53 protein-coding genes and 6 pseudogenes (2 of these 59 cut by a window edge) are annotated in these 56588 nt (G+C 62.2%); 38 read left to right on the forward strand and 21 right to left on the reverse strand.

All coding sequences use genetic code 11. From position 1 onward, the window contains the following. The 5 genes and pseudogenes from cas3 to QRN52_RS00270 all read left to right on the forward strand — a co-directional run. Window positions 1–338, forward strand: the final stretch of a protein-coding gene (gene cas3 / locus QRN52_RS00250) for a CRISPR-associated helicase Cas3' (RefSeq protein ID WP_284750808.1). The gene continues 2218 nt to the left of window position 1, outside the view; the window shows 338 of its 2556 coding nt (coding positions 2219–2556); its start codon lies off the left edge, out of view; its stop codon occupies window positions 336–338. Window positions 339–1839: 1501 nt separating this feature from the next. Next, window positions 1840–2058 (forward strand): annotated as a pseudogene (locus tag QRN52_RS00255) (IS110 family transposase); the annotation flags it as partial. A gap of 1900 nt (window positions 2059–3958) precedes the next feature. After that, window positions 3959–4849: a hypothetical protein gene (locus QRN52_RS00260; RefSeq protein ID WP_284750809.1), complete on the forward strand. Its 891-nt coding sequence runs from the start codon at window positions 3959–3961 to the stop codon at window positions 4847–4849. Continuing rightward, a complete protein-coding gene (locus QRN52_RS00265; protein ID WP_284750810.1) occupies window positions 4846–5388 on the forward strand; it encodes a hypothetical protein in 543 nt (180 codons plus the stop codon). The genes QRN52_RS00260 and QRN52_RS00265 overlap by 4 nt, the downstream gene beginning before the upstream one ends. Before the next feature lie 225 nt (window positions 5389–5613). Continuing rightward, window positions 5614–6144, forward strand: a complete 531-nt coding sequence (locus QRN52_RS00270; RefSeq protein WP_284750811.1) for a hypothetical protein — start codon at window positions 5614–5616, stop codon at window positions 6142–6144. A gap of 5 nt (window positions 6145–6149) precedes the next feature. Here QRN52_RS00270 and QRN52_RS00275 read toward each other — a convergent pair whose 3' ends face one another. Beyond that, window positions 6150–6299: a hypothetical protein gene (locus QRN52_RS00275; protein WP_284750812.1), complete on the reverse strand. Its 150-nt coding sequence runs from the start codon at window positions 6297–6299 to the stop codon at window positions 6150–6152. Window positions 6300–6571: 272 nt separating this feature from the next. Here QRN52_RS00275 and QRN52_RS00280 point away from each other — a divergent pair, with 272 nt between their 5' ends. Beyond that, window positions 6572–6859: a DUF6504 family protein gene (locus QRN52_RS00280; protein ID WP_284750813.1), complete on the forward strand. Its 288-nt coding sequence runs from the start codon at window positions 6572–6574 to the stop codon at window positions 6857–6859. A gap of 5 nt (window positions 6860–6864) precedes the next feature. Next, window positions 6865–10068: pseudogene (locus QRN52_RS00285) on the forward strand (DNA polymerase III subunit alpha); the annotation flags it as partial. A gap of 626 nt (window positions 10069–10694) precedes the next feature. Here QRN52_RS00285 and QRN52_RS00290 read toward each other — a convergent pair. Further along, entirely contained in the window at window positions 10695–11105 is a 411-nt protein-coding gene (locus tag QRN52_RS00290; RefSeq protein ID WP_284750814.1) for an SOS response-associated peptidase family protein, read from the reverse strand. Window positions 11106–11214: 109 nt separating this feature from the next. Between QRN52_RS00290 and QRN52_RS23880 the strand changes: the two are divergent. From QRN52_RS23880 to QRN52_RS00325, 8 genes and pseudogenes are all read left to right on the forward strand, one after another. Further along, window positions 11215–11466 (forward strand): annotated as a pseudogene (locus QRN52_RS23880) (site-specific integrase); the annotation flags it as partial. A 174-nt stretch (window positions 11467–11640) separates the two neighbouring features. After that, complete coding sequence (locus QRN52_RS00295; protein WP_284750815.1) at window positions 11641–12537, forward strand: site-specific integrase; 897 nt, start codon at window positions 11641–11643, stop codon at window positions 12535–12537. Window positions 12538–13028: 491 nt separating this feature from the next. Then, entirely contained in the window at window positions 13029–14270 is a 1242-nt protein-coding gene (locus tag QRN52_RS00300; RefSeq protein ID WP_284750816.1) for a hypothetical protein, read from the forward strand. Then, on the forward strand, window positions 14267–16216 hold the full coding sequence (locus QRN52_RS00305; RefSeq protein WP_284750817.1) for a site-specific integrase: 1950 nt from the start codon (window positions 14267–14269) through the stop codon (window positions 16214–16216). The genes QRN52_RS00300 and QRN52_RS00305 overlap by 4 nt, the downstream gene beginning before the upstream one ends. Then, the gene (locus QRN52_RS00310) at window positions 16213–16563 is read left to right on the forward strand and encodes a hypothetical protein (protein WP_284750818.1); all 351 of its coding nucleotides are present in this window, start codon (window positions 16213–16215) and stop codon (window positions 16561–16563) included. Before QRN52_RS00305 ends, QRN52_RS00310 begins: the two co-directional genes overlap by 4 nt. 127 nt (window positions 16564–16690) lie before the next feature. After that, on the forward strand, window positions 16691–17281 hold the full coding sequence (locus tag QRN52_RS00315; RefSeq protein ID WP_284750819.1) for an RNA polymerase sigma factor: 591 nt from the start codon (window positions 16691–16693) through the stop codon (window positions 17279–17281). Then, a complete protein-coding gene (locus QRN52_RS00320; protein WP_284750820.1) occupies window positions 17265–18539 on the forward strand; it encodes a hypothetical protein in 1275 nt (424 codons plus the stop codon). Before QRN52_RS00315 ends, QRN52_RS00320 begins: the two co-directional genes overlap by 17 nt. A 243-nt stretch (window positions 18540–18782) precedes the next feature. Continuing rightward, the gene (locus tag QRN52_RS00325; RefSeq protein ID WP_284750821.1) at window positions 18783–19367 is read left to right on the forward strand and encodes a hypothetical protein; all 585 of its coding nucleotides are present in this window, start codon (window positions 18783–18785) and stop codon (window positions 19365–19367) included. 266 nt (window positions 19368–19633) lie between these two features. Here QRN52_RS00325 and QRN52_RS00330 read toward each other — a convergent pair whose 3' ends face one another. The 5 genes from QRN52_RS00330 to QRN52_RS00350 form a co-directional block, all read right to left on the reverse strand. Beyond that, window positions 19634–19825, reverse strand: a complete 192-nt coding sequence (locus QRN52_RS00330; RefSeq protein ID WP_284750822.1) for an SOS response-associated peptidase family protein — start codon at window positions 19823–19825, stop codon at window positions 19634–19636. 183 nt (window positions 19826–20008) lie between these two features. Then, window positions 20009–20485, reverse strand: coding sequence for a DUF4304 domain-containing protein (locus tag QRN52_RS00335; protein ID WP_284750823.1), 477 nt, complete (start codon window positions 20483–20485; stop codon window positions 20009–20011). A gap of 108 nt (window positions 20486–20593) precedes the next feature. Next, window positions 20594–21034: a hypothetical protein gene (locus tag QRN52_RS00340; RefSeq protein WP_284750824.1), complete on the reverse strand. Its 441-nt coding sequence runs from the start codon at window positions 21032–21034 to the stop codon at window positions 20594–20596. Between the two features lie 423 nt (window positions 21035–21457). Further along, window positions 21458–21715: a hypothetical protein gene (locus QRN52_RS00345; RefSeq protein WP_284750825.1), complete on the reverse strand. Its 258-nt coding sequence runs from the start codon at window positions 21713–21715 to the stop codon at window positions 21458–21460. A gap of 166 nt (window positions 21716–21881) precedes the next feature. Next, window positions 21882–22154: a hypothetical protein gene (locus QRN52_RS00350; RefSeq protein ID WP_284750826.1), complete on the reverse strand. Its 273-nt coding sequence runs from the start codon at window positions 22152–22154 to the stop codon at window positions 21882–21884. 170 nt (window positions 22155–22324) lie between these two features. Here QRN52_RS00350 and QRN52_RS00355 point away from each other — a divergent pair, with 170 nt between their 5' ends. The 3 genes and pseudogenes from QRN52_RS00355 to QRN52_RS00365 all read left to right on the forward strand — a co-directional run bounded on the left by QRN52_RS00355 (window position 22325) and on the right by QRN52_RS00365 (window position 25294). Further along, a complete protein-coding gene (locus QRN52_RS00355; protein ID WP_502869670.1) occupies window positions 22325–22489 on the forward strand; it encodes a helix-turn-helix domain-containing protein in 165 nt (54 codons plus the stop codon). A gap of 767 nt (window positions 22490–23256) precedes the next feature. Then, window positions 23257–24681 (forward strand): annotated as a pseudogene (locus QRN52_RS00360) (DNA polymerase III subunit alpha); the annotation flags it as partial. A gap of 166 nt (window positions 24682–24847) precedes the next feature. Further along, entirely contained in the window at window positions 24848–25294 is a 447-nt protein-coding gene (locus QRN52_RS00365; RefSeq protein ID WP_284750828.1) for a hypothetical protein, read from the forward strand. Window positions 25295–25387: 93 nt separating this feature from the next. On the opposite strand, the gene QRN52_RS00370 is transcribed toward QRN52_RS00365, so the two are convergent. Beyond that, on the reverse strand, window positions 25388–26125 hold the full coding sequence (locus QRN52_RS00370; RefSeq protein ID WP_284750829.1) for a cache domain-containing protein: 738 nt from the start codon (window positions 26123–26125) through the stop codon (window positions 25388–25390). 1 nt (window position 26126) lies between these two features. Then, window positions 26127–26894, reverse strand: a complete 768-nt coding sequence (locus tag QRN52_RS00375; RefSeq protein ID WP_284750830.1) for a FadR/GntR family transcriptional regulator — start codon at window positions 26892–26894, stop codon at window positions 26127–26129. A 489-nt stretch (window positions 26895–27383) separates the two neighbouring features. Here QRN52_RS00375 and QRN52_RS00380 point away from each other — a divergent pair, with 489 nt between their 5' ends. From QRN52_RS00380 to QRN52_RS00425, 10 genes and pseudogenes are all read left to right on the forward strand, one after another. Next, window positions 27384–28325 carry a transporter substrate-binding domain-containing protein gene (locus QRN52_RS00380; protein ID WP_284750831.1) on the forward strand — a complete coding sequence of 314 codons (942 nt, stop codon included), beginning with the start codon at window positions 27384–27386 and terminating at the stop codon, window positions 28323–28325. Window positions 28326–28367: 42 nt separating this feature from the next. Next, on the forward strand, window positions 28368–29384 hold the full coding sequence (locus tag QRN52_RS00385; protein ID WP_284750832.1) for an amino acid ABC transporter permease: 1017 nt from the start codon (window positions 28368–28370) through the stop codon (window positions 29382–29384). Window positions 29385–29386: 2 nt separating this feature from the next. Continuing rightward, the gene (locus QRN52_RS00390; RefSeq protein ID WP_284750833.1) at window positions 29387–30211 is read left to right on the forward strand and encodes an amino acid ABC transporter ATP-binding protein; all 825 of its coding nucleotides are present in this window, start codon (window positions 29387–29389) and stop codon (window positions 30209–30211) included. A gap of 47 nt (window positions 30212–30258) precedes the next feature. Continuing rightward, the gene (locus QRN52_RS00395; RefSeq protein WP_284750834.1) at window positions 30259–31308 is read left to right on the forward strand and encodes a proline racemase family protein; all 1050 of its coding nucleotides are present in this window, start codon (window positions 30259–30261) and stop codon (window positions 31306–31308) included. Window positions 31309–31427: 119 nt separating this feature from the next. Next, window positions 31428–32819, forward strand: coding sequence for a protoporphyrinogen/coproporphyrinogen oxidase (locus QRN52_RS00400; protein WP_284750835.1), 1392 nt, complete (start codon window positions 31428–31430; stop codon window positions 32817–32819). A 54-nt stretch (window positions 32820–32873) separates the two neighbouring features. Continuing rightward, on the forward strand, window positions 32874–33761 hold the full coding sequence (gene dapA / locus QRN52_RS00405; protein ID WP_284750836.1) for a 4-hydroxy-tetrahydrodipicolinate synthase: 888 nt from the start codon (window positions 32874–32876) through the stop codon (window positions 33759–33761). Window positions 33762–33781: 20 nt separating this feature from the next. Then, window positions 33782–35275, forward strand: coding sequence for an aldehyde dehydrogenase family protein (locus QRN52_RS00410; protein ID WP_284750837.1), 1494 nt, complete (start codon window positions 33782–33784; stop codon window positions 35273–35275). A 124-nt stretch (window positions 35276–35399) separates the two neighbouring features. Then, a complete protein-coding gene (locus QRN52_RS00415) occupies window positions 35400–35672 on the forward strand; it encodes a hypothetical protein (protein WP_284750838.1) in 273 nt (90 codons plus the stop codon). Between the two features lie 93 nt (window positions 35673–35765). Next, complete coding sequence (locus tag QRN52_RS00420) at window positions 35766–36140, forward strand: CBU_0592 family membrane protein (RefSeq protein WP_284750839.1); 375 nt, start codon at window positions 35766–35768, stop codon at window positions 36138–36140. 159 nt (window positions 36141–36299) lie between these two features. Continuing rightward, window positions 36300–36719, forward strand: a pseudogene (locus QRN52_RS00425) (ParB/RepB/Spo0J family partition protein); the annotation flags it as partial. Window positions 36720–37128: 409 nt separating this feature from the next. Here the strand turns inward: QRN52_RS00425 and QRN52_RS00430 are convergent. From QRN52_RS00430 to QRN52_RS00445, 4 genes are all read right to left on the reverse strand, one after another. Then, window positions 37129–37254: a hypothetical protein gene (locus QRN52_RS00430; protein ID WP_284750840.1), complete on the reverse strand. Its 126-nt coding sequence runs from the start codon at window positions 37252–37254 to the stop codon at window positions 37129–37131. Window positions 37255–37497: 243 nt separating this feature from the next. After that, window positions 37498–38508 (reverse strand): ATP-dependent DNA ligase, encoded by a 1011-nt coding sequence (locus QRN52_RS00435; protein ID WP_284750841.1) that lies wholly within the window; start codon window positions 38506–38508, stop codon window positions 37498–37500. Between the two features lie 90 nt (window positions 38509–38598). After that, window positions 38599–40869 carry a hypothetical protein gene (locus QRN52_RS00440; RefSeq protein WP_284750842.1) on the reverse strand — a complete coding sequence of 757 codons (2271 nt, stop codon included), beginning with the start codon at window positions 40867–40869 and terminating at the stop codon, window positions 38599–38601. 285 nt (window positions 40870–41154) lie between these two features. Continuing rightward, entirely contained in the window at window positions 41155–41343 is a 189-nt protein-coding gene (locus QRN52_RS00445) for a hypothetical protein (protein WP_284750843.1), read from the reverse strand. Between the two features lie 797 nt (window positions 41344–42140). Here QRN52_RS00445 and QRN52_RS00450 point away from each other — a divergent pair. Then, window positions 42141–42323 (forward strand): annotated as a pseudogene (locus QRN52_RS00450) (glutaredoxin family protein); the annotation flags it as partial. A 256-nt stretch (window positions 42324–42579) separates the two neighbouring features. Here the strand turns inward: QRN52_RS00450 and QRN52_RS00455 are convergent. The 7 genes from QRN52_RS00455 to QRN52_RS00485 form a co-directional block, all read right to left on the reverse strand. Continuing rightward, complete coding sequence (locus QRN52_RS00455; RefSeq protein WP_284750844.1) at window positions 42580–43083, reverse strand: hypothetical protein; 504 nt, start codon at window positions 43081–43083, stop codon at window positions 42580–42582. Between the two features lie 198 nt (window positions 43084–43281). After that, window positions 43282–43845: a DUF6262 family protein gene (locus QRN52_RS00460; protein ID WP_284750845.1), complete on the reverse strand. Its 564-nt coding sequence runs from the start codon at window positions 43843–43845 to the stop codon at window positions 43282–43284. Then, window positions 43842–46304: a tyrosine-type recombinase/integrase gene (locus QRN52_RS00465; RefSeq protein WP_284750846.1), complete on the reverse strand. Its 2463-nt coding sequence runs from the start codon at window positions 46302–46304 to the stop codon at window positions 43842–43844. The genes QRN52_RS00460 and QRN52_RS00465 overlap by 4 nt, the downstream gene beginning before the upstream one ends. Continuing rightward, window positions 46301–47428, reverse strand: a complete 1128-nt coding sequence (locus QRN52_RS00470) for a tyrosine-type recombinase/integrase (RefSeq protein ID WP_284750847.1) — start codon at window positions 47426–47428, stop codon at window positions 46301–46303. The genes QRN52_RS00465 and QRN52_RS00470 overlap by 4 nt, the downstream gene beginning before the upstream one ends. Before the next feature lie 206 nt (window positions 47429–47634). Then, window positions 47635–48222 (reverse strand): hypothetical protein, encoded by a 588-nt coding sequence (locus QRN52_RS00475; protein ID WP_284750848.1) that lies wholly within the window; start codon window positions 48220–48222, stop codon window positions 47635–47637. 281 nt (window positions 48223–48503) lie between these two features. Beyond that, entirely contained in the window at window positions 48504–48749 is a 246-nt protein-coding gene (locus QRN52_RS00480; RefSeq protein ID WP_284750849.1) for a hypothetical protein, read from the reverse strand. A 318-nt stretch (window positions 48750–49067) separates the two neighbouring features. Beyond that, window positions 49068–49637: a recombinase family protein gene (locus QRN52_RS00485; RefSeq protein WP_284750850.1), complete on the reverse strand. Its 570-nt coding sequence runs from the start codon at window positions 49635–49637 to the stop codon at window positions 49068–49070. Between the two features lie 252 nt (window positions 49638–49889). Here QRN52_RS00485 and QRN52_RS00490 point away from each other — a divergent pair, with 252 nt between their 5' ends. Both QRN52_RS00490 and QRN52_RS00495 read left to right on the forward strand, forming a co-directional pair. Then, window positions 49890–50432 (forward strand): hypothetical protein, encoded by a 543-nt coding sequence (locus QRN52_RS00490; protein ID WP_284750851.1) that lies wholly within the window; start codon window positions 49890–49892, stop codon window positions 50430–50432. A gap of 117 nt (window positions 50433–50549) precedes the next feature. After that, window positions 50550–50957, forward strand: a complete 408-nt coding sequence (locus tag QRN52_RS00495; protein WP_284750852.1) for a hypothetical protein — start codon at window positions 50550–50552, stop codon at window positions 50955–50957. A 105-nt stretch (window positions 50958–51062) separates the two neighbouring features. On the opposite strand, the gene QRN52_RS00500 is transcribed toward QRN52_RS00495, so the two are convergent. Continuing rightward, window positions 51063–51716, reverse strand: a complete 654-nt coding sequence (locus QRN52_RS00500; RefSeq protein WP_284750853.1) for a hypothetical protein — start codon at window positions 51714–51716, stop codon at window positions 51063–51065. A 387-nt stretch (window positions 51717–52103) separates the two neighbouring features. Here QRN52_RS00500 and QRN52_RS00505 point away from each other — a divergent pair, with 387 nt between their 5' ends. The 7 genes from QRN52_RS00505 to QRN52_RS00535 form a co-directional block, all read left to right on the forward strand. Then, on the forward strand, window positions 52104–52628 hold the full coding sequence (locus QRN52_RS00505) for a hypothetical protein (protein ID WP_284750854.1): 525 nt from the start codon (window positions 52104–52106) through the stop codon (window positions 52626–52628). Window positions 52629–52989: 361 nt separating this feature from the next. Beyond that, entirely contained in the window at window positions 52990–53517 is a 528-nt protein-coding gene (locus tag QRN52_RS00510; RefSeq protein WP_284750855.1) for a hypothetical protein, read from the forward strand. Between the two features lie 209 nt (window positions 53518–53726). Further along, window positions 53727–54380, forward strand: coding sequence for a DUF4304 domain-containing protein (locus QRN52_RS00515; RefSeq protein ID WP_284750856.1), 654 nt, complete (start codon window positions 53727–53729; stop codon window positions 54378–54380). A gap of 321 nt (window positions 54381–54701) precedes the next feature. Further along, window positions 54702–54890, forward strand: a complete 189-nt coding sequence (locus QRN52_RS00520) for a hypothetical protein (RefSeq protein WP_284750857.1) — start codon at window positions 54702–54704, stop codon at window positions 54888–54890. Window positions 54891–55111: 221 nt separating this feature from the next. Further along, window positions 55112–55645 carry a single-stranded DNA-binding protein gene (locus tag QRN52_RS00525; protein ID WP_350225115.1) on the forward strand — a complete coding sequence of 178 codons (534 nt, stop codon included), beginning with the start codon at window positions 55112–55114 and terminating at the stop codon, window positions 55643–55645. A gap of 74 nt (window positions 55646–55719) precedes the next feature. Then, window positions 55720–56325 carry a DNA-binding protein gene (locus QRN52_RS00530; RefSeq protein ID WP_284750859.1) on the forward strand — a complete coding sequence of 202 codons (606 nt, stop codon included), beginning with the start codon at window positions 55720–55722 and terminating at the stop codon, window positions 56323–56325. Further along, on the forward strand, window positions 56322–56588 hold the 5' portion of the coding sequence (locus tag QRN52_RS00535) for a ParB family protein (RefSeq protein WP_284750860.1). It continues 6 nt past the right edge of the window; 267 of the gene's 273 nt are visible here — the first part of the coding sequence; the start codon lies at window positions 56322–56324; its stop codon lies off the right edge, out of view. Before QRN52_RS00530 ends, QRN52_RS00535 begins: the two co-directional genes overlap by 4 nt.

The following is a 56588-nucleotide window of genomic DNA, read 5'->3' on the forward strand; positions in this document are numbered from 1 at the left end:
GCCACGACGTCGATGAGCAGACGGCAACCCGGCTGATCGAGCCACCCAGTCTCACCGCCATGTTCATCGACCCGTCAGGAAACAACAGCGTACCGGGAGCATGGCACGGCTCCGTCTCCGACCTCGAAGCGATCGACCCCCAGGACAGAACATCGCTCCGCCATGCAATGGAAGCCACCGTGCCGCTCAACGGAAAACTCGCCAGGCAATCCCTCAAAGCCGGCAACGCATGGAACCCGTCCTCGAAGGTCCTCAAATCCATGGTCCCGATCATCCTCGGACAAGCCGGCCTCGGCTACCACCCGATCCTCGGTGTCATCGATCTGGGAGCCAACTAGTGGGATATTCAGACCGAACAGTCGCCCTCTCACGGAGTCTTCCCCGCCCACGCGGGGGTGTTTCAATTACACACGGTGGGACGGAAAGGCAAGTACTGTCTTCCCCGCCCACGCGGGGGTATTTCCATGTGGCAGTTTTCCTCCACCGCGCAGCTTGCGTCTTCCCCGCCCAGGCGGGGGTATTTCCATGAGCCGACACGGAGAACCCCGCACACCCCCGTCTTCCTCGCCCACGCGGGGGTGTTTCCTACGGGTACAAGATGGACAGCGCCGTGCATGCGGATTCCCCGCCGGGCGGGGGTGTTTCCATCTGGCTGACCCAGATGGCCGAAGAGTGCAAGTCTTCCCCGCCAGCGCGCGGGGGTGTTTCCATGTCGTAGATCGCGCCCTCAGCGTTCGTCCAGTCTTCCCCGCCCTCGCGGGGGTGTTTCCCTTTCCGACCTCGGATATGACACTCAATGGCGGTCTTCCCCGCCCACTCGGGGGTATTTCCTACATACACACGCAAAACGAGAGAATGACCCAGTCTTCCCTGCCCACGCGGGGGCATTTCCAAAATGGTGACCTTCCAGCTCATCGTCGCCCGGTCTTCCCCGCCTACGCGGGGGTATTTCCTTCTACGTCAACAACGACCAGCTCATGTACAAGTCTTCCCCGCCGGCGCGGGGGTATTTCCGTCTGCCCCATCACCCTCGTCACCCGCCAATGGTCTTCCCCGCCTACGCGGGGGTATTTCCTCCGCTTATCCCGATAAGATACGAAATCTCCCGTCTTCCCCCCCCCACGCGGGGGTGTTTCCAAGGCCAACGGCACCGCCGTGTTGGACGTGATGGCTTCCCCGCCCACGCGGGGGTGTTTCCATGCCGCTGGTGTTCGGGGTTGCAGTTGCATTGCCTTCCCCGCCCCCACGCGGGGGTATTTCCATCACTTTCGACACGGACCATGAGATGACGGTGTCTTCCCCGCCCACGCGGGGGTGTTTCCATGGCCGCCAACCAGGCATTCATGCTGCAATAGTCTTCCCTGCCCACGCGGGGGTGTTTCCTGCTCCATGTAGCCGGTGAACGGGTACCATATATCTTCCCCGCCGACGCGGGGGTGTTTCCATGGTTATGAATCAAGGTTCGTGGACTGTCTGGTCTTCCCCGCCCACGCGGGGGTGTTTTCCAAAGGGAATGACTGCGGCGGGCTGTCCCGAAGGTCTTCCCCGCCCACGCGGCGGTGTTTCCCGGTAGTCACAGTTGATGCGCTTACACAGGTCGTCTTCCCCGCCCACGCGGGGGTGTTTCCGTCTCACAGAGTCCACACCCGTGTTTTTCGGGTTTTCCCCGCCCACCCGGGGGTGTTTCCGAGGACGACTTCGTGAACAACCTCATCACCGTGGTCTTCCCCGCCCACGTGGGGATGTTTCCCACAAGGCCCGCTGCAAAACCCGCGGTGCGACGTCTTCCCCCTGTAGGAAGACTGTTTGTTTTGCGCCCGCCTGAAGTCATACCGCGAGCGGGGAGGCGACAGACGCCTCAACCGGGCCATCCATCAAGCCATCGTCGTTAGAACAGCCCACGACGAACCCACCCGCGCCTATATCGAACGACGAACCGCCGAAGGCAAAACCAAGCGTGAGATCCGTCGGTGCCTCAAGCGATACCTCTCCCGCCACCTCTACCGCTCCCTGAACGCACTCCACACCGCCGACGACACCATCCCGACCACGGCTTGAGAGATAGGGAAGATTCGCCCCCCCGGAACAGGCGGCGGGCAACTAGCCGGGCTGGTCATCACAGCCTGCATTGGGACGAATATCACTGAGTCCCAGCAGCCGGGCATCCTGATTCAGGGCTTTGCTAGCGGGGCATTATGACCGGTGCAGCGGTTGCAGCTAGGGACAGCATGCAGCCCGTGAAACCCAGGCTCATAAGCGCGATCCGCCGGGAACCCCACGGATTGCCTTTCTGACGCGGGCGGCGCGACTCATAGATGGCGATGGGGAAAGTCATCACCACGCCAATCAACATGAGCAGTAGAACCAGTTGCGGGGGAAGCATCTTGAGGACTCGTTCCGGCTGACCCAGTCCGTAACCCTTGAAATAGGATCAATATCGACTCTATGGTCGCTCCTGGCGCATGTCTACGCGTCTCGTCGTCTACTTTCCTCAGATGCGCGGAGGTTTCAGGCGTACTTCGGTCCCACCCGCTGAACGCACCCCACACCGCCGACGACACCATCCCGACCACGGCTTGACAGATATAGAAGATTCGCCCCTGAAAGACCGCCCGCGGTCCTTAGACCGCTGGACGAGCGACCGGATCCGGTGGATGTCAGGGCCTTGCACCGCTCCGCGGGAGTGGAATCCCCGCCGGGTTAGGGTGTCATTGCCCGAGGTTGTGGAGGGACGGGAATCTCCTCTGCCTTAGCGCGTGGACCTTCCCGTTTGTGAGACGCCGACTGTTGTGACCTTCGAATACCGCACGGACCTCGCCGTAGGCGCTGCTGGTGTCTCCTCGCGATGTCGATCCACAAGTCATACGGCCAGTCACGGGCAGGGGCGCCCATAGGCAACTCCCAAGGGTCCGGTTCTCCGATAGGGCAGGAGCCCCAGGTGAATCTCACCCAGTATGCCGACCAGGGAATACCTGACTCGGTCTGGCTGAAACGGCGGGTGGCGTGATTGAAGGGAACCGTGTGAATGATCCAGGCGAGCCATCCAAGCCACCGCGTCCTCGCGATCCATTGGGTCACTTTGGATCGCAGAGTGACTGGTCGTGGCCTCGCCCGCCAGAGCTGCCCGTCGAAGGTGGTTTTGACCCACGTCACTCCTGCCCCATCCGTAAAACTCAGGACGAGATCGGACGAGGGCAGGTATTTGTCGTCGTAGACCAAGGCCTCCCCGGGAAGGACGCTCAACCCGAACGGCTGTGAGGCTAACTGAGGAAACTGGACTCTCTCGGTCAGGTACCGACTGCGACGCGCAAAGGGATCGGAGTGTTGTCGCCACTGCGAGCGTTGAAATGTGTAAACGTCCACCTGGGTGACGGGAAGATCGGAGTCATTGCGAACGGTGACGTTCGTTCCGCGGATGGACCAGGATTCTGCGAATCCTCCGCCTTCGCTACGAGTCCGCTCGGACACTTCGTGACGGAGCAGGCTAATTTTGGAGGCTTGTTCTTTGCTCCGGTTCTCATCCACCCGACTGCGGTCCCGTTGACCCTGAATGAACAACGCTACGGTCACGGTGCCAAGGACAATGTTCACCATCAGCTGCGTGAACGATATCCAGCTGGTCTCGGTCACCGACGCCCCCCTGTGCAGAACCAAGCAATCGCCTTCATGGCGCCACCCCATTCTAAAGTCGCCTTTGCCACGGTCGGTGGTATGTCCCGCTCAGGGCATCGTTGGTAAAGGGAAAAATCTGGATTCATTGTCCGCGTGACCGAACCGCTGACGCAGAACTGCCCTGGGCGCGAAGTCCCGCAATAGAGTTTGGATATCGCAAGGTATCGCATCATTGGGTATCGCATCGAGGTATTAGGTAATGGCTTCACATAGACAAGCACGAAACCGAAACTCAGAGGCGGTGTTGGCCTGAACACAGGCTGGATGGAGCGCGTATTCTGATCACATGGATTCGACAACAGCAGCAGCTCCCGATGAGACGGTCACTCCTGCGGAGACGCGCGAGCATGTACTGAAGATCTCAGGGCGCGGCTACACCGTGGTCCGACACATTCTCGCAGAGCTTCCGGCCGACGCCGAGGGCCGGCCCAGCGTGCTCGGGCCGATGGTGACTGACCGCAAGCGGCGTTCATTGCAGCTTTACCTGCTGCTGCTGACTGTCTGGCCGTGGCTTGAGACTCAGGACAACCCCTTCCTGCCTGCGGAGACCTGGGCGAGAGCGCTACGCACGGACCGGGGCCGCCAATGGACCCCGACGAACGTCTCGAGCGCATGGTCCGACCTTGAGCGGAGAGGGCTCATCGAACGACACCGGCACCCGCGCGCCGTCGCCGTTGTTCCACGTCGTGAAGATGGCAAGGCCAAATACACCAAACCAGGCCGGATCAAAAACGACCGCCGAGAGACCTATTTCGTCCTGCCCCGTGAGTTTTGGACCGAGGAATGGTTCGAACAGCTCACCATGCCAGGCCTGGCCATGCTCTTGATCATCGCAGCTGAGACAAGCAACAAGACCGAGGTCTGGCTGACCAATGAACACGCCGCAAAGTGGTACGGTCTTTCGTCACGGTCCGTAGAGGCCGGGATAGCGGACCTGAACAAACACGGACTGCTCAAGGACCGCGAAGAATGGGTCAAGGCCCCCCTCTCGGCGATCGGCACCACCAAACGACACTGGTACAGCCTCACAGCCCCCTTCAGCTACACGGCCCGAACGGCAATCCAACAGGCGGCGCAGTCCGAATTCAAGGCCCGAACCGGCGCGAAGCCCCGCAAAGAATCCGCTGCGCCAACGAAGATGAAGGCGAAGAAGAAGCCAGCCGAGGACACCCCGTGAACAGCTCCCACATCTACGTCGACGAGACCAAAGCCAAAGGCTACCTCGTCGCGGCCGCGACCGGCATCCCATCCCAGCTCGCCGTCTCACGCAAGGAGATAGGTGCACTCATCCTTCCAGGACAGCGAAGCCTCCACATGAAGGCAGAAAGCGATGCCCGCAAACGTAAAATCGCCAACACGATCGTCACAATGGGCGAGACACTCGGGATCAAAGCGGTGATCTACGACGCCGGCCGGGACGGCACCGAAAAAGAGCGCCGCTCCCGATGCCTGAAAGCCCTCGTGAACGATGCCGCGAAGTACGAGCGGGCCAAGATTGTATTCGACCTCGACGAGACACTACGCAGCTGGGACCGGCAGCAGATGATAGAACTGACGCGTGCCGCAGGAGCGGGTGAAAGGATCAGCTACGAACACTACGTCCGCAACAGCGAACCGCTCCTAGCAATTCCCGACACGATCGCTTGGTGCTGGGCCCGCGGAGGCGAATGGCGGGCGCGCATACGCCCCGTCGTCCAGGACGTCATCGACGTTTAGGGGCCCCAAATACGCGAAGCCCGAGCGCCACGGTCGTCCGGCCGGGTCTCGGGCTCACTTTCTGGAGCTCAACGTTCCAGACGCCATAAGTATGCACAACTTTGCGCACGCATATCAACCCCAGCGCTAAGCCAGAGAAGCTGGGAAGATCATCTTCAACCCCACGGACACCGGGAATACCATGAGGGAAGGCGCACATACTGGCCCACCGTCGGGACGTACATCATGCCACGCAACAACATCCGGGACAGCAGCAACAGCAACGGTAGCCCCGCTGCAATCGCGCTTCGCCCCGGCCACCGGATCAGGGAAATCCGCCAACAACTACACCATCGGCACCACGCACTGCCCCGATACCAAGTCACCGACGCTCACGCTGCCCCGCGTTCGCCTTTCGTGAAGGCGCAGTTGATGTCTGTGACCTCCGATCTCTACCAGGCGCGCCTCTACAGCAGGTCCCGCAGTCACAGCGCCAGGGAACGGCTCTCCGCAGTCCGCGAGGCCATCGCCACCTCTCCCTACACGTGGGAAGAGCTGACCGAGGACGGCGTCCGGGATTGGGTGGAACCCTCGGTCATGGATGATGTACTCCTGGCTTCCGCACTGGAGTCCTTGGGAGACCTGACCATCGATGAACGCCCCTATCTGGGGAAGTTCACCGTGGAGAGGATCTACGAGATACTCACGAACGCCGAAGCGGCATACTGGCGCCGGATCTACTCCGGCCCCGGAGTCAGGACCAACCCTGGCCGGTAGAGGGTTCAGTCGAGGTGTTTGCGGATGACGATACGCCGGTACCCTTCCGGGACGAGTTTCGTTGCCTTGGCCAAGGCGTCTTCGTAGGTGGCGCCGGGCGCGCTGACATGGCTCTGCTCGCCCTCCGGGCTTTCGATTGTTAGTTCAACTTCCACGCCTACAAGTTTGCCTGACGGGCGGTCAGATGTTCTCACGGCGGCGAGCCGGCGCGTAGCTGGCTATCAGGGGAAGGCCTCTCTTGCAGTGCCATCTGAGACGCCTCAACCCGGAGCGGCAGAGTGAGAGTGCTGCCCTGTGACCGACGGGCAGATACTGGAACTGAGGCGCCAGTCCGAGGATTCGCGGGCTCGCCTCAAACTGTCGGTGGCGACACGTAGTGTCGAACGCATATTCTATTAACAGTTTTTCTATTAGAAGGTGTGTTCTAGTGCTGGATGTTGATGAGCGTGTGGTAGTGCGGACAACTCCGGACGGATCCCCCTTGGGTTTTGAGTGGCGCGACCGGCAGTACAGGACCACCGAGGCGCCGTTGAGGTTCTACACGCGGCGCCCGTGGTGGGTTGAACAGGACCGTATTCAGAAAGGTGTTGGCCCGCAGGTCCTGGAGACGGAGACCTGGCGGATTACAGCGGCAGGGCGAGGGCGCTCGACCGAGCGCGTGTTTGAGCTGGTCCGTGACAATGCTGATTGGGTGTTGGCCCGGATCCTCGGCTAGAAGTCTTGATGTTTATTCACTTGCATGTTGGGTCTGCGTTTTCCGCCCATTACGGGGTGGACTGGCCGGACACCCTGGCGGCCGCGGCGAAGGCCGGGGGAGCGGACGCCCTTGCCGTGACTGACCGTGACGGGCTCTATGGGATCCCCAAGCACATCGGTGCGTGCGTTGCGGCAGGGATCGATCCGATCCTCGGGGTCGAGCTCGCCGTCCTGGACGACACCGGGACCGTGGGTGGCCGGGTTGTTGTCCTTGCGCACGGGCACAATCAGGGCGCCGGCTACGCGGCGCTTTGCCGGCTGGTGTCCGCCGCCCATGCCCGCAAAACCGTGGCGGTGACCAGGGCGGAGATCGCGGCGCGCCTTCTCACCGAGACCGGACCCGTGGGGACCGTCCTGCTTGGGCCGCTGTCCGACGTCGGGCTCAAGGTCGGGACCCGTGGTGACGGCATGGTTCTGATGGAACAGTGGCTGGCGGTCCTGCCCAGGGAAGCACTGAGGGTTGAGGTCGTCTCGCATCTCTCCGCGCCCGGACTGCCGTTCAGCCACACCCACGCGACCAGGATGCTTCGTCTGGCTGGTCGAGCCAAGGTGAAGGCGGTGCTGAGCAACGCGGTCCGTTACGTTCTCCCGGACGGGGCGATCACCGCGGACATCCTTGATGCCGTCAGGGCGTTGCGCCGTCTGGACGAGACGGGGGTCCAACCGACGGCCCAGGCCTGGCTCAAACCCGGATCGATGATGCAGGCCCTCGCTGCGGAGATAGCCGCCGTCGGTCAGGCTGGTGCCGGCGCAGCGAAGGCCCTGCTGTCCAATACTGAGGAGCTGGCGGACCGGTGCCGGATCGACCCGGTCAGAGATGCCGGTTGGGGTGTGCCGGTCATGCCCGAAGCCTCCATCATCGGCATCACGGGTGACCCGCTCACCGTGCTGTGGGAACGGGCCTGTGCCGGCGTGAACACCCTCTACACAGGCGCTGGCACTGCTGCTTTGGAGGTGGTGTAGTCGCGGCTGCGGTTGGAGATGGACACTATCGCCGATCTGGGGTTCGCGTCGTACTTCCTGACCGTGGCCGAGGTCGCCCGGCTCATCCGGGACATGGGCATCCGTTCCGCGGCCCGTGGATCCGGGGCCGGCTCCCTGGTCAACTACGCGCTCGGCATTTCGTTCGTGGATCCGATCCGCCATGACCTGCTCTTCGAACGGTTCCTGAGCACCGAGCGCCGGACCCTGCCCGACGTCGACATCGACGTCGAATCCGCCCGGCGCCACGACATCTACCACGAGATCTTCCGGCGCTTCGGCCCGGAACGGGTCACGCTGATGTCCATGCAGTCCGGATACCGTGCCCGCGGCGCTGCCCGGGACGCCGGCATGGTCCTTGGCATAGACCCGGACGATATTGACGGGATCGCGAAGAACCTCTGGCGCTTCTCTGCCTCCCATTTCCGCGAGGCCATGGCTGAGAAGCCCGAGCTGCGGGACCTGGCGGAACGGGTCGAGGGGAGCCGGCAGCTGGATCTGCTGGTGGACATCACCGAGCGCCTGGACCGTCTGCCTCGGCATATCTCCATGCACCCTTGCGGGGTGATCCTTTCCGACACCTCGCTCCTGGACCGCACGCCAGTGCAGTCGTCCGGGATGGGCCTGCCTATGTCCCAGTACGACAAGCACGACATGGACCCGATGGGCATGATCAAACTCGACGTCCTCGGTGTGAGGATGCAGTCGGCCATGGCCTACGCCGTCGCCGAGATCAGGCGCACCACCGGGGAGACCGTCGACCTGGAAGCGGTGCCCTTGGATGATGAGCCGACCTTCGAACTGATCCGCTCCACCTACACGCTCGGGTGTTTCCAGATCGAATCCCCGGGCCAGCGCGAACTCGTCGGCAAACTCCAGCCGGCCGTGTTCGATGACCTGATCACCGACATCAGCCTCTTCCGCCCCGGCCCGATGCAGGCCGAGATGGTCAAACCCTTCCTGAACCGGCGAGGAGGCTGGGAACCCGTCGAGCAGCTGCACCCGGACCTGGAACCGTTCCTGCGGAACACGTACGGGATCGTGGTTTTCCACGAGCAGCTCATGCGGATCATCGATACCTTCACGGGCTGCGGGCTCGCCTACGCCGACGTGCTGCGGCGCTTCCTCAGCGACGAGGACCGCCTTCCCGGGGTTGAGAAGTTCTTCCTCGAGAAGGCCGCCGAACGTGGCTACGCCCCGGAGGTGATCGGGAAGGTCTGGGGTGTCGTCAAAGGTTTCGGGTCCTTTGGTTTCTGCCGCGCCCACGGGGCAGCGTTCGCCAAGCCCACGTTCCAGTCGGCCTGGCTGAAAACCCACTATCCGGTCCAGTTCATGGCCGGGCTTTGGACCCACGATCCCGGCATGTACCCCAAGCGCCTGCTCGTCGCCGAGGCCCGGCGCCTCGGCATCCCCATCCTGCCCCTGGACGTCAACCGGTCCACCGACGAATACGTGACCGAACAGACCCAGGACGGGCGGCTGGGGATCCGCATGTCCCTGGCGGACGTGAAAGGCATCCAGGCCAGGGAAATCCACCGGATCCTGACCGAGCGGCCCTTCGATTCGATGGCGGACCTGAAGGAACGGGCACGGCTGCGCGCCTCCACCGTCCAGAGTCTCGCCCTCGTCGGTGCCCTGGACACCCTCTACACCGGGCAGAGCAAACGGACACGCCCGGCGATCGCCGCCCGGAACCAGGCCACCCGCAGCGCGAAACGGCTGCAGGTCATTCCCGGACAGCTCGCGCTCCCGCTCCCGGCCATCGACGCCCCCACGATCCCGGACGGCCTGCCCGAGCTGACGGAGCTGGAGATCACCAGGGAAGAGCTGGACATCCTGGCCCTGGACGTCAGCCACCACCTCATCGACTCCTACCAGCCAGCCCTTGACCGGCTCGGCGTCACCAAAGCCAAAGACCTCCTGAACCTGCACAACAACTCCAAGGTCCTTGTAGCGGGGATCCGCGTTGCCACCCAGACCCCGCCCATGCGCGGCGGCAAACGCGTTGTCTTCATCAGCATCGACGACGGCACCGGCTGCGTCGACGCCACCTTCTTCAGCGACGCCCAGGAAAAAGTCGATCCGCCCATCCTGTTCTCCACGAACCTGCTGCTCATCGAAGGGACCACTCGGCGGACCGGGCCGCGGGGCATGTCCCTCCAGGCCAGCAACGCCTGGGACCTCGCCGCCGTCGCCCTGCTTCTGGGGTTCGCCACCGTTCCCAGGCGCCGCCAACAGTGCTGAGGGCCGGTCTGTGGATAGACCTGTGGATTATTAAGGGCTCTGCCCTTGAATTTGGCCGGATTGGCGCGCGCAGGCCCTAGGGCTGCCGCTGTCGACCGTTGAGCGGTTGCTGTCTACCGATATTTGCCCGAAGTTCCCAGTACACTGGTCTCAGGGCTTCGGCCCCACACCTTACTTAAAGGGAAGAACCCGGCGGGAACCGGGTTCTTCTGCAAGTTTGGTGTCCTTTTGGTGCAAACAAAAGGGGCCTGTCCTTGTGTAGTGACTACACGAACTACAGTAACGCCTTCTTACTCTTTTTTCATAACCTAGGTTAGGAAAAAAGAGTAGTTTGCACCTCCGTTCCAAGTGAAGGAGGACTCAAGATGGCTGAGCAAAAGCACAACCAAACCTTGGGTATCTTGAGCTGCGTCATTGGGTTAGGGCGATTTATCGTCGTACTCATCGACGTGCTCAACGATTCGCACTAAGGCAGTTGACAAACGGCTGTGAACCTTAGGTTCACAGCCGTTTGGCGCTTCCTAAGGCAATCGGCACTTAGCGGAGGGTCAATAAGCGAGGATCGGACCTCAGACTATGGGGTTGGCCACTGTTTCCAGGCGCTGCCGCCCGTCCTCGTCCTTGACGAGTTCGACGGGCCGGATGGCCCAGTCTGCGGCGACGTCGTACGCCTCGCCGCGCACGAGATCCAGCAGGCCGAGGCCGTCCTTGTCCCGCGGGTCCAGCCAAGCGTCGATCGTGCCGGCTGCCAGAGGGATCGGCATCCGGTCATGCAGCGCACTCAGCTGCGCCAGGGAGGCCGGCCCGGAGTCCAGCGGGGGAGCGGGCATGGTCAGGATCGTGCAAGACAGCAGCCTTATGTCGTAACCGAGATGTGTTGCATCCTTTGGATAGTGTTGCGGCGTGACCTCTGAATCAGCCCCGGTGGTTAGAAATCTGGCGAGGGTGTTGGTGGTGCGCTTGAGCACCCTGAATGGCATCGTGGAGCGGCCTTCGTGGTTGGAGCGGGTGCTGGAAGGTTCACCGGGTTTGAGGTCGCGGGTTGAGCCGTTGTATGTGCCGGTGACGGCGGACGGGGAGGTGCACCCCGTGGTTGTTGAATGGGCGCGTGGCCATCATTCGGCAAACACTGCGGCGAGTTACGCGTCCGACGTTGCGTTGTTTTTCCGGTGGCTAGGACCGGGCCGTGACTGGCTGACTGCGGACCGCGGCGATCTGAACGCTTTTATGGAGCGGCGCCGTTTCGGTGATGATCCGAGTGGCGGAAACTTTGGTTCCGCCGCCTCGGGAGTTTCTCCCTCGACTCTGAATCGGAATCTGGTGTCAATCCGGGCACTCTTCGATGTTGCCGTTGGAATGGGATTTATTTCTGGCAACCCGGTCCCGTCGGGTCGGCTCAACGCGACGTCCGGACGGTTGTGCTCTGATGCGAATTGGTTGACCCGACGAGCTTATGAGCGTTGGCGTTCCGAGGGCTTGCTCGGGATGGGGGCGGCCCGTGCCGAAACATTGGCCATGCGTGATAGGAACGCGGCATTCGCAGATTTGCTGTATCACACCGGCATGCGTCGGACCGAGGGCGCAGGACTGCTGACGTTCGAGGTTCCCAACAGCGAGTTCAGTTCGAGGCTCGTTCGGGGCAGGGTCCCGGCAGGGCTGTCGAAAGGCCGTCCGCAGCGCGGACGGGTGATGTATCTGGACCGTCCGACCCGGGAATCGATCGAGGCGTATGTGACCGGCGCGCGTGAAGTGGAGGTCCGGTTCGGGCAGGCATCGGGTCTGTACGAATCCGACAAGGCGGGGCTGATCGTGAAGGGCATGTCGCGGGCCGGTGGCGTCCCGGACAAGGTGCTTATCGAATCGGCAGGCTTGAACGGCTGGGTGCGCTTGGATTCCCTGACCATGGCCCAACGACGGCACCTGTATGCGCTCGATGCCGACGGCCAGCGCCGTCCATTGGTCACCTGGTTGGCGCATGGTGGTGCTCCGCTTGCTGCCGCCAGCTGGAACCAGGTGTTCAAGGACGCATCCGCCCGGACGGTCGGATTCAGGCCGGCCTCCGGATTAGTGCCTGCGGCTTTGGATGACACATCGATTCAGGTGCACCCGCACATGCTTCGCCACTCTTTCGCTCTCTATGTGTTCGCGTTGGCAGCCCAAATTGAGATGCATCGGCGCGGAACGATGACGCCAGGAGCTTTCGACTCAATGGTCCGGCAACAGAACATCTGGCTGCGCGTTCAGAATCTACTGGGGCACCGCAGCATGGAAACAACCCGGAGCTTTTATCTGGCCCCAGTGTTGGCGTTGGAGTGGGACTGGTTCCTGCGTGCCGCGTCAGATGCGCCGTTGGCGTTGGATGACACCTTGTCCGAAGTTGCTGAAATGGATGATCGGGTGGTGGACGCATGAGGTGCGAAGTGGTTGGTGAAGTGCTTCGAGTGACACCGCCGAACGGGCCGCCATTCAATTTGGACTTCGGGAAGGTGGAGACGGGCGCTTCCTTTCGTGGGGCACTCTTATCGCGAACGGCGGAGTTAGTCGGTCCTTCAGGTTCCTGGGGATCGGAGGAAACGGTCAGGTTCGCCCTGACTGCACTGCGGTCATTCTTCCGCGGCCTGGATGTGAAAGCGTCCGGCGACCTCACGGGACTGATTTATCGCAAGAGGCTGCTATCTTGGTCGCCAAGCGTTCGACGGAAACGGCATATGGCCCTGCGGGCAATCCTCGCGAATGTTGCCGGAGTGAGTCCTGACACGATCAGGGCGATCGAAAGTCTGTCCACCAGCAGGAATCGGACCGGGCCCGGCATCGCGCTTACGGACGGCCAAGTGGAGTCACTCCGGGAGACCTGTTTCGACACTGTGCGTGACGCACTCGCTCGGGTCAGGAGGGGCTGGGCAGTGGTTGAGGCCTTACGGCGGGGAGAGATCGACGAGGCGCATCCGGACTTCACCTATGCGCAATTCCTGGATGAAGTTTCGAGCACCGGCGACATAGCGCGGCGGTTCCCATCGGATCCAACCAAACGGATTGTGCCGATCTCGGTGGCGCGACGCCTTTACCCCACAGGGAACCCCCGGGCACGGACTATGTTCCCGCTGTGGGCTGACCTCTACCCAACCACCAGCGAAATCGCCGCCGCTTTGCTCGGACTCATCATCACATGCGGCTGGAACCTCAGCGTGGCAACATCCCTCACAACCGACGAGATCAGCCGTGTCGACGCACGCGACGGCAGTGAACCTGTCCATCTGCGAGTCCGGCTACACAAACCACGCCGGGGCCCTGAAAGTGACTGGACCGAAACCTACTCGGACAACGGACCGAGGTCCAAGGCCCGGCTGCTCCAGACCGTATTGGGCCTGACCGAAGGTGTCAGACAAACGATGAGCGATACCGGCCGCGAAACGAATGCGCTGCTGGTCAGTCTGGCGAAAGGGTTCATGGGTCTTGGCGAGCCACCTTTCATGGTTCTCGGTGACGCGGGCCCGCGGACAGTGATGAACTATCTCTCGAAATGGCGTGACGAGCACCCGGAGTTGGACTTCGCGACCCCGCGTGCGCTCAGGTCGTTCTTCACCACCAGGGTGCACCCACAAGGGCATTCCCTGTCGACGAACCTCGACTACAACCTGAAAGACCCGACGGTCCGGAAAGCAATCCAGCCTGTTGTCGCCTCCGCCTTAGAGGGCCACTACAAAGATATTCAGGCCCGGGTCCTAGCAGCAGCCAGCGCAACCCTGGGCGACCTGCCGGAAAGGCATCGGAACGCTTTGGATGAGGTCAATTCAGGGGCACGTGACACCGTGGTCGCGGCCTGTCTTGACCACAACCACCACCCTGACACTAACGAACCGTGCCGCGCATCATTCCTGACGTGCTTCACCTGCAAGAACGCCGTCGTCCTCAAACGCCACCTCCCGCGCATCACGGCCCTCCACGACCACCTTGAACACCTCCGCACCGTCGTTCAACCAGGGGTCTGGAGTGACAGATTCGCCATGCATCACAGCCGTGTGGGATCGCTCCTGCAGCCCGACAGGCACTTTTCGGCGGCAGACATCGGGACTGCACGACACTCGATCACGGACCTCGACCGTGAGCGCGCTGCACGCCTGATGAACAGGATCTGGGACGCATGACCGCCCCCGCCGTTCCCGAAACGGTCGTCGACAACCAGACGCCGGTTGTTCCGCTACCCGACAGTCCGCTGTTCGCGAACCGCCGCCACCGAACCCCGGAGGGAACGGCCACGCCGGTATTCGCAGACAACGTTTGGCCCCTTCGAAACCTCTGCTTCGCCGAACACCAGGGCTCGCTTAACTTGACCTTCGCCCGCACGAACGCGGAAGGTCCGGACCCGGTCAAGGTCTACTTTTACAACGTCCTGAACACCGAGCCGCAGCGACGAACGGCCCAAATGAAAACCCGGTTTCCGGCGCCAGGGTCAGTCGCGGCCATGTACTACGCGGTGCAGCGGCTGCAAACCTGGATCGGCAAAAACAACATCGCGAGCATCGCAGCGCTAACCGAGAATGACTGGAACAACTACGCGGAACACATTGCCTCAACGGAGGCCACCTATGGGTACAAGGTCAGCCAGCTGCTTTACTTCTCCCGCGTGTGGGCACACAACGTGGACCTGCCCTCTCCATACGCGTTCCGGATGCCGCCCCGGTTCTCGGCGACAAAGCTCACCCGCTGGCTAGGTCCCGCGCCGTTTCAATACGAGAACCGAACAGAACCATTCCACCCCGACACCATCAGCGCGCTCATCGTTGCCGCACTCGGCGTCATCGACGGTTACCTCGACGGCACCCTGGCCATCGGCAGCCGCGGCATTAAGGCCGAAGCGCGACAATGGCTCCGCGATCAAGGAGAACCGTTCCAAAGGGCAGCCATCACCGCCGAGCAACTCCACCGATGGAAGCAAGCAACCGCCTGGGTAAGACGCTTCGACAAAGGAGACGTGCGGTCCGCCGCTTTCATCGTCATCGCCTATTTCACAGGAATGCGACCACAAGAAGTCCTCCACCTCGAGCGCGACTGCCTGACCCGCACCCCGGCCGGACCAAACGACAGCCGGGCCTACGAATACACAATCCGTGGACGGGCCTTCAAAGGACAACGCGACGAACACGGTGATCAAATAAGCGAGGGGGTAGTTCGGATGCAGCCGTGGGTCACCATCGAGCCCGCCGCCCGGGCCGTCGAAGCTCTCAAACGCCTCGCCCGTCCGGATAGTCCGTACCTGTTCGCAACCCTCTACAAGGACATGTCACCCAACGGAATGCGCGGCCGGCACGGGGAGGTAGTAACGGGCAAAGACGTGGGAGAGCGCCTCGGAGACTTCGTGAACCTCTGGAATTCCCACGCTGAACGTGACGGGCGGAAAGTCGTGCCAACCGATGGCGAAAGATCTGTCTTCGGAACCAGCAAGTCCCGCGTGGCAGCAGCCCGGTTCCGGCGCACCCTCGCCTACCACATCGCGAACAGCCCAGGCGGAGAAATCGCCCTTGGCATTCAATACGGCCACGTCAAAAGCGTCATAACACTTGGCTACGCCGGACGCGCCGAAAGCGGCTTCCCTGACCGAGTGGAACTGGACGCCCTGCTCGCACGGTGGGACGACCTCGCAGCCCTCACGGACGAACTCCAATCCGGTTCAAGAGTCAGCGGTCCAGCCGCCGGCCGATTCCGAGATGCCCTCAACGACTTTGCCAGCCAGTACGCCGGTCAAGTCCAGACCGAAGCCACCCTTCGCCGGCTCCAACGATCCGGACTTGCCCTCGTTCACGACAACCCGGACGCCCACAATGTCTGCGCCTACGTCGCCGCAACAGCTCTTTGTCACCCCGACCGGGATACATCCACCGCCCGAACGACGCCCGACCTGACAAACTGCCAGCGAGGGTGCCCAAACATAGCCCTCCTCGACAGCCACGCCGAGGACAAGGCACGCCAACGCGACCGACTCATCGCAGAAATCGAGTCGCTGCCACTCCCATTAGCGGACCGCAACAAACAAATAGCAGACCAGTTAGATCGTGAAGTACTGCGGCACGAACAGAACGGATTCAGCAAATGACTCGACGCGGCGACGATTCCGAAGAACGCGACAAACTCATCGCGGCGCTAATTCGCATCCTGAAAGGGCAACCGGAAAATAGTTCAGGACGGCTCTCTGTCAAGGCGGTGGCCGAAGAAGCCCGGCTTGCCCGAACTGCGCTAACCCACAAGCACCTCGACATCAAAGAACTCATCAGTCTCTGCCAGGATGCCAGGGCGGGGGAGCAGGCCATCGATCAGAGCAACCGCGTAGCAGCCCTCACGAAAGAGAACGGGGACCTCAAAGTCCTCAACGAGAGACTCGCAGCACAAGCAACTCTCGCAGCCATCGCTGCCGTCCGACCCAACCACCTCAGAGTGGTGTGACCCATAAGGGGTGGGACCCAAATACGCCTGAAACCTGCCCCGGGCAGGGGCCTGTGTGGACTTCTGGCATAGACAAGGCACTGCGGGAACTTTTGTGCTCGCGGAGACATGAATGGGTATGGAGACCATGAGTTCGTCCGTCTCAGACCAGGTGTTGTGGGACCGCAGCGTGGCAGGAGATACAGACGCCTTCCGCGACCTGTTCGTTCGGCATCGCGACGCGGTCTACAACTACTGTTTCCGACGCACGGCCTCGTGGGACGCCGCGGAGGACCTCACGTCAGGCGTGTTCTTGGAGGTCTGGCGGGGCCGACGACATCTGGCTCTGGATCGGGAGTCAGCGCTGCCATGGCTGATCGGAACCGCATCGAATCTGGTGCGCAGCCGGATGCGGTCCGCTGCGCGACGTTTAGCTATCGAGCGGCGCGCGGCGCCGCTCGACGAGATCCGCGACCCCGCCGACGCCGTCGCGGAGCACATCGATTCCGAACGGCAGATGGCCGCCGTGCTGGCTGCCATAGGACGCCTGTCCCGAGGTGAGCAAGAAGTCCTGGCCGCGTGCGTGTTCGCCGAGCTTGACTACAAGGCGGCCGCGGCCGCCCTGCATGTGCCGATAGGCACAGTGCGCTCACGGCTGTCCCGCGCCCGGGCCCGCCTTCAGGAGATCAACCGACCGGCAGAAGCCCGAGGGGGAATAGACGATGAATATCTTCGATGAAGTACCCGCCACGCGGCGCATGCCCGAAGACGCCGAGCGCCGTGCATGGGCGCGAATCAAAGAAGGCATGCACACAGGCGAGGAGAAAACAGCACACGGGCGGCCCCACGCGAAGTGGCGCTTCACGGCCGTGGCTGCTGCTGCGGCGGCCGCTGCCATCGCCGCGGCGTTCCTGATCACGCAGCCGTGGGCAGGCGTCGGCGGACCGCCCCTGTCGGCTCCCGCGCCCAGCAGCTCGACCTCCTCCTCACAGTCTTCTTCGGGCACTGGCTCGTTGCCGCCGGCGAGCCCTCCCGGTCTCCCGGGCGAACCGATCATGCTGATCGGATCGACAACCCCGGTTGGTGTGGCGTCGCTGTGGCAGGATGTCGTGTTTCCGGTGGTGCCGAGCACGGGGCGCTCGATAGCCCAGGCAGGATCCGTCATCGTTGAGGTGGGGGTGCAGGGCAGCACCCTGGTGGTGGCCAACAGCTCTGATTCGGGCGCCACATGGACGAGAAACCAGGTGGCCCTGCCGACCCCGGTGCCGTACGTCGACGTGTCTCTGTCCGGTGACGGCAAGCACTGGATCGTCGGCCCGCCACACGAGGGAGGGGCGACGGTGTCGACCTACACGGCCGCCTATGTCTCGGCGTCCGACGGCGCCCTCCAGCGGGTCTCCCTGCCCGGCCCGACATCGCACGCCGCCTGGGCTGGATCGACCCTGCTCGTGAGCGGCGGAGCGATGGACACCCACCTCTGGTCAAGCACAGACAACGGCCAATCCTTCACAGACATCAGCCCGAGTGTCCAAGGATCGATGCCGCCACCGGGGTATCAGGGCGCTCCGTCGATTTCGCTGCTGCAGCTGGGCAGCGGGGTGGCAGCCGTCGCACTTGCACCGAACGGAGCAGCCAGCACGGCGACCGTCTACGTGACGGGGAACGGTGCCACGTTCGCCAAGGGCGCCTCGGCGGACCTGTCGAACATCGCTCCCGGGTCCCTCAACGGCCTCGCCAGCACCTACGGCAGCGACGCCGCCATCGTGACCGGCGCCGGACAGTTGCTCAAGGTCACAGCCGACGGCCAGTTCCAGCCGCTCGCGATGGCGGGCATCCCCTCCGTGGTGAACTCGCTCGGAATCCAGTTCCGAGACGCCGCCAGAGGCATCGCCAGCGCCACCAAGACCACGTGCGCTGCCGGGAAGGCCGGCTGCACCACGCTCACCACCCGGTACACCACCGCCGACGGCGGAGCCCACTGGACCCCAGCACCATAAACAGCCCAAGTCCCAAAAGCTGCTGGAGGCCGGGCAGGGTTAGCTCAACACGCACACGCTCCACCCTCGCTATCGGAATCAACTAAACCCGCCAAACCGCTGTGAAAAAACCGCCATTCCGAACTAAAAGTCACACACGTGAACCGCTAAATAATCTCCGCTTTCACAAGCCCCCAGCGATGCCAACGCATACCTGAATTACTGCTACACGTCGGGCCATCGATCAGAGAGGATCATGAAATCATGAAGACCCATTCCATTAGGAAGCAGCTGGTTTACGGTGCGGCTTCGGCGATGATTGCTGTTGCCGCCGTGACCAGCCTTTCCGGGTGCTCCAGCTCCCCAGGCACCGCAGGTGCCTCAGGCACTCCGGCCCCGACGGTGAGCATGGATGCGAGCTGGGCGGATGGCTATAACAACCTGGCCGACTTGAAAGCCCACAGCGCGATCGCCGTGCAGGGCAGCTTCACACGCGTAATAGCGCAATCCAGCATCAAAACCATACCTGTCACCGATTTCGAGTTCACAGTCGAGACGGTGCTCAACGACCCGGGACACCTTGTGAGTTCCGGGGCCAAGCTGACCGTGCGCCAGACAGGCGGCACCGTGGAAGGCGTTCTCCATCAAACCGCCGACGACCCGCTGTTCAAGATCTCCGAGAACGCTGTCTTGTTCCTGAAACAACCCGAACCTGGCCTGTTCTACGTGGCCGGCGGCCCCACCGGCCGTTTTGAGGTTGTTAACGGCAAGGTCACTCCCTTAGCTCCCGACGGCGTCAAGTTCACCGGTTCGCCGGCTGACTTCGTCGCGGCGGTGAAAGACTCCTAGCTTCCCCATGCGAGACCGAAATCAAATACGCTCCACGGTCCTGCCGGTGGCAGGGGCCCTGGTTCTGTCTTTGCTCATATTGCCGGGCCGGACACGGCTGGTTGCCTGACGGCGGGCCCGGGATACGGTACACGCCGCGTTTTTCCGTGGGTGGCCGAGAACTTGGCGCGAAAAACTCTGGGATCCGTTAGGGAGCGTGGCAGGTTTCAGGCGTACTTGGGTCCTACCCCCATAAGCTGAGGCCACACCTAACAGTCTTGAGATAGCTACATAAGCAGCCAGGCGTCCGGGTGCGACTCGTCCTCCACGGCAGTGTTGCGCCAGGGCGCATACAGGCCGGCGAACGCGATGGTGGCGCCGTCCTCCGGCGCGATCTCGTAGCGCTGCTTAGGGTCCGTCCTCTTTGGCCCGGACTTCTTCCACTCCGCGTAGCCGGCGGCCGGATTATCCGTAGTCATTCGGCGGGAAATGGCATTTGGCCCGGTCGCATCGTTCAGGACGCGTCTTTAAGCAATGCGGGCTCCCAAAATATCTTGCGTAGGGATGGCTAGGCGTGGCTGCCAGCTGGAGGAATCTGCGGTCGGGTAGGAATCGTCGGCATACCCGGCAGCGCCATGAGCACCGGGCTGGAAACCCGGCGCTCAGGAACCGGGGGCGCGCGTCGCGAGGAATCGTTGCCCATCGCCGTCGATCAATGACTTCATAAGCACATGCTGTCCCTTCTCCGTTGCGAGGCCTTTGACGGACATACCTGCCTCAAGCAACGGCTGAAGCTGGTTTGTGAGAACTCCTAGCAATGCGCTGCGGCGATCTCCGTCATTCACTACGTGGTCGAGATCTAGCAGGTCCTCAAGATGCCGACGCTGAGTTTCCGGTAACAACACTTCAAGCCGGCTTTGAACGTGACACTGGGTCGGCTTTGGGCTTATTACCGGGCCGACACCTAGGAACCAGAGCCCGACGTTGACGTAGTAGCTAGGACCATATTGGGACTTCTGCAGGTTCAGGACCGCGATTGCATCTGGTCCCGTGACATACCAAGAGCCGGACTTCTTCGATCCGCCCAGAGATTTGCCGAACTCGTCAAAGGTCGTCTGGATGATGTTGCGCATGCTCATGGGCTGTAGGCTACCGCGCTTCAGTCCACGACCCGCCCGAGGAAGCTCGCTGAGCCTAGCCAGATACGCCGTGACGTGTCGATTACCCACGCGTTGCGCGGTCCAAGATCAGATTTGAGACGTGTGCCGGTAGGAGACCGCGGCGAATGTGCCGCCCACCAGGACTCCGGTGACCGCCGCGATTGCCTCAGGACTCATCAACGGAGGAAAGAGGCTGCAGAACGCATAGGCCAATATGCCCGAACTCATCAGGGCAGAGATGCCAGTGACGACCGCCCGAGTCTTGCGGGTCGCTGCCTCGGTCACGAGAAACCTGGCGCTGATCACAACGCCGGCAACAATCAGCCCAAGGATCGCCATGAGTGGGATTTCAAAAACTAGGAGGTTGATCAAACCCCAGAGGAGAACGACAGCATTCAAGTGACCCACGGTGGAACTGGCATGGAATACCACAGCTCCGACGGCACCCAAGACGGCACCGAGGCAGACCAGCCTGGCCGACACGTTTCCGGTGCGCCACCACCCCGGTCGAGTGCCACTTTTCGCCATTATTCAGCACCGCCTGTCGGAGCCTTGCCGCTTGTCGCATCGGCTGGTTGGGACAGTCTTTCGGCTTCCTCTTTGGCGGCCTGAATCACCACGAGGAAATCCGCCCGCTGGAGGTACTCCCCGCCGGGATTCCGGATAGTTTGGGAAGCGTCCCCACCGACCAGCCTCCCGTCCTACCGCAGATTAATTCCGGAGTCGACGCGGCCCGAAAGGCTCATCGGGCCACGTCGTCTCCAACTTACCGCAGATAAAGGGCTGCTATCTGCGGTAACTCCTTAGCGCCGGATCTCGGGCGTCTGCCCCTCAACCCCCTTTAAGCCCACTTGTGGGTACCGGCCTCGTCTGGTGCCCCTCGTCGCGACTCGCTGAAGGAGGATGCGCACTTCGGTCGGCCTTCGGTAGCGGCTTGTTCGGGCGTATTTGTCAGGCCTCGGAAGTGTGCCGGTAGGTGACCATGGCGAATGTGCTGCCTACAAAGGCTCCTGTGATGCCCGCGACTGCCCAGGGATTCCCTGTCTGAACAAGGTTGGAGAGGGCAAAGGCCATTCCGCCCGAAGTGACCAGGGCCACGACACCCGTGACAGTTGCGCGCGTCTTGCGGGTCGCTTCCTCGGCCACTGCCAACCTGGCAACGATCACTGCGCCGGCAACTACAACCCCAAGGATCACCAGAGCAGGCATTTCAAAAACGAAGAGGTTGAACAGGCCCCAGAGAAGAAATACGGGATTGAAACGAGGCAAGGTGTAACTGAGATGGAGTGCTAAGGCTCCGACCGTGCCCGAAACGGCGCCCAGGCAGACAAACCTGCACCATAGCTTGCCAGTGCGCCACCATCCTGGTCGCGTACTACTTTTCGCCATATTTCACCGTCCGCGTGAACGTCCCGTCGGGGTGTGCCACGGTCTGCTCGGTCGGGGTGCTCAGGGAATCAACCACCACGTCGGTCCAGCTCTGGGCCGCTTGCGTCCTGGCCGCGCCTTCCGTGAGCAGGCCCGTGATTCCAGTGCCGAGGCCAGCGGGCGGTGGCCCGGCCCACGCCGCGCCAGGCGCCGTCAGAAGCCCGGCAATGACCGACAAACCACAAACAGTGCGCAACAGCAATGAAGGACGAGACCCCACGGGACCACTTTCACGAGAAGGAAGTGCGTGGGATCCCCAAAAGATAGACCGTTCCCCCAAAGCACGGAATGCTGAGAGAAAGCTACATGCTGCCTACACAAAACCGCAATAGGCGTAGAACACTATCGCTTTATGACGAAACCAGACACACAATCCGGTCTCCCTTCACGATGACGCCAGCGAAGATCCGTCCCGCCATGGGCCAGCCCGAGACCCATATCGCGAAACTCGCCAAAGAACTCGGCGTCTCCCGGCAGACCCTCTACCGGTATGTCTCACTCGCCGGCGAGCTCCGCCCTCAAGCCCCACGAATACTCAAACACGCCAACGTTTAGCCCTTGCCGCGGAAAATGGACCCCAACGTGCAGCAGAATCACCGAAGTCCTCTTCCTTACGACACAATAAAATCCGTTTTCTGCAGCGCCCCCTTAAGCCGTCCAACTCGTCGGCTGGTCCCGAGCCACCCCTTTACCAACACCAAAAGCCCGAATCAACAACGCCAACCCAGCGAAAAGTAGAGCGACTGGCACCTTATGACACGCTCAGGAGGACTGTGCCCTTAGCGCCGGATCTCGGGCGTCTGTCCCTCACCCCCCGTTCAGGCGGGAATGCTTGTGCACGTGTTGCCCACAGCCTCTCGCGCCCTGCCGCCCGCCGCTGTGGATAGCCGGCGCCAGGCCATCCACAGAAAAGACCCGGCGTGCCGCCACCTCCCGGGCGAGTCGCCATCCACGCCTGCCGTCTTGGTCGCCGGTGGAACCGCGCAGGGAGTGGAGACGGGACCCTGACCGGCTGCGAACCATCGCCTGGGGCTCCGGCAGGCACGGGTTATACCCAATGGGGACAGCTTTGAGCTGCGCGGAGGGCTCCACCTGACCTCCAGTGGGCATAACCCGTTCCCAAGGCCTTCCAACATCGTGAACTTTTACGCTGTCATTGGTGCCTCGGCGGCGTTGATCCTGGACCGCCGAGGGCAAGGCCTGCACCGCCTAGTGGTCTGCCGACCGTGGCCTCTCCCGTGCTGCTCCGGACGCGCGGTAGTCCTTGAGCGCGGCAGCCAGAGCCCGGACGGCGGCCGGATTTTCTTGCGGACGCCCTTGCCGTGACTGACCGTGACGGGCTCTATGGGATCCCCAAGCACATCGGTGCGTGCGTTGCGGCAGGGATCGATCCGATCCTCGGCGTCGAGCTCGCCGTCCTGGACGAGGACGGGAGCGTGGGCGGGCGGGTTGTTGTCCTTGCGCACGGGCACAATCAGGGCGCCGGCTACGCGGCCTTGTGCCGGCTGGTCTCGGCCGCCCATGCCCGCAAAACCGTGGCGGTGACCAGATCGGAGATCACCGCGCATCTCGTCACCGATGCCGGCCCTGTGGGGACCGTGCTGCTTGGGCCGCTGTCCAACGTCGGGCTCAAGGTCGGGACCCGTGGTGACGGCATGGCTCTGATGGAACAGTGGCTGGCGGTCCTGCCCAGGGAAGCACTGCGGGTTGAGGTCGTCTCCCACCTGTCCGCGCCCGGGCTGCCTTTCAGCCACACCCACGCGACCAGGATGCTTCGTCTGGCCGGCAGGGCCCAGGTGAAGGCGGTGCTGAGCAACGCGGTCCGCTACGTTCTGCCGGACGGGGCGATCACCGCGGACATCCTTGATGCCGTCAGGGCGCTGCGCCGCCTGGACGAGACCGGGGTCCAGCCCACGGCCCAGGCCTGGCTCAAACCCGGACCCATGATGCAGGCCCTCGCCCTGGAGATCGCCGCCGTCGGCCAGGCCGGCGCCGCAGCCGCGAAAGCCCTGCTCGCCGAGACACAAATGCTGGCGGACCGGTGCCGGATCGACCCCGTCAGCGATGCGGGCTGGGGTGTGCCGGTCATGCCCGAAGCCTCCATCATCGGCATCACCAGCGACCCCCTCAGTGTGCTGTGGGAACGGGCCCGGGCCGGGACCAACCGGCTCTACACAGGCGCTGGCACTGCTGCTTTGGAGGTGGTGGAGTCCCGGCTGCGCTTGGAGATGGACACCATCGCCGATCTGGGGTTCGCGTCCTATTTCCTGACTGTGGCGGAGGTCGCCCGGCTCATCCGTGACATGGGCATCCGCTCCGCGGCCCGTGGCTCCGGGGCAGGGTCCCTGGTCAACTACGCCCTGGGAATCTCGTTCGTGGATCCGATCCGCCACGACCTGCTCTTCGAACGGTTCCTCAGCACCCGGCGCCGGACCCTGCCGGACGTGGACATCGACGTCGAGTCCGCCCGACGGCACGACATTTACCACGAGATTTTCCGGCGCTTCGGCCCGGAACGGGTCACCCTCATGTCGATGCAGTCCGGGTACCGGGCCCGCGGCGCGGCAAGGGACGCCGGCATGGTCCTGGGCATGGACCCGGACGACATTGACGGGATCGCCAAGAACCTCTGGCGCTTCTCTGCCTCCCATTTCCGCGAGGCCATGGCGGAGAAACCCGAGCTGCGGGACCTGGCCGAACGGGTGGAGGGCAGCCGGCAGCTGGACCTGCTGCGCCGAACTCGCCAAACTCAGCGATGCCCTGGCAGTAGAGCACCCCGAGCTGGCCAGATGCCGGTTCACCCCGCACGACTTCCGCCGCCTGTTCGCCACCGACCTCGTCAACCACGGCCTGCCGATCCACATCGGCGCTGCTCTCCTTGGGCACCTGGACGCACAGACGACGCACGGCTACGTGACCGTCTTCCAGGAAGACGTCATCCGCCACTACCAGGCACACCTCGCCGGCCGTAGGGCGGCCCGGGCCGCCCTAGAATACCGGACCCCGACCACCACCGAATGGGCCGAATTCGAAGAGCACTTCGACAAACGCAAAGTCGAGCTCGGCAACTGCGGGCGCCCCTACGCCACCCCCTGTGAACACGAACACGCCTGCATCCGCTGCCCGATGCTCCAAGTCGATCCTGGCATGATCGATCGCCTCGACGAGATCAACGAAGACCTCATCAGCCGGCGTGTGCTGGCCGAAACAAAAGGATGGCTCGGTGAGCTCGAAGGCATCGACCTCACCCTGCGTTTCCTCCAGGACAAGCGCGCAGATGCACAACGGATGGCCGGTCTGGGGCCAACCAACCTCGGGATCCCAGTTGTCCTCCCCGGACCAAGTCGAACCGGCAATTGACTGGAAGAAGCTACTTACAGATAGAGCGTCGGAGCTTCGGACGGTCGGCGGGTTAGCCAGTCATCGGTTATATGGTTCCCTGACAGTCCCGGGCTACGTGCTAATTCGAGCTTTATCGTGAAGGCTGATCAGCTTCCATGGAAGACGGCTGGGATCGCCGGCGGAGACATCAAGTGATGCTGTGACTCGTCGTGCGTCCTCTTCCAGGAGCAGGGTGCCGGTGGCGATGCGGGCATTGTTGGAGGCGATGACCCTGCCGTTGGGTCCCAGCAGGATGACCGCCGGTTCGCGAAGTTGAAGCGCCCGCAGAAAGACCCTCTCGAGCTTAGCGAGGGTAAGGTCGCACCCGAGGACGTGGGTACCTTGGGGGGTGGGTGCAGGCACGCATAGCGTGATGATGTTGATGTTGATGCCGCCGAGGTCGACGTACGGGCCGACAGCCACCGACTGTCCGGTGGTGGCCGGGAGTGTGAACCATTCACGGGTTGTGTAGTCGTAATAGTTCAGCGAGTCGGGGTTGAGGTCGTGGGTGACGAAGCGGGGGCCGCCTTTGGGCTGGCCCCTCCACCATTCCAGCCAATGCGGAGTCTCGGGGATGCTGCCGGTGGCGTAGGCGATCCCGGCGCCGTTGATGAGGTCCGAGTTCAGTTTAATGAAGTCAGCCAGCTCCTCTTTGAGGAACAGGAATTCACTGCGTCCGGGTGCCCCGGGCGCAGCATTGGCGACCGCTGTGACAGCGTCTGCAATCTTTTCCAGATCCGTGAACAGGCCGTTGATGCTGGAGGAGAGGATGGTGGCGGTCCGCTCCAGGGCTTCCATCGGGGGCTCCATGTCAGGCACCTTCTTCGGTTCGCATCATCAGCCCGAGGTGCTGCTCTATCAGATATTCCATCTCGCTTCGGCTGTGGTGCTCAGCCGCGCGGGCTGCAGCGTCGGCGTCCCTGTCTCTGATCGCATCGACGATTGCCATGTGCTGGTTTACTAGTGAGTTCTGACTCCCGGAGTGAACCGGGAGACCCCACCAGAGTGTCATCAGTTCAGCTTCGAGTTGAAGGGCGGCCGAGGTCAGCCTGCTTGACTGCGCGGCTATGCTGACGGCCACGTGGAACCGGCTGTCCATTCGTCGCCGGGCGCGTTCATCGACGGTGTCCCGGTGGCGCTTTGCCAGGTTTTCCAGATCCTCAACGTTTTGCGGGCCGGCGCGGCCGGCGGCAAGCCGGGCAGACATTGACGCGATGGCGGCACCCAGATCGCCCAAGTCCCTGAGGGCCTCAGTGCTCGTTTCCTTGAGCTTATGCTGCAGCTGCGTGTCGGTGAGTTCGATCTGGCGGCGGATGACGCTGCCGCCGCTGCGGCCACGGCTGGTTTCGATCAGGCCCTTGGTGCGGAGGGCGGCAAGCGACTGACGAAGGGTAATTGGGGAGATACCAAGCTCTGCTGCAAGGACGGACTCTGTCGGGAGCCTGTCGCCTTCGGTCAGAATCCCCATCAGGATCGCGGTTTCAATCTGGTAGGACACCTGGTCTGCGCGGCCGAGTCCTTCGGGTTCGCTCCCGCGCAGCAGCAAGAGCAGGTCAAGGGCGCGACTGGAGATCGCCATGCTCTGCATTTCCTCGGCACCCCTCCTGCTACTGGTGAGGGAATCGGACTACGGACCGGTTCCCTATTACCTTGAATCTTTACACATTCATGAACCGTTGGTAACTAGGGGCTGTTGCAAGCGAGTTGAACGGGGTGAAGCCGGGGGCGCGGCGGATGTCCGTACTCTGCTTGACGTGCCTGCGCCCTGGGATCCCGCTGCCCTGACCGCAGACCATAGTGGCCCCCGCCCTCGCCCGGCTGGAACCGACTATCCGGACCGGGCCCCCTCGCTGCGCCGGATGGGGAAGTATCGACGTGCAGCTCCCTCTAAAACATATAAACCTAAACTATTGCTTGATGTGTATTGCTGTGATCTACTTCATATAACGCAGGAGCGGGACGCGTTGGATGCGTTGGCCGCCAGCCGCAGTAAACGGATTTGGCTATGCAGTACCGCTTCGCCACCTCTGGCGGATAGATATCAACGACACTCACATCAGGAGAGACCATGAACCTTCGCCCGTTCTCCCGCATGACGCGGGGCACCCTCACGGCTACCATCGTCATCACCACCTTGCTCGGGGCGTCCGCATGTGGTTCTTCCACGCAGGCCCAGCCTGCCGGAGGTACGTCCAGCACGGATGCCACGCCCAGCGCGGACTCCACGCTGGTCCAGATGCTGCCGGCAGCGATCCGTGACAAGGGGACCTTGACAGTCGCCGCAGCGGTCTACGCACCAGCAGTCATGCAACCCACAGGAGGCGGCGACGTGACGGGCTGGGACATCGAGCTCACGCGTAAGGCAGCGGCCCTGCTCGGCCTGAAAGTTGACTTCAAGATCATCCCGTTCGACGGCGTTATCCCCGGACTGCAGGCGGCCCGCTATGACGCAGCGACCGGGGAGATCAACGTGACCCCGGACCGGACCAAGGTAGTCACCTTCGTCACCAACCACGTCTCAAAGGATGCATTCATCGTCAAGGCGGACTCGGCCAAGGCCAGCTTCGACAAGCCCGGCGACGTCTGCGGGCTTAAGATCGGGGCGGCCCTGGGATCCTCCGAAGCAGCCACCGCCCAGTCCATGGCCGACGAGTGCAAGTCTTCGGGCGGGGCTTCGACAACCGTCGAAACTTTCCAGACGCAGGCTCAGGTCAACCTCGCACTTAGTCAGTCCCGGGTCGATGCCGCCCTGGCCAGCGGCAGCCAGGCCGCCTACACGGTCGATCAGACCAAGGGTCAGTTCAAACTGGCCAAGCTCGGCTTCGGTCCGGAGATCAAGACGGGTCTTGCTCTGGCCAACAACGCCAATACCGCCCAGCTCGCCAAGGCCTTCCAGGCCGCTACGGACAAGCTCATCAAGGACGGCGACCTGGCCAAGGTCCTGGGTCAGCTCAACGGCGGTCTTGGTGCCGTGGACAAGTCCGAGATCATCCCGGCCCCGAGCAGCTGACCCTCAGATGGTGTCATTCAGAATTGAAAGGCAGTAATTGCTATGGAAAGCGCCAAAGCAAAGACGCACCCGCAACACACGCCGTCCAACGCGCTCAGCGCCACGTCTGCATTGACCGCCGATCAGCAGACCCTGGCGAGGGAAACCGTCCCGCTGCGTCACCACGGCCGGACGGTCGCCGCTGTCTTCCTGCTGTTGGTGGTTGCGAACCTGGTCCACTCGATGGTGACCAACCAGAACTTCCAGTGGCCGACCGTGTGGCACTACCTGTTCTTCCCGGACATCATGGCTGGGCTGGGGCGGACGCTGATCCTGACCGTCGTGAGCATGACGATGGCGATCGTGCTGGGGATCCTGCTGGCAGCGTGCCGGCTGTCGGGGAACAAAGTCCTTCAGGCTGTAGCCGGCGCGTACTTGTGGTTTTTCCGCGGAACGCCGCTGCTGATCCAGCTCATCTTCCTGTACAACCTTTCGGCGCTCTACCCGCGGCTGGGCATTGGCGTGCCCTTCGGGGGGCCGGAGTTGATCGGGGGCTCCACCAATTCGGTGCTTTCATTGTGGACAGTTGCCCTGGTAGGCCTGGCCTTGCACGAATCTGCCTACATGGCCGAGATTGTCCGGGGAGGGTTGCTCTCGGTGCCCAAGCACCAGACCGAGGCGGCCGCGGCCCTGGGCATGAACAACCTGATGGCCTTCCGACGCATCATCCTGCCCCAGGCGCTGCGGGTGATCGTGCCCCCGACGGGCAACCAGGTCATCGGCATGCTCAAGTACAGCTCGCTCGTCAGCGTGATCGCCTTGCCTGACTTGCTGTACTCCGCCCAGATGATCTACACCCAGACCTTTGAGACCATCCCGCTTCTCATCGTCGTCTCGTTCTGGTACCTGCTGTGCACCAGCATCCTGACCGTCTTCCAGCAGCGCATCGAGCGCTACTACGGCCGCGGGGTTGCAGGACATCAAAGCACCACTCCCGCGCGTGGACGGATCCTCGGCCTGGGGGTACCGCGCAAGCGCGTCCGCACGACATTGTCATCAACCACTGCCGAGGAGGGCTAACCATGGCCACCATCGCCCACACGGAACACCTGAGGGATCAGTCCGATCCCATTGTGAAGATTGTCGAACTGCGCAAGAGCTTCGGTGACTTGGAGGTTCTCAAGTCTGTCAACCTGGATGTCTACCCTGGTCAGGTTGTCGTCATCCTCGGTCGATCCGGCTCAGGCAAGTCGACCATGCTGCGGTGCATCAACCACCTCGAAAAGCCTTCCGGCGGGGCGGTCCTGGTCAACGGTGAGGTCGTGGGATACCGCCTCAAGGGCGAGAAGCTTCACGAGCTGCGGCCGAACGAAATCGCCCGCCAACGCGCGGCCACAGGCATGGTGTTCCAATCCTTCAACCTGTTTCCGCACCTCACCGTCCTGGAGAACCTGCTCGAGGCCCCGTGCCGGGTACTGCGTCGGTCCCCCAATGAAGTGCGCGATGAGGCGATGAAACTGCTCACCAGCGTAGGCCTGGCCGAGAAGGCCAACGTCTATCCCAGCACTCTCTCGGGAGGCCAGCAGCAGCGGGTCGCCATTGCACGGGCCCTGGTCATGAAGCCGTCGGTGATGCTCTTCGACGAACCCACTTCAGCGCTCGACCCCGAGCTCGTCGGCGAGGTTCTTGAAGTCATGAAGGAGCTGGCGCGAAGCGGCATGACCATGATCGTGGTGACCCATGAGATCGGGTTCGCCCGCGGAGTCGCGGACGAGGTTGTCTTCATGGCCGAGGGACGCGTCGCAGAGCAAGGTCCCCCCTCGCAGGTGATCGACAACCCCCAGGCCGAGGCCACCAAGACCTTCCTTCGCAGCCTCAACGAACGCCGCGACACCCCTGTCCAATGACAGCCCGCCCCTGACAAGGGATTTACTTTCACACCTGGAGCATTTGAATGCGCTTTAGCAAAGTTTTCAACATCGTCGGCTGCCATGTAGGAGGCGAAGTCTGCAACGTGGTTGTGGGTGGGGTCGGCGACGTTCCCGGGAACAGCATGTTTGAAAAACGCCTTTACCTCGAGAGGGAACGCGACGACATCAGGCAGCTTCTGCTGAAGGAGCCCCGCGGGTCCGTGATCCGCTCAGTCAACGTGGTCCTGCCCTCGACCGACCCCGCTGCAGTCATGGGCTACGTCATCATGGAGGCCGAGGAATACCCGGTCATGTCCGGCGGCAACACGATCGCCGTCGCCACGGTTTTATTGGAGACGGGCATGGTGCCGATGCAGGAACCTGTCACCGAGCTCACTCTGGAATCCCCTGCAGGCCTCATCCGGTTGCGTTGCGAGTGCCGGGACGGGAAAGTACTCAGCGTCCGTTTCACGAATCAGCCTGCCTTCGTTTACGAGTTGGATGCCAAGGTCGAAGTCACCGGTCTAGGCACCGTCACCTTGGACGTGGCGTGGGGCGGCATGGCCTACGCCATCATCGATGCCGCAAGCCTTGGATTCGATCTGGTGCCTGATGAGGCAAGGGACCTGTGCCTGATGGGCCAGCGCATCAAGGCGGCAGCCGCGGAGCAACTGGTGACGGTCCACCCCGAGAATCCGAAGTTCGCCGGGATCACCAACACCGAATTCACCAAACCGCTGGAGCACCAAGGCGATGTCATCTATTCCCAGAACGCCGTCGTCGTCTCCCCCGGGAGGATTGACCGGTGCGCATGCGGAACAGGCACATCCGCCCGGCTCGCCGTCATGCACGCCCGTGGACTGATCGTCCCCGGACAAAAGTTCGTTCATGAGTCGCTGATCGGCAGCCGATTCGAGAGCACCATCGAGTCGCTGACTACGGTCGGCGGCTACGACGCAGTCGTGCCCAGCGTCGCCGGGCAAGCGTGGATCACCGACATGTCCCAGGTCGGCCTCGACCCGACCGATCCCTTCCCGCTGGGATACGTGCTCTCCGACAGCTGGATGCGAAGCAGCAGCACCGTCACCGCGTAATCCCACTTCCCCCAAGTTAGCTCCCGCTCCCGACAACCGATGCCTGCACTCCCTCTAGCGCCTACCCCGTGCACTAGGCAGCCCGGCACCACAGATCCTCGAAAAGGAAAGTTCAAACCATGAAAGATGTAGTCATCATCGGCGCTGGTCTCGCCGGTCTTTCGGCCGGATGGCGCCTCCGCCACTGGGACACACTCCTGCTCGAGGCGGGCGATCGCGTCGGCGGCCGGATCCGCTCGGAACGCCGGGGCGCCTACTGGCTGAACTGGGGAGGGCACGTCTTCGCCGGGGCCGGTTCCTCCACGGACGCCTTGCTCAACGAAGTCGGCGTGACCGCCGTCCAGATCCCCGGATCTCTCCAAGCGCTGTCAATGAACGGCAAGTTCATCCGCGAGGGACACATCGCCACCTATCCGTTCCGCATCCCCATGTCCCTCACGTCCCGGATCGACACCCTGCGGGCCGGCCTGAAGGTCGTTGCCGGCGTCGCCAAGTATACAGGTGTGGTGCGGAAGCGTTCCGGAGAATCCGGCGCCACGCGCCAGCAGCGCATCTACGACTTCGAAAACGACAGTTCGTTCCAGGACTTCATCGGCAACCTGTCCGAGGACGCGGCCGCACTGTTCAAGACCACCGTCACCCGCTCCGCCGGGGACATGGACCAGATCTCTGCCGGCGCAGGAATCGGGTACTTCAGCCTGGTCCTGGGGATCGGGCAGGGCCTGAGCCAAGGCATCGTCGGCGGTCCGTCCACCCTGACCGAGTCCGTTGCCGCCGCCCTGGGCGACCGCATCCAGCTCGGAGCCGCCGTGCAGGAAGTGACCCACAAGAAGAACTCAGTCCTCGTCCGGTACACCCAGGGCGGCGCCGAGCGTGAGGTGGAGGCCCGTACCGTCATCCTCGCAACCACCGCCGACGTCTCGCACAAGATCGGCGTGGACCTTCCGGAGGAGCTGCGGGACGCCCTTGGCCAGATCAAATACGGCCCGCACGTCAGCACGGCCTTCCTGACCAACGAAACAACGGCACGGCCGTGGGACGACATCTACGCCATCGCGGCCCCGAAACGCTCGTTCGCAATCGCCCTGAACCAGGCAAGCATCGTCCGTGGGACCGAGTCCGTGCGCAAGCCCGGCGGCAGCTTCATGACGTTCTCCCCGGCCAGCCTGGGACGGGCACTGCTGGAGAAGAGCGATGAGGAAGTCATCGCCACCCACCTGGCTGACCTCGACCAAGTGCTCGGCCACGGATTCGCCGACAGCGTCGTCGAGGCCAAGACGGACCGGTGGAAGGTCGCGTCCCCCTACTGCTTCCCCGGCCGGGCCAAGCTCCAGTCCACGCTCATGCGGGGCACGGACCGGGTGTTCCTGGCAGGGGACTTCCTCGGAACCCTCTACACCGAAAGTTCCATCACCACAGGCTTCTCGGCCGCCCAGGAAGCCGCCAGCCTGCTCGCCACGGACAAACAACGGGCCGCGGCTCCCACCCTGCACCTGGCCACCGGCACCTGATCCTTTCGCCCGCGCCAGCCCTCGAACCAACACCACCAAGGAGAACACCCCACCATGACAACGCACCTCAAAGGCGTCCTCACCGCACTATCCACCCCCTTCGACCAGGACGGCAGCCTCGACGTCGAGACCCTGCGGCGCATCGTTGACCGCTCCATCGACGCCGGCGTGGACGGCGTCGTCGCGGCAGGGTCGACCGGCGAGGTCGGCGCCCTCTCCTCCGAGGAGCGACTGCTCCTCATCCGGACCGTCATCGACCAGGCGGACGGCCGTGTTCCGGTCATCGCCCAGACCGGCGCGACCTCCACCGCCGAGGCCATCCGGCTCTCGCAGGCGGCCGAGAAGGCGGGCGCGGATGTGCTCATGCTGATCACCCCGTACTACGAGCCCCTGTCCCTGGAGGAAACGGTCACGTACATCAAGGACGTGGCCCGGTCCGTGACCATCCCGGTGATGCTCTACAACATCCCGGCCGTCACTGGCGTCAACCTGGACCCGGCCACCGTCCGCGCCCTCGCCGAAGACGTCGAGAACATCAAGTACATCAAGGACTCCAGCGCGAACTGGGAACAAGCCCTCCAGCTGATCCACCACCACTCCGATGTCATCGGCACGTTCATCGGCTGGGACGCCTACCTCTACAGCGCTCTGGCAGAAGGTGCCGCCGGTGTCATGGCCGGGACCGCCAACGTGGTGCCCAACGAAATCGTCGCCGTCAGCCGCCGCATCGCCGAAGGCGACCTCACCGGAGCCCTGAAACTGTGGAAGCAGCTGTACCCGGTCATCGACGCGCTCCTCTCCGCACCGTTCATTCCTTCCGTGAAGGCCGGCCTCGCCCTGCAGGGGCTGCCCGCCGGCTCACCCCGCCGTCCCACGGCCGACCTGAACGCCGAGGACCTCGCCCGGGTCAAGCACGCCCTGGCCGCCCTCAACCAGAAGTAACGACAGGACCGAAGGAAACCATGACCGCCACAGACACAGCACCGTTCACCGTCCGCAGAGCGGAAGAGACGCCCGCACCGTCCCTGCCTCCGTTCGGCCAGTTCATCGGCGGGGCGTTCATTCCGTCCAGCTCCGCGTCAACGGTCGAGGTGGTGAATCCGGCCACTGAAGAGATCCTGATGCAGGTTCCCGCCGGGTCCGTGGAGGACGTCGACGCCGCCGTCGCGGCAGCCGTCGCCGCCAAAACGGACTGGTCAGCGACAACGCCGAAGGACCGGTCAGCGGTCCTTCTTCGCGTCGCCGACATCATCGAGGCCAACCGCGAACTCCTCGAAACCCTCGAATCCGCCAACACCGGCAAACCTGCCGCCGTCGCTGAAGACGATATCTCCAGTGCAATCGACACCTTCAGGTTCTCCGCCGGCGCCGCCCGCGCGTTCACCACCCCCGGAGCGGGCGACTATGCCGAGAACCACACCTCGGTGATCCTCCGCGAGCCGGTGGGAGTCGTCGGCGTGATCACCCCGTGGAACTACCCCCTGCTGATGGCCGCCTGGAAGATCGCCCCGGTCCTGGCCGCCGGCAACACCATGGTGCTCAAACCCTCGGAGCAGACACCTCTGACCACGCTTAAACTCGCAGAACTGATCGCCGCCGAGGTTCCGGCCGGCGTCCTGAACATCGTCACCGGCTCCGGACAGGTGACGGGAAACCGGATTTCCGAGCACCCTGACGTGGACCTCGTCGCCATCACCGGAAGCGTTGGCAGCGGCCAGAAAGTCGCCGCCAGCGCATCCTCCACCGTCAAACGCGTGCACCTGGAACTGGGCGGCAAAGCACCCGTCGTCGTGTTCGAAGACGCCGATCTGGAAGCCGCCGCCCAAGGCGTCCGCTCCGCCGGGTTCTGGAACGGCGGGCAGGAATGCGGCGCAGCGTGCCGTGTCCTCGTCCACGAATCCGTCGCAGCGAAGTTCACCGACCTGCTCGTCCAGGAGGTCAGTGAGATCTCCGTCGGCGCCCCCGGAGCGGGCGACGACGTCGAAATGGGTTCCATGATCTCCAAAGCCCACTACGACAGGGTCCTCGCCGCACTCCAAGACGTCCGCAACGACGGCCTGAGCATCGCCGTCGGCGGCAACGCCATCGAGGGCCCGGGCTACTTCATCGAACCGACCGTCGTGAGCAACGTGCCTGCCGGCGCCGCGATCACCAGCACCGAGATCTTCGGCCCGGTCGTGTCGGTGGAAACCTTCAGCACCGACGAAGAAGCCGTCGCACGGGCCAACGAAACCGTCTACGGACTGGCCGCCTCGGTATGGTCAACGAACGCGGACCGCGTGCTCTCCGTTCCCCGCCGGCTCGACTTCGGCACCGTCTGGGTCAACTCACACCTCGTCATCGCCAACGAGATGCCCTGGGGCGGATTCAAAGGCTCCGGCTACGGCCGGGACCTCTCCATCTACGCCCTCGAAGACTTCTCCCGCACCAAACACATCATGTACAACCACGGCTGAGGCTGCTCTCCATAGGGCCGCCGCTGGTCATGCACCCCGGATTTTCCGGGGGTGCATGACCGTGTCGACGCGGCCTAGTGCCGGAAATGCGTGGAACCCCAACAATGAAAGGGCAACAGGGCGCATGGACCTGAGACCCATCACAGACTGGACCCTCCTTATCGGGGCCAGGGTCGAGATCCGCCAGCAGGGTTCCCCGGTCTGCAGCGGACATGTCGACACCGTCACCGACGACGGAAGAATCCTTTGGCTCCGGCCCCCTGCACAGAACCGAAGGCTCTTCGAAAAGGCTGAGTTCTTCGAAGCCTGGGCAACAGAGGAGCGCACCGGCGTCCACTACGAAGTCGCTAAGAGCCTAATCACCCGGAGCCTTGAAAACCGTTCGTCCGACGAATGAGGTCATCGCTCGAGGGACGAGTTCGAGAAGCACTACGGCCACCAACACCGAGCCCGGCCGCTAGCCGCCGGACAGCACTTCTGAAGGGACACCATGGGACTGCTTTGGGAAATCGCCGGCTGGGGAGGTGCAGCCGCGATACTCAGCGCATACCTGGCTGTCTCCATGGGTTGGTTAAAGGCGGGCCGGGGCTTCCAGACGGCAAATCTCCTTGGCGCTTGCGCCTTTATTGTCAATGGTGCGTTCCACGAAGCCTGGCCCTCCGTAGCCACGAATATCGCTTGGTTACTTATTTCCGCCGTCGCGCTCGTTCGCATGCGTTCGGCGACCCAGCCGCACACGGCGGCTGCTGATGCTCCGCAGGGTCAATTCCCGGGTGCCCCTGACGCCACAGGCCAACTCACTGTCGTTGAAGTTCTCACTGCTTCCGCCCAGGGCGACGTCGAAGGACATCGTCCGCTCCACTGATCCGTGGGGCGGCATCTCACCAGCCGCAGCCCATGCAGTCCACAAAACCAGCGTCCAGGAACCCCCGGCCGCCTAAGCCAAGATCCACAAAGAATCAACTGTCTCATCAACGTCTCAGGAATTTGACGAGCGGCCCCAAAACTTGCAAAGTGCAGAGAAGCAACGACCGTGCGCCGCGAGTGGGTCAAGACCCTGCTCGCCCGCAAGACCGCGCCGAAGGGATGGCAGTACTTCACCGTCCACGCGATCACCCACCACCCCGAAGTAGCCAGCGGCTACGACGGCAAGGTGGCCGTCGAAATGATCGGAGCCAATTTCGAAGACAGCGACCGCTGGGCGTGGAACCCGCTCCGGGACCACGTCGCCGCGAGCAAGGCACGGCCCGAGATCTCCCTGATCGCGCTCGTCTGCGCCGGGTACGAGAAGACGATCGTCAAGGACTCGTGGCGCTCGGCCAGCGAGCGGCACGCCGACTACCTCCGCCAGCTCGTGGCATGGGGATACACCCCCGCCGAGGTCGAACAGATCATCCTCGACAAGCACACCCCCGCCGCAACCAGCGGGGAAACGGCGGAATAGGACCTGTGCCGGGCGGAACCCCCACCGCCCGGCACGGCCCCCGGCCACTCACCACCCGCAGGCCGTGAACCGTGAAATGTCGGGCGGGCCGCCGCACCAGGGCGAACCAAACGCTGCTGGTCACCAGCGGCGGCCCGCCGTTCAACGCCACCAACAAGCGCGGCCCCCGGAGTGCCGCGCGCTACCTCAATGTCAGAGACAGCATTCATGCTGGACTCCAGACCCGATCAGCTCCCACGCCAGGGGCTTAAGGAAGCTGGCCGGTGGCACTACCGACCGGCCCTGTCTCAGGGACGAAACAACCAGTTCAGTTAGGCTGAACCCATAGATTTCCTTTTGCAGAGGGAAAACCCCAGGGGCCGGCACATGCCGGCCCCTGGTTGCTTAAATCTTAAACAGCACCCTTTGGTCAATGCCCTGCCATCTGCCACAGCTCCAGACCCATCCTTGCCGCCGTCAACAGCAACGCCGCAGCCGCGATCCAGACGCCGGCGATCTGCCAGGCACTGGCCCGCGGCCGCCGTCTATCCTCCATGCTTCCCCTTCCCCTCACCCAGTGGGGAAACCATCCTAGAAGCCAGGAACGACACCCAAGCCGGCCCGCCGCCGCAGCCCGGATGCGTTGTGCACCCGATACCCACAACCACACGGGCCAACCAGCCACGGGCTGTGGACAACCGGCGCCCGGCTGTCCACAGAAAAGACCCGGCGCGCCCCCGGACCCCGGGCGAGCCGTTGCGGTCCACCCAGATCCGGAGAACCCAGGCACAGAGCAGGCCTAGGGGGCTAGATGGTCCGGAAACCGGACATCGGCGGGGTCCAGCTCCGGGCGCGCCCGCAGGAGGCGCACTGGATGGCGGAACGAGCGGCCGGACCATGCCACATCTGCCGAGACTTCCACGACAAACGGTTCCACCAGCGTCAGACGCACCGCGCCCCGTTCCTTGCTGAACCTGTCCAACATCGTCTCGGTGATCTCTTCCGGCCATGGATGATCCCCGCGAGGTGCCCGCAAATGCATCGCAAGGGATCTGCCGGCATGCGCCGCGAGGGGAGCGGAGCGGCCGACAATCCGCAGCCGCCCACCAATCGGAAGACCAACCACCGCAGCGGTCGGTTGTGCGCGCGGGCCGATAACCGCAGCGCACACGACGTCCACGGACCGGCGGCTCTTCACCTTAAGCCACTGCCTCTTGCCGCCCACGTACAACTGGGAAGCACCCTTGCAGACCACCCCTTCACACCCTGTCGAGGGCAGGTCCCGGAACCATTCCTCGGCGAGTTCCCGGTCCGTGGTGAAAGGGGAGAGGTTCAGCGGGGGAGCCCATGTCCGGGCGAGTTCCTCCAGCAGCTCCCGCCGCCGGGACCACGGAAGGCCCCTGATGTCATGGCCGGCGACCGCGAGGAGATCGAACGCCACGTACGAGGCTGGCAGTTCCCTGACCATCTTGGCGAGGTTTGCTTTGGAAGTGACCAAGCGCCGTTGCAGGGCCTCGAAGTCGAGCCGGCCCTTGGACCAGACCACGGCCTCACCATCGATCACACAGCCCGGAGGCGCCTGCTGGGTGAGAGCGGAAACGAGCTCAGGCAAGTACCTCGAAAGGTCTTTGCTCTGCCGGGACAACAACAACACCTCTTCTGCTCCAACCAGGGCATATGAGCGCCAACCGTCCCACTTGGGCTCAAAGACCACCTCGCCGGGCAAAGCGTCGGCGGGCGGGATGGCCTCCACCGCTTTCGCCAACGCCAAAGCGACAGGAGGCCGCAACGACCTCGGCACGCTCTCCATGGCGTCAGTGTAGGCCCGCACATCCTGCGACGTCCGCGTCCCCGGTGCAGGAACTCCGGGGGCGCTGGAGCCGGGATGGAATCCTTAAGGTCAGCCCTCGACGTCCCAGAGTTGCTCTGCCAAAGCATCGATACCAGCGAACTGATCGCCCGATTCCGAGTGAATGGTGAGGTACTGACGATGGAGATCGCTCTTCAACTGGTCGGAGTATTCGGCGATTGCAGCCATTCTGCGGGCGTCGTTCATCGTTTCGGATTCCTTAACGAGCCCCAACATTTTCTTGAAGGGGGCGTCTGCCATCCGTCGCGACAACGTAACACCCAGGAGGCTGGGAAAGATTGATGAGAATGTCTCTCTAGCTTGTGCTGCGGCCGGTGCCAGAGTTAGAAAGTTCAGCAGGAAATCTGGGCGCATGACGTACTTGCCGCCCGAGTTGTTGCGTACGATTTCGCCGGTGTGGCGCAGCACCCGCGTTTCACCGGTCAGCCACCACGTTTGGTAACCAAATTCTGAGATATTGGAGCTTTCCCGCTTCTTTCTGCGGTGTCCGTACACAGAAAGCACCATAAGGGCATCGTTTTCGGCTAGTTCGAACTTCTTGTTGCCGTTTTCCTCCAAAGTGGTTGCCAACTCTGCAAGTTGCTTCTCATTGACCAGGTCACGAAGTTCGATGCGATCTTTGTAGTCCATAGAAAACTCGTTTTGCAAGTATCGTCGGATGGCCTGAAAAGCTTGGGGTCGATGAAGCATCTCGAAGCTACAGAACTGGTTAATGAAGGCTTTCCAGCTCGTCGGCCTAGTCCTCTGGTTGGTTCCCAACCTTGAGTACAGGTAGGCGCGGACCATGATTTTTGGAGAGTTGCGGGCAAGCTCGTAGGTGACACTATCTTCGATGTCTGCAAATGTGTTTTGGAATTCGTGGTCACATCCCCTGAGATGGTGCACTATCTCATCCAAGGCAGACTCTGTCAGGACGAGCTTCGCGCCGGCTTGGGCGGACATCTTGAGCGTGTTAGTCACGACCTTGTCTGCTTCATCGAGGCAGATCTCGCTGAGTGCGCGCACGAGTTGGTCGGAGCCGACGTACAGGTAGAAATCACCCGCCATCCGTTGGAAGAAATCGACGAGCTTTGGCTCGGAGTTCAGCGTGAACAGCAACGCGTAGGTTCGTGACAGCTTGTGCAGGTATTCGCGCTCCGGGGCCGTTGACTCGTAGAGCACGCCACGAAGACATTCGAATGCCACGTCCCCAATGAGCTTTCGTCGCCGGCCATTGATGTTCAACTCTTCAAGAGCAGCCGCGAGGGAGTCGGTCACGACCACCATCTCCGTTGGTTCATCTTTTTGAAGCGACGAGATGAAAGCCAGACCTTGGCGTTCAAACGTGAGTTGAAGGGAGCGCATGGTGACCTTGACCGCTTCTGTGAGGCCCACCTCGCCCAAGCCCTCATGGGGAATGGCTAATATTCGTTCTTCGATGGATGCTTCGACGGCTGTCCTCAAGGTCTCATCAGTCTGGTTTTCCCCACGAAGAAGCTGGCGTGTGTCAAAGGGAAGGCAGTACTGACTGGTAGCCCTATATCGTCGCACCGCGCGACCGTCGTTTCGCTTCTTTGTCGAAAGCGCCGCGAGACGCTTCGACAACCGGGGCTTGACCAAACTTTCAACTGAAGGCAATACCTCCAGGATTTTCTGCAGAATTTCTGGTTCTGTCATCAGGCGGCCCTCTTCGGGATCCGTCTCCTCCAGCGACCAAAGGATAAGGCTGTCCACCACGTCTGCTACTAGCGTGTGATTGCCATCCCGCCTTTCGATTTCCTGCGAAAGAAAAACAAAAACTGAGGGATCACGCACGTGGCTGGATGGCATCACGACAGTCGAGGATCCAATGTGGTCCAAGGATTCGTTTAGATGGCGAAGATGCTGGTTGTAAGCGGCTTGTGTACCGAGGTTGTCGTTTGCATGACTCGCCAGATAGTTGGCGTCTCTAATTCTGACAGTGACGTCGAGTTCAGCTGTGAGGTTCTCTTCCAGGATGTCCAGTGCCTTCACGGGCTTGGACGTAACGTAGGTGAGTGACCTAGGCGTACGGCCGAACTCCCGAAGTCGCCGTACAGTCTGACGAACTTTATCTTCCACATCCATGCGGACACTCGCCTGTATGAAGGCTTTGCCCGAAGAATCCTCGCTGACGTAGGTCTCAAAGCCGTCGGCTCCGCCATCTTTAATGCCGCCGAGAGGAATGAACTTCTTGCCCAGAAGCGCCCCGAAGTAATCATTCACGAATGCCTCGAACGGGAACCCCTGAATCTTGCCAAGAGCGATCATCATGAGATCGGTGTTAATCGCCTGGTTTGGCAACGGGGGCTCCTCATTAGGCTTCGGTTCGAACTCGACAGAGTCCCAATCCTAATTGGGAGTCCTGACATGACTTCTGGACACTCCGTAGTGGGCAGGCACCGCGTTCGTCGATGTCAGCAAACAGCCCGAAAGTTGGGCTTTGATGGCACAGGCCCTCGCCGCCGGCGTTCACCTTCTAAGGAACTTGGAGCGCTCAAGGTGCCGGTTCACCCCAAAATTCTCTGAGATTTCCGCGACACGATTCTGCCCGTGGCCGCACTGTATCCGTAGGGAGGGGTGTGTCAGTTATTGGTTTCCGCCGGGGATGCGAAGCAGCTGCACCAGGCACGTCTCGTAGCCGGCCATCACCTCGTCGAAAGAAGATTGTTGCAAGCCGCCGTAGACGGCGGCAGCGTGAAGCGCATCGGGTAGTTCCTCATCCACGGAACACAACAGGGGCTCACAACGCAGCCCGTCCCATTCGAGGGTGGCCACAGCCCAGGATGCACTGGCGGGGAGACCGTGATACCGGCGGATTCCAGCGTGTTGGCAAGAAGGTTGCGGGTCACAGACCGCCACGCCTCGAGGAAAGGATCCCTGAGCATCTCGATCCGCTCGGCCGCCGCCCCTCAGGCCACAACATCTCCGCGGCCTCACGGCCACAGCCTAGCCCTCCCGCCACGGCAAGGGCAGCACAAGAACCGGGACTACCCCATGGACCAAGACTCCATCTCCGGACGCACCACGAACAGACGGATGAGTGTATTGGGCCGGGACAACACACGCCCAGACGGCAGGGGTCGACAAACGGGGGAGACTCGCCTGGAATTGCGACTGATCTTCAAGCGCAGGGGGATTCCCAGCGGGCTACTTCGCGCTTTCACCCAAGAGTCCAGGAAGGCTATTCGCGGTGTCATTTTCAGAAGCTGACTGCACTGACCTTCCCGTGATTTCGGGGATAGTGCAGATGACTTGTGAACATTGGCTGCTCGGCACTCCTCTGCACTAACGTCCCTTTTGCTCGGTGCTCCTCTTCACTATTGCAACCGGGCGCCGCCCAACGGCTTAGTGAAGTGGACTTCCGACATTCGGTGCAGACGACTTCTGAGAATGACATGTTCACCGGTCCGAAACTGCGGCCGCCAACCCCCGAAAGCCTCGCGAAATGTTGATCGAAATCCGCGTAAAATAAGGGTAAAACTGCTTGTTTTTCATATGAAAATTGGTAAAATTGAAGTAGAAAGTCACCCAGACGAACGCAACCAGAATCCATACGAAACGCAGGACTGAAAATGACTTCAACCCCAGCCGAGTACACCGTCTACACCAAGCCGGCCTGCAGCCAGTGCGATGAGACGAAGGCCTACTTCGACCGCAAAGGCATCACCTACCAAGCGGTGGACATCACCGAAGTGCCCGCAGCGCTGGAATACATCACTCAGGAACTCGGCTACTCCCAGGCGCCTGTCGTTATCTGAGGAGACCCTGCCGGGAGCTCTGCTTTTCTGCTTGTGGGTGTCATTGATGTCAGCGACGTTGCGGCTCCGACTTTGTAAGCAAGCGGTTGCTGCGCTGGACCCAGGAGGGGTCAGTTGGTGAGCTTCATGCTTTTTGGCGATGATGCCGCAGGAAGCGGCGTCCTTTCTGTGTCGCTAGCCAGCCGCTTTTGAATACTTCTTCGAAGGTCCGGGCTCCGTCAGGCGTGTTGAGGTGCAGGTCATCCAGGAGAACCTAGTTGCAGCGAAAATCAGTCAGGTCGACCGTGTCGGAGTTCCCGGTGTAGTCCAGGATTTCGACTGCGGCCTGTTCGCCTTCATGCAGGGATCCGGTTATTTCGGTAACGGGCCCCGTGACCACGCCGTGTTGGAGCCAGCGACCACGAATGAGGATCCCGTTCGGGCATCCTCCGGCTTGGGTGGTCATGACCAGGAATTTGTTACAGGGAAGGGTTGTGCACTTGTAGCCGCCCGGGATGTCGGCGGTGTAGATGCCGGCGGCGGCGGGCTTCCATCCTTTTGCTGCAAGATCGGCAGCCGCCGCAGCCTTCGCCTGCGCATCCGCTGCAGCTCGTTTTTGCGCCTCGTCGGATTGGAGCTTTTGCTGATCGGCGTACGCTTTTGCCCAGTATGCGTCCGAATCTGCTTTTTTCTTGGCTGCAGCTTCGTCTTGAAGACGCTGGGTTTCATCGGCACGGACTTGTGCCTGGTGAGTCTGGTCCATGTTGTACCAGACCACGCCTCCTGCGCCGGCTGCTCCGAAGACCACCAGTGTGATGACGACGAGCAGGATTAACCGCTTCCGGCGCCGGGCAGTCACAGGCGTGTCTGTGTTGGTCAAGATGTCCCCCAAATTCTGCACGTGAATGACCTGATGCTACCTGTAGAAGCCTCTCTGTTGACCTAATCAGTAGGAGCGACGCGGACCGATGCATTTTCAGTGATGTATGACGACCTCAGCGGCGCTGCGGCGCTCGGCGGCGAGGTCGTCCTGTAGATCGTTGACGCGGTGCCCAAGGGCCTCGATCCTCGCGCGCAGCAGCCGGTTTTCAGTTGTTAGACGATCGTTTTCGAGTGCGGTTGCCGTTTGGGGATTCTCGGATCCTGCCAACGCGTCGACCTGTTTTCCAAGGCACAACTGGTGCCGCCCGCTGATCTCCGTCAGCTCATTTCGCAGTCGTTTTATCGTCTGCTGTGCCAGAGCAAGCTCCAACTGTAGGTTGGCTCGCCCAGGTAGCCCGTGACTCGGAGGTCTTTGACGAGGGACGCTAGCGTCCCGTTGCGTTTGGCGAGCGGCTTCGAGCTGGTGAAGCAGATTATCGTGAGAATAGATGAAGTTGCGGCTGACGCCTGCATCGTCCGCGACGGAGCTGATGCTGATAAGCGTCCCGTTCAATAGCAATCTGTTGATGGTGGAAGCTGTGGCGGCTTGTTTACGATCGCTTTCCTTGCGGCGGGCGGAGATCATGCCTGCGAACGAGGCGCTCTTTTCCGCTGTCATGATCGTTCCTTTACCCGCAGGGGCAGCTGTTGGCCAGAGTGAGCGGCGAGCCTGGACGTGCGCAGTACCGCAGCAGCGTCGGTGATGGCCTGCCGGTCGGGTTCAGGCAGGAGAGCCAGATCGGTGCGCATGCGGTCAACGATCTTTTTGAAGTCCTCGACCTGGCCATCGAAATTCGCGATGGTGTGGGGTGGGGCGTTCAGGCGGCGGGCTTGGGCGGCGTTTGTTTTCAGCTCCACGAGGTGGCGTTCGATGTCGGGCAGGTAGGACGGGTCGGGGCGGTAGAACGTGCAGCCGGAGCATTGAAACCGGATAGGGCACGATGTCCCGCCGGCCTTGACGTTGGAGGGTTCCGTGCACCCTCCGTACGGAACGGCAACCGAGGCCATGGCCCGCCGGCCCGCGGCCATCCCGATTTGTTCCCCGGTCCGGTCATAGGTCAACGGTGCCAGAAGGTCGGCCGCGGCCCGCTTGCGCTTGTCGTTGACCTGGTAGTAGCCCATGGTGGTGCGGATGTCGTCGTGGTCAAGCAGGTCGCGTAGCTCGTCGGGCGCGGTGCCGTTATCCACGTGGCGCTGAGCGTAGGAGTGGCGGAAATCGTGGGGACGGAGGCCGGCGAACCTGAAGTCGACCGGTGTCCCGTGGAGGTTTTTGACTGGACCTTGGAGCGGCTGCACGTCGCGGATGAGGCGGCGCAGAGCGCCGTGGAGCAGCCCGTAGCTCGCGGGTTGATCGGTTCGAGCCTTTATGGGGCTTGGAAAGAGCCACCGGGACTTTGAGGCCCGGGTGACGCTGGGGCTGGCAAGCCAGTCGGTGATGGCGTTGGCCGTTTCCTGCTGGATGGGCAGTCTTCGTTGCGGCCGTCCGGCTTTGTGGTTGTCGTAGAGGAGGATCCAGTCCCCGTGGCGGTCGTGTTGAAGGCAGTCTCTGCGCAGGCTGGCCACTTCGCTTGGCCGGCGCCCGGTATCGATAAGGACGGCCAGCATGGCGATCGCCATATCCTTGTTCGCGTACTGGCCCAGGGCGTGGAGATTGTTGCGCAGGTGCGCGACGGCTGCAGCCGGGATTGCGCGGCCCGTTGTGCTGTTCTCGCGGAAAGTGCTTGGGTGGGTCGGCGGTTTGTGGATGCGCGGGTTGTAGCTGAACCCGCGCGGGACCTCGTTCCAGATCGTGGTCCGATGGCCGGTATCGAGGATATGGCGCCAGATGCGGAAAGCGCCTTTGGCGCCGCCGTAGTGTGGCCATTGCCGGTTCATTGCGTTGATGATCGCGCTCATATGCGCGGGACCGAGAGCCCGCGGATCGTTACCGTGATCGGGGCCCTGGCCCAGGACCTGGGCGGCGAGGACCGTGATGCGGTAGCCGGTCTGAGCGTCGGTCCGACGCGGCAGGGTTGTCAGTAGCCAGGTGCGGTAGCCTTCACGGAGCCAGGGCTGGGTGATCCGGCGCAGGTCCAGGGGAGGCTTTTGAAATGTTTCCCTCCGGGCCGAGGCTGTGATGCGAAGGTTAAGGTCGCTCAGGTAGATCAGGTCCTCGCTGTGGGGGTCGCTGCCGGCATGACGGCGTTCTTCCCGGTCGAGTATTTCCGTGATGAAGCGGTGAACGGAGCGGCTGTTTGAGCTGGGTCTGTTGCCCGGGTGCGCGATGGTCGCGGCCAGCGACGTCGTGTTCCACATGATGGCTTTGTTGATTAGGTCCCGGTATGCCGCCACTTGCAGGGGACTGCGGCCGAGGCTGAGATGGGTTTGGATTACGTAGCGCAGTTCGGCCTGCAGGCGCGGGCCGAGCCGGCCGATCCGCAGGATGACCCGGGGTTCGGTGGGTTCGGCCAACCATTCCCGGGCTCCTTGCTCATCGACGATGTCGCCGCGTCGTTGTTTGGCCCGCAGCCGGTAGCTGTGGTTGGTGCACAGGAGCAGCGGGACGCGGGGATTTTCGGCGCTGACGGGACAACCTCTCGCCGCGCATGGCAGGAACATTTTTGGCATGGAGGTGGTCGAGGCGAGCCAGCCTTTCACGTCGTTGTGGGTCCTGCTCGCCCGGTAGAGCGCGTAGTGGGATCGGCACAGCCCGTGGCTGAGTTGGTTCCGGCCGCACCGGATCCCGTCCCTGGTCAAGACACAGTCCAGGCGACGGTATGGTCCGGACGTCGATCCTGCCATCCCGGTGCTGGGTTCGACGTCATTGGCGCCGCCGCCTTGGTCGGACTGGATGCAGCGTTCACACGTTTTGCGTTGTTCAATGACGGCATCACAGCCGCCGCGTGAGCACGTGACGACGCCGAACCTGCCGGTATCCGGTAGGGGAGTGAGGGTGCCTGTCCGGGGATCCCATTCACCGGGGAGCCAGTCAGGCGGCATCTGGTCCTCGAGGAAGCCGGTCCAGTCCCTCCGGTCTGGAACCGTGCGCGGCCGCAGGGCTGTGATCCGCGCCCCAGCGGCCGCCGACGGCGCATTCACCTGGATTGCCCGGCAGCGCCTTTGAGTGTCGCGTTGCCGACGGCGGCGCGCAGGTCCTCAACTCGTGAATGGGCATAAATACTGGTCGCTTCCAGTGAAGCGTGCCCGAGCAGCACCCGGACCGTGTCCAAATCCAGCCGAGGGGTGTCGATCCCGCGAAGCCACATGGTGGCACGGGTATGGCGAAGCATATGAGGGCGTACGCGCGTCGCTATGGCCGTGGAGATACGGCCGAAAAGATCCCGGACACCCGCATATGTCATGGCCGTCCCGGAATTCCCGCGGTACAGATTGATGAGAACGTGCGGACTGCCGTCGATACCGACGAACTCATGCCGTTCCAACAGATAGTCCTCATACGAGAACACCACCCGGTCAGGCACGGGAACCCAGCGCGGACCGCTTTTCGCCCTGGCGCCATTAAGAACCTGATTTGAACGGACGTGGACATGGGGCCCCCGGACCTGGCAGCCCAGAGCCGAACTGTCGGCGAGAAGATGCAGATCCTGGCGAAAAAGCGCCAGCGCCTCGCCGACCCGCAGCCCAGTAAAGAACAGCAAATCGACCAGGAACCGGTCCCGGGCCGGCAGTGCAAGTTCCAACAAGGCTGTGCGGTCGGTCGGGGATTCGATCCACTCCAGCGCTTCGGGATCCTCGACCCGCCGGACCTGCAGCTCGGGAACCCTGACTTGCCGGACGCGGCCATGCTCTCCGCCGTACAGTCCGGCGGCGATATACCGGGGTTCATAGACCAAACCAGAGATCGGCTGCTCGATCACGCCGGAGGCTTCAGCCCACTTGTAGAACTCGACCACCGCAGTCATCCAGGCATTCACCGTCCCGGTCTTCCGCGGTCGAGGTTCGCTACCACTGGCTTGGCCAAGCACCACGGTTTTCCATTCGACAAGCCCCGAGAGGCCGGCCTTGCGCCAGTTCCGCCCTGAAGCCGCCGACCAGGTCAAGTACGAAGCGAGCCGAAGTCCGTAAGCCCGGATGGTGTTCGGCGATTTGCCGGCGCCCGCAAGGAAGCCCAACCAGTTCGTGGCCTCATCATGCAGGCTCCCGTCAAAGCACTCCATGACCGCCACCACCGCTCCACTGGACGGCAGCACGGCGTTGCTCAAACGGAATGATCGCGAAGAAGGAAGCACATTCAACGAGTAGTCCCGAGCGGTGAAAAATGCAGGATTCCCCGCTGAAGTCGAAGCGAGTAGAAGATGAACGTCCTGTCATTTTCAGAAGCTGACTGCGCCAACCTTCCCGTGGGTGGGGTCTCGGGGGTTGTGCAGATGACTTGTGAACACTGGCCGGCCCGAGCTGGCGGTCACTCCTACCGGACAATGATGTTGTCGGCTGATGGAACCAGGACACATTCAGGGCCGGACTCACCAAGCATCAACTCGACCGACGAGTTTTTGAAGTGGATGTTGACTGCCGGGCACCAGAAACCGGAGCCGGTGCCCCATGGACTGTAGTTGAGCTCCACGCCCATGATTTCGTGGGCGCATCTGTCGCGCCAGCGTCGTTGTCCGCTAACGTCCCAGATTGCAACATCGGCGTCGGCCGCCACTCCGGTCCCCAGGAGCGGGACGGCACGCAGCCCAATTCCCTCGATGTCTCCCGGCGGGTCCCACGTCGAGGAAGAAATCCGCCCGTCGGTCATGACAAGTTCGATGCCATAGTCAACTGTGTCGAACCCTGGGCACAACCACTGCGGATCAGCCCATTCCGCTGGGTCCGTGATTTTACGGGGGCCGGTCAGTTCCAGTTCCGGGAATCGCTCGAGACGCTCATAGTCAATGGTCATGTAGCTAACCGATGCCAGGACTGCCCCGACCATCAGCTGGGCGTGACGCCGCCGTTCCTCAACATCCGCCATCGAGGCTGCCCACGACCATGTCCTCATGAGCCCAGTCATGTGACCGACACATCCATCGCGCGACCGCCGTTGGGACTGCGGTCAGAGGCACACCGCAGGAGCGTGCCGGCAAGCACCGGTGAGTGCTGAAGTTTCCCCATTTCGGCAATCATACTTAGGGATTCGCACCGCCAGACTCATCCAGATTGATGTGAAGAGGCTGGCCGGATCCCGGCGGGAACTTGTCCACGACGTACACAGCGCCAAGTACTGAAACAACGAACGTCCCACTCAACAGGACCACAGGCATATTCCCACAGTCGTCTGCTGGACTCGGCTGGTTAAGCGGAGTGTTTTGCTCTCGGGTAGGCGCGTCTCATTGATTCTAAAAAGTAGTCACAAGCATCAGCTTCAGAAAGAAATTCGTGCTCATCGCTTCGAGACCCACGCTCCGTGTAATAGACAACGAACTTGGGCCCCTGTTGTTCGATGTTCAACGTGTCGTTCCGGTCGCTGCCGTGCATCACGTAAGAATCCGGCGGGAAACCTTCTGCTGCGAGGGCAAGCTCGAGCTGCTTTCTGTCCATACCTTGATTATGGAACCAGGAATGGCCAACACGTTCTTCGGGACTGCAATGCGGGACTGCCCCCAGCTCCATGACTCCTTGGAGGTTAGGCCCCGTCAAGCGTTCCAACTGGACGGGCTGCGGTGCAGACGACTTTGGACATTCCGCGCAGAGGACTTCTGAAAATGACACCTGTCATTTTCCGAAGTTGTCTGCACGAAGTGCCCTGACAATCCGGGAGTTGTGCAGTCGGGTATGGACATGTGGTGTCCGAAGTCCCCTGCACAAAGCATCACTTTGATCGAGAGTCGCCTGCACAAAACGTCAACGGACGGCGCTTCACGGTGTGCCGGCTCGCTTGATGGCCCGGTAGACGGTGGAGCGGGCAACGCCGAAGAGCTCGGCGATCTCCGTTGTGGTGTGCGTGCCACTCCGGTGGAGGTTGACGAGATGGGCTTCCTGCTTTTTGGAGAGTTTGGGCTGCCGTCCTCGGAGTTTCCCGTTGGCTTTCGCTACCGCCATGCCTTCGCGGGTCCGGGCCCGGATGAGGTCGGCTTCGAATTCGGCGACCATGCCCAGGACATTGAATAGCAGCTTCCCTACCGGGTCATGCGGGTTGTAGATGCTGCCGCCGATATTGAGGCTCACGCCCTTGCGTGTGAGTTCGTCGGCGATGTCCCTGGCATCGGGCAGGGACCGTGCGAGCCGGTCCAGTTTGGTCACGACGAAAGTGTCGCCATCGCGGCATGCAGCCAGCGCCTTGTTCAGCCCGGGTCGGTCGCGTTTGGTGCCGGTGAATCCGTGGTCGACATGGATCATCTCGGCGTCAACGCCGAGGGCCTGGAGGGCATGGTGCTGGGCGGTGAGGTCCTGGGTGTTGGTCGAGCAGCGGGCGTAACCGATGAGCATGCTTCGGACTGTAGCGTATAGGGCCCCTTCACCGGGCATTAATTCGGGCAGGGTATACGGGAATCCGAGAATGGCGGAAACACGCGGAAGTTCAGAGAGCCCAAAGGGGGCGCCGGAGCGGCCGGTGAACGACCGGCTAGCGGGCGGTGATTTATGAAGTTGACGGTAGTTCACCAAAAGGCGCACTTGGTTCGGACTTCGTTGCCGGCCCGGCTTAGTCGGGGCGTCCTCACGTAGTGGAGAATGTCGATCGTGGGTGTTCTTTTTGACTACTTCTCTGCTGCCTCCGATGAGGAAGCAGCCTCGGTGATCGATCGTGTCGGCGGTCCCGGATCCCAGACGACGATCGCTCCGCCGGCCGAGCCCCGGCGAGGCATCTTCGGCCGCAAACGCCAACCGGCGGCACCGGCGGCCGTGACCTACCAGGAGGCGGCAGTATTCGACACGGTATCCGGCAACGGTATTGATCCCGTTGTGCAGCTGGGAACACTAGAAGAGCTGCTCACCGGACGGTCCTTCGACGAAGTCATGGACGATCCACGGAGCGGGCAAGCCCTCGCGGATCGGGATGGCGGGGAGCGTCTTGTACTGACCCTAACGGAGCCCCTTTCCACAGCGTTGGCCACCGCTTCCGACGAGGCTCTTGAGCGGGTGGCGATCCCATGGTCGGAGACTGAGGAGTTCTGGAACGCAGCTGACCCGGCGCTTCTTGCCGGCTTCCTAAAAGATTTGGCCGGCCTGGCCCGACGATCCAAAGCCTCCGGGCAAGGGCTCTACTGCTGGGTGTGCGTGTAGGCTGGGCGGCCTCGGTCAAGGACCGGCTAATGGACACTTGTTTTTGGGAAGGTCACTCACCTTCTTTCGTTCCAAAGGCTAGGCTGTCGTCAAATTCCTAGTGTTAGGAGAAGACCAATGGGGATAGCGGGAAGCCGAACAAAGCCGATGTTCGAAAAGACCGAACAGTGGTTCTCACCGCTTTCTCCAGATGAGGTCTTGGCGGCCATCTCCACAGCGTTCGCGTCCGAGAAGGCAAAGATCCAACAGGACGAGGACTCCCTCGAGATACGAACGGGATCAAACTGGCAGTACCGTCTCTGGGGCAATCTGCTCTCCCTGGGTCGCAAGAACTTGCCAGTTGCGATAACAATCCGAGTTCGCGCGGCTAAGCAGGGCGCCGAAATTGAGGCTCACGCATTTGATACCTTCGGCCCCAGATTGACTGATCAGGCATTTTTCGGAGCCCAGGAGACTTTTGAGGACCGGCTCAACGTGTTATTGGAAATGGCTGCTTCCGCCGCAAAGGCATCTCCCGAAGCCTGAACAGAAGTCCCGATCCGAACACCCGAGGCAACAAGTTGAGAGGATGATCGTCCTCTGGAGGATCCTCCTACGAACAGGTTGTTGACGGGACTTCGCCTTATTTCGCTATCCGCAGGCCCAGTCGAAAGTATCGGATTCCAGATCGAATTGAGCGTTGCCGCCACCGCCGAAGTTGAGTCCCGAGATCTCTTCCAGTTCCAGGTACCAGGGAGTGAGCCCATCAGGCATCGCTTGGACGGGGAAGGCCGTTCCGCCCAAGTGGCTTACGGCGAATAGGGGTTCTGCCCAGTCTGCGAGGCTCCCGCCTGTTGTGGGATTGACATACCCGTCGGGGCCGACCTCATCTCCCCAGAGTTCGACGGGTGTCTTGCCAGCATTCGGATCCACTCGCGGGATCAACCAAACGTCGGTGGTCGGTTCGATGTGGTCCCAAGCATTAGTGCCCTGTGACTCATCGATATGCTCACCCTCGGCACGCAGATCGGGACGAGGTGCCGTCGGGCCGGCAGCCACCTCATCATGCGTGAGCCAGAGGATCGCGAATTCTCCGTCGATCAGGTCTCTGCGCCTGAGCAGGCCGGGATGGTTCTCGGTTGCTGCAAGGTCGCGTAGGAACGGATCGGTTGAGTCAGCGCTTGGGATGGGTGATTTGTCTTCGACTGCGAACTGGCCCTCACCAGCAAATATGGCGATTCCGGGAGACTGGGGACCGCGCCTTTGAAAGTCTGCGGGTAGCCAGAGAGTCAGCACATGCATCATGGGCAAGCCAGTGTTGAGGCTTCGTGGCCAGTGTTCCCACCGAACGCCTGGCCCCTGACTTCCTGTCCACCCTGAGGGCGGCTGGCTTGGCAGGGCAGCATCGGCAGTTCCTCCTGGGGCTTTGCCCAGGCCATTGCCACAACGAAAGGCCAGGTTCCAAGCGATCATCTCGGGCATGGCACCACCATATGAGCTAATTGGTCCAATCAAGACCTATCGAGGACGAAGTGTGTCCGGTCAAGGATCGGCTTGCGGGCCGTTGGGGCAGTTCGTTCTCCAGATCTTCCGCGTCAAATCGACGGCAACGTGCTCACGTCTGCTGAGTAGGAAATCGATGCTTGCGCGCGCCGTCGTGGCCTAGTGGTCCAACCTAAATACATTTGAACCATGACATTGCCTTTTGTCGGAGATGAAATTGTTCATCTCGATTCCGGGACCTTTATGTGGATCCAGTTGACGCGTTTCCTCATCGAACCGGACCAGGACGACCGATCCCTTCTTGAGAGCCTGATCGAGAGCCCCGGGTACCAGCACGACTACGCCTCCCCCTTTCCCTCCAGGAGCGGCAGTGAGCCCAGCGACTGGGGAATCCACGGGCGGTGGAAGATTGATGCCATCCACCCGGACCTGTTCGAGCCATCGACCGCCGAGGCAGCCACAGCCGAGATAAATGCCTGGGCCAACGACCAAGAATGGATGGACCCGGAATACTCCCAGCCCGCCGACGTCATGCAAAGGCTGGAGCCCATCTATTCACTCCTAGGCTCAGGCCCTGTCCTGAAGCTACACAACCCCCCGCGGGAAGCCGAACATGACTATGGCTCCGTCACCGGAAAACTCGGCTTCCACGAGTTCATCGTGATTGATCGGATTCTCCGGACACTTCACGTCATCGTCGCATCGGATGACTGAATTACTCCGCCCGTTGTCATCATTCGCAGAGCCCTAACTTGGAGTCACTGATGGCATCCGATCAGTGAGCGTATTCCTCCGCCAAAGGGCCCAAGGACACGGAAGCGCCTGCCGCGCTGCTTATCCGAAGCTACCAGACCAACCCCAGGCAGCACGGTAAGGGATCCCAAAACGGAACAGCCAAGGGCCGTCAGCGCCGGCTGTCACACCCGGATCAGCGGGCGAATACCACCGGGATGTTCGGGTTCCACAGAACCAAAGTGGCCTCGTCATCCTCATGATTAATCCTTGGCTGAGTAACGTTTCCTATGGGTCGACAACTCCCTTGTCCCGCCTCGAAGCTAAAGCGAAGAATCCCATAATGAAAATCCACAGACTTTTGCTGCCCACTCTCCAGCAGCATGCCTACGGCACGCCCCCTGACATGGATCCCTTGACGGAGAACGGTGCCCTACAAGAAACGCAGCTCCTCGATCTCCGGTTCGACGCTTTGACCCTCACCGTTGGGTTGCTCTTTGAACTTCGCACCGCGCTGCAACTGCGGGACGGCAATACAGGCGTTCTCGTAGCTCATGGCGTCAGAGAGCTCTCATGGTCAGGGCCTCGACGAGCCACCAATCTGACAGCCTGGACCGTGGGAGAATCAACAGCGCGGCGTGAGGCCGGCCTGCTGCGGTTGGATCTCGGCATGTGGCCGGCCCCCGGAGCCCAGCTCAGCGTGTTGACTGAGCGGGCGGCCTTCTTCTCGGTGGACGTCCCGGACCTGGATGTCGCTCCGCCGAACTATAGCGATGTGGACCGGGCAGGAATTGCCGAGAAAGTGGCTGGTTGGGACTCGGACTTCCACCCGATTCATACTGTCTACTTTGACGCGACGGATGATGGCTGACTGACGCGCATCAGGGCTGCAGCGACGCCGGAGGTGCGGAGGTGGGCGCGGCTGGCATGCATAATGGGTGCCCGTTCAAGGATCCTTTAGGGGACATGTCGGTTAACTCAGGGGCGGGCTTTGTGACTGTTCCCTGAAGCTCCCTCCGGCGTTGAAGACTGCTGTTCCCGTATCTGCGCGTTTCCCACCTGACATGCGATTGTTCCTGTATGACAGTTCAGAAAGCGCTCAAAGCAGCGCTGCGAGACATTCTCGGCCCTTGCGCCCGGAGCCACGGCTTTAACGGTTCAGCTCCGACTTGGCGAAAGTCCACATCTTCAGGGGATTGGGCTGTCGTGAACGTGCAGTCGTCATCTTTTAGTTCGGCGGAGCATTTGCAGTGCGTAATAAACTTGGCGGTCGCTCCTGAGCCCTGGCTTCGTTGGACCCGGGTGAAATTAGGTGCTGCAATGCCGAAGTCAGTGACCGAAAACCTGGGCCTCTATCGCGAGCGGCTTCATCCGGGGGGAACCGCAGCTGGACAGGATGGTTGGTGGGAGATCACCGATGCTGCTTCAGCCGTATCCGCAGTCGAGGACATGGTTGGCCAGTTGGATGTCGCGGGCTGGCCAGTTATTGAACAGTTGCTGAGACGCGAGGGCATGCTCGAACAGGTTCGAACCGGGGGCCTTGGACACTGGAAGCAGCCCAGCGCCGGGGTCTTTCTCGCCCGAGCTGAGGCCTTGCTGCTGATGGATGGCGGTCCGAGTCCTGCGTTGGATGAGCGCCTGCAATATGCACTCGAAAACTGCACTCCGCAACAGCGGGAGCATGGCGTCGAATTTGATGCCTGGGTGCGAGACCAGGCCAATCTGACCCACTGAGCAAGCTCGCCAAGAGGCCGAAAGACTGTGTCTGTTATGGGTTGGCTGAACGGACCCCGCTGCGTCCGATTGGGGATCCCCTTCCGTACATGTCGTGGCTGTGCTGACGACTTTGGACATTTGTGCAGACGACTTCGGAAAATGACAACACCAACAGTTTTCCGGCGATTGCGCGAAGTAAAAGGCGCTTACAAAATTCGAATATAAAACCTTATAAGTAGAGGCGAAAGCGCTGTTTTTTCATATGAAAAACGACTAGAATTGAGATGGCAGGTCAAACAGACGAATCAAACCAGAGTGATACCGAAATCAAGGACTGAAATGACCCCTTTTTTGTTGCCGAATATTCCGTTCCGGACCGCAGCTCCAGCCTGCGCCCTCGCGTGGATGACAAACAGTCGGCACCCTCAGATAACTGTCGTTGTGAACAACGCCGATGACGAAGACCACTGGGCAGGCCTGCGCCGCGACAAGCTGGTCCAGGCGGCCATGCACCACAAGGCGGCCTGATGAACCCCCCGCAGGACCGGTTCGCCCTCACGCCCCGCCGGTACTACCCGGACGAGCACTGGTTCGGACTCGAAGCCAACCCTTCCAGCACCATCAACGTCCCCCTCATCGACCCCTACCTTGTGGAACCGGACCCCGCTGCCCCCTGGTACGACACCGAGGTGGACAGCCCCGAAACCGAAGACGCCATCTTCAACCACACCCTAAGGAAGGTCCACATCATGGCCGGCGAAACAACCATCACCGTCATAGGCAACCTCACCACCGACCCGGAACTGCGGTTCACCCCGTCAGGCTCGGCCGTCGCGAACTTCACCGTCGCGTCAACACCGCGCACCTTTGACCGGCAGTCCAATGAGTGGAAGGACGGGGAGACCCTTTTCCTCCGGGCCTCGGTCTGGCGTGAAGCGGCCGAGAATGTCGCCGAATCCCTCACCAAGGGCATGCGCGTCATCGTCTCAGGCCGGCTGAAGAGCCGTTCGTACGAGACCAAGGAAGGCGAGAAGCGCACCGTCGTGGAGCTCGAGGTAGAAGAGGTCGGAGCCTCGCTCAGGTACTCGAAGGCGAAAGTCACCCGCACCCAACGCGGCCCCGGCTCGGGCGGTCCCGGGGGCAACGGTTTCGGCAGCCAGGGCGGCACCACCCAGCCTAGCGGCACAGGCCAGTCCCTCCCGCAGGATGACCCGTGGGCCGCACAGCCCGGCAGCAACGCCGGAGGCTGGGGCAACGGCCCGGACTCCGAACCGCCGTTCTAAACTTCAACATCCGTAGTAGTAGGAGTAGTATCGTTACTACTCCTACTACTACATGCAATCGAAGAGGTGCTTTGATGACGTCGAGCGTGAAGGACCGCGTCTATGCCGCGGCCGAACAGATCAGTGCCGAGCGCCGGCCCACCGTGTCCACGGTCCGCGCGGCCGCCGGCGTGAGCAACGCCGACGCCACCCGGTACCTGAAGGAATGGGCCGAGGAGAAACAGGCCGCCGGCGGGCAGGTCGCCGCGACCCCCGCGGCCCTGCTGGAGCAGGCGGCCCGCCTCGCCGGAGCCTGCTGGGCCGAAGCATCCGCCCTGGCCGCTGAACGCCACGCCGCCGTGGAAGCCCTCTGGGCACAGGAACGCAAAGACAAAGACCAGGAAATCGCCGAGCTCGTCGCCGACCTGGACCAGACAACCGCAGACAAAGACGCCGCCGCAGCAGCCCACGCCGAGGAAATCAACCGGCTGGAGGCCCAACGTGCGGCGTTGGAGCGCCAGCTTGCCGTGATCGGCAAGCAGCTCGAGGATTCCCGGGAGGCCGAGCGGGCCGCCGCCAAGGAAGCCGCGGACGCTGCACGCCGACTCGCAACAGCCGAGGTCCGCGCCGCCACCCTGGAACAGGTCCACAACGCCCTGCTGCAGCGCGTGTCCCCGGAGACAAAGGGCGCGGGGGAGTGAGTAAGGCCAAGCCCGAGAGCTTTTCCCCGTACTTCGCCACCGCCGACGCCGGGCAGGTCCGGGCGGCCTTCGCGGCCGCCGGCCACCTCGAGGGATATGCATCCATCTCGGAACTGATCGAGGCCGCTACGCTCAAGGAAGTCCGCCGGATGCAACGTCGGCACAACAACGGCAAACCCTGGGAACCGCTACCCCCGGGAAGCGCCCGCACCGGCCGGCGCTCCAAAGACGAACTATCCCGCCACTCTGGCGCCCTTACGGTC

It is taken from the genome of Arthrobacter sp. efr-133-R2A-120, assembly GCF_030209835.1.
Taxonomy (GTDB): Bacteria; Actinomycetota; Actinomycetes; order Actinomycetales; family Micrococcaceae; genus Arthrobacter.

Bases quoted from the DNA above. Each gene is read 5' to 3' on its own strand.
- QRN52_RS00380 (WP_284750831.1), top strand. From the start codon at position 27,384: ATGAACCTTCGCCCGTTCTCCCGCATGACGCGGGGCACCCTCACGGCT.
- QRN52_RS00510 (WP_284750855.1), top strand. From the start codon at position 52,990: ATGAAAATCCACAGACTTTTGCTGCCCACTCTCCAGCAGCATGCCTAC.
- QRN52_RS00370 (WP_284750829.1), bottom strand. From the start codon at position 26,125: ATGGAGCCCCCGATGGAAGCCCTGGAGCGGACCGCCACCATCCTCTCC.
- QRN52_RS00435 (WP_284750841.1), bottom strand. From the start codon at position 38,508: ATGGAGAGCGTGCCGAGGTCGTTGCGGCCTCCTGTCGCTTTGGCGTTG.
- QRN52_RS00305 (WP_284750817.1), top strand. From the start codon at position 14,267: ATGACCGCCCCCGCCGTTCCCGAAACGGTCGTCGACAACCAGACGCCG.
- QRN52_RS00415 (WP_284750838.1), top strand. From the start codon at position 35,400: ATGGACCTGAGACCCATCACAGACTGGACCCTCCTTATCGGGGCCAGG.
- QRN52_RS00410 (WP_284750837.1), top strand. From the start codon at position 33,782: ATGACCGCCACAGACACAGCACCGTTCACCGTCCGCAGAGCGGAAGAG.
- QRN52_RS00500 (WP_284750853.1), bottom strand. From the start codon at position 51,716: ATGATGCATGTGCTGACTCTCTGGCTACCCGCAGACTTTCAAAGGCGC.
- QRN52_RS00270 (WP_284750811.1), top strand. From the start codon at position 5,614: ATGCCACGCAACAACATCCGGGACAGCAGCAACAGCAACGGTAGCCCC.
- QRN52_RS00525 (WP_350225115.1), top strand. From the start codon at position 55,112: ATGGCCGGCGAAACAACCATCACCGTCATAGGCAACCTCACCACCGAC.
- QRN52_RS00375 (WP_284750830.1), bottom strand. From the start codon at position 26,894: ATGGCGATCTCCAGTCGCGCCCTTGACCTGCTCTTGCTGCTGCGCGGG.
- QRN52_RS00320 (WP_284750820.1), top strand. From the start codon at position 17,265: ATGAATATCTTCGATGAAGTACCCGCCACGCGGCGCATGCCCGAAGAC.
- QRN52_RS00505 (WP_284750854.1), top strand. From the start codon at position 52,104: ATGACATTGCCTTTTGTCGGAGATGAAATTGTTCATCTCGATTCCGGG.
- QRN52_RS00315 (WP_284750819.1), top strand. From the start codon at position 16,691: ATGAGTTCGTCCGTCTCAGACCAGGTGTTGTGGGACCGCAGCGTGGCA.
- QRN52_RS00260 (WP_284750809.1), top strand. From the start codon at position 3,959: ATGGATTCGACAACAGCAGCAGCTCCCGATGAGACGGTCACTCCTGCG.
- QRN52_RS00390 (WP_284750833.1), top strand. From the start codon at position 29,387: ATGGCCACCATCGCCCACACGGAACACCTGAGGGATCAGTCCGATCCC.
- QRN52_RS00485 (WP_284750850.1), bottom strand. From the start codon at position 49,637: ATGCTCATCGGTTACGCCCGCTGCTCGACCAACACCCAGGACCTCACC.
- QRN52_RS00460 (WP_284750845.1), bottom strand. From the start codon at position 43,845: ATGACAGCGGAAAAGAGCGCCTCGTTCGCAGGCATGATCTCCGCCCGC.
- QRN52_RS00420 (WP_284750839.1), top strand. From the start codon at position 35,766: ATGGGACTGCTTTGGGAAATCGCCGGCTGGGGAGGTGCAGCCGCGATA.
- QRN52_RS00345 (WP_284750825.1), bottom strand. From the start codon at position 21,715: ATGCCTGCTCTGGTGATCCTTGGGGTTGTAGTTGCCGGCGCAGTGATC.
- QRN52_RS00290 (WP_284750814.1), bottom strand. From the start codon at position 11,105: ATGCCATTCAGGGTGCTCAAGCGCACCACCAACACCCTCGCCAGATTT.
- QRN52_RS00530 (WP_284750859.1), top strand. From the start codon at position 55,720: ATGACGTCGAGCGTGAAGGACCGCGTCTATGCCGCGGCCGAACAGATC.
- QRN52_RS00355 (WP_502869670.1), top strand. From the start codon at position 22,325: ATGACGCCAGCGAAGATCCGTCCCGCCATGGGCCAGCCCGAGACCCAT.
- QRN52_RS00520 (WP_284750857.1), top strand. From the start codon at position 54,702: ATGACCCCTTTTTTGTTGCCGAATATTCCGTTCCGGACCGCAGCTCCA.
- QRN52_RS00335 (WP_284750823.1), bottom strand. From the start codon at position 20,485: ATGAGCATGCGCAACATCATCCAGACGACCTTTGACGAGTTCGGCAAA.
- QRN52_RS00395 (WP_284750834.1), top strand. From the start codon at position 30,259: ATGCGCTTTAGCAAAGTTTTCAACATCGTCGGCTGCCATGTAGGAGGC.
- QRN52_RS00475 (WP_284750848.1), bottom strand. From the start codon at position 48,222: ATGACTGGGCTCATGAGGACATGGTCGTGGGCAGCCTCGATGGCGGAT.
- dapA (WP_284750836.1), top strand. From the start codon at position 32,874: ATGACAACGCACCTCAAAGGCGTCCTCACCGCACTATCCACCCCCTTC.
- QRN52_RS00480 (WP_284750849.1), bottom strand. From the start codon at position 48,749: ATGGACAGAAAGCAGCTCGAGCTTGCCCTCGCAGCAGAAGGTTTCCCG.
- QRN52_RS00325 (WP_284750821.1), top strand. From the start codon at position 18,783: ATGAAGACCCATTCCATTAGGAAGCAGCTGGTTTACGGTGCGGCTTCG.
- QRN52_RS00310 (WP_284750818.1), top strand. From the start codon at position 16,213: ATGACTCGACGCGGCGACGATTCCGAAGAACGCGACAAACTCATCGCG.
- QRN52_RS00400 (WP_284750835.1), top strand. From the start codon at position 31,428: ATGAAAGATGTAGTCATCATCGGCGCTGGTCTCGCCGGTCTTTCGGCC.
- QRN52_RS00295 (WP_284750815.1), top strand. From the start codon at position 11,641: ATGCGTGATAGGAACGCGGCATTCGCAGATTTGCTGTATCACACCGGC.
- QRN52_RS00330 (WP_284750822.1), bottom strand. From the start codon at position 19,825: ATGACTACGGATAATCCGGCCGCCGGCTACGCGGAGTGGAAGAAGTCC.
- QRN52_RS00385 (WP_284750832.1), top strand. From the start codon at position 28,368: ATGGAAAGCGCCAAAGCAAAGACGCACCCGCAACACACGCCGTCCAAC.
- QRN52_RS00515 (WP_284750856.1), top strand. From the start codon at position 53,727: ATGACAGTTCAGAAAGCGCTCAAAGCAGCGCTGCGAGACATTCTCGGC.
- QRN52_RS00430 (WP_284750840.1), bottom strand. From the start codon at position 37,254: ATGGAGGATAGACGGCGGCCGCGGGCCAGTGCCTGGCAGATCGCCGGC.
- QRN52_RS00340 (WP_284750824.1), bottom strand. From the start codon at position 21,034: ATGGCGAAAAGTGGCACTCGACCGGGGTGGTGGCGCACCGGAAACGTG.
- QRN52_RS00495 (WP_284750852.1), top strand. From the start codon at position 50,550: ATGGGGATAGCGGGAAGCCGAACAAAGCCGATGTTCGAAAAGACCGAA.